At 69.4% G+C, this 53,827-nt stretch carries 58 protein-coding genes and 4 riboswitches (2 of these 62 running past the window's edge); of the genes, 22 read left to right on the top strand and 36 right to left on the bottom strand.

Going from position 1 to position 53,827, the window contains the following annotated elements; all coding sequences use genetic code 11:
- The 5 genes in view from mrdA to AC3B6A_RS03450 are tightly spaced (at most 17 nt apart) and all read right to left on the bottom strand, a layout consistent with a single transcriptional unit that may run on beyond the window.
- Nucleotides 1–1,829, bottom strand: partial view of a penicillin-binding protein 2 gene (gene mrdA, locus AC3B6A_RS03470; RefSeq protein WP_488400917.1) — the 5' portion only. Its footprint begins 61 nt before the window's first position; 1,829 of the gene's 1,890 nt are visible here — the first part of the coding sequence; it begins with the start codon at nt 1,827–1,829; its stop codon lies beyond the left edge, outside the window.
- A gap of 15 nt (nt 1,830–1,844) precedes the next feature.
- Nucleotides 1,845–2,312 (bottom strand): 23S rRNA (pseudouridine(1915)-N(3))-methyltransferase RlmH, encoded by a 468-nt coding sequence (gene rlmH / locus AC3B6A_RS03465; RefSeq protein WP_254471314.1) that lies wholly within the window; start codon nt 2,310–2,312, stop codon nt 1,845–1,847.
- A 7-nt stretch (nt 2,313–2,319) separates the two neighbouring features.
- Nucleotides 2,320–2,673, bottom strand: coding sequence for a ribosome silencing factor (gene rsfS, locus AC3B6A_RS03460; protein ID WP_275610048.1), 354 nt, complete (start codon nt 2,671–2,673; stop codon nt 2,320–2,322).
- A 17-nt stretch (nt 2,674–2,690) separates the two neighbouring features.
- Complete coding sequence (nadD, locus tag AC3B6A_RS03455) at nt 2,691–3,347, bottom strand: nicotinate-nucleotide adenylyltransferase (protein WP_488400916.1); 657 nt, start codon at nt 3,345–3,347, stop codon at nt 2,691–2,693.
- On the bottom strand, nt 3,347–4,612 hold the full coding sequence (locus AC3B6A_RS03450) for a glutamate-5-semialdehyde dehydrogenase (protein ID WP_488400915.1): 1,266 nt from the start codon (nt 4,610–4,612) through the stop codon (nt 3,347–3,349). Before AC3B6A_RS03450 ends, nadD begins: the two co-directional genes overlap by 1 nt.
- A gap of 312 nt (nt 4,613–4,924) precedes the next feature.
- Between AC3B6A_RS03450 and AC3B6A_RS03445 the strand changes: the two genes are divergently transcribed.
- The gene (locus tag AC3B6A_RS03445; RefSeq protein WP_488400914.1) at nt 4,925–6,148 is read left to right on the top strand and encodes an alpha/beta fold hydrolase; all 1,224 of its coding nucleotides are present in this window, start codon (nt 4,925–4,927) and stop codon (nt 6,146–6,148) included.
- Between the two features lie 208 nt (nt 6,149–6,356).
- Here the strand turns inward: AC3B6A_RS03445 and AC3B6A_RS03440 are convergent, their stop codons facing one another.
- The gene (locus AC3B6A_RS03440; protein WP_488400913.1) at nt 6,357–7,211 is read right to left on the bottom strand and encodes a class I SAM-dependent methyltransferase; all 855 of its coding nucleotides are present in this window, start codon (nt 7,209–7,211) and stop codon (nt 6,357–6,359) included.
- Nucleotides 7,212–7,274: 63 nt separating this feature from the next.
- Between AC3B6A_RS03440 and AC3B6A_RS03435 the strand changes: the two genes are divergently transcribed.
- Nucleotides 7,275–7,994 (top strand): DNA-3-methyladenine glycosylase, encoded by a 720-nt coding sequence (locus AC3B6A_RS03435; protein WP_488400912.1) that lies wholly within the window; start codon nt 7,275–7,277, stop codon nt 7,992–7,994.
- Entirely contained in the window at nt 7,994–9,307 is a 1,314-nt protein-coding gene (locus tag AC3B6A_RS03430) for a bifunctional DedA family/phosphatase PAP2 family protein (protein ID WP_488403495.1), read from the top strand. Before AC3B6A_RS03435 ends, AC3B6A_RS03430 begins: the two co-directional genes overlap by 1 nt.
- A gap of 3 nt (nt 9,308–9,310) precedes the next feature.
- On the opposite strand, the gene AC3B6A_RS03425 is transcribed toward AC3B6A_RS03430, so the two are convergent.
- Nucleotides 9,311–10,225, bottom strand: a complete 915-nt coding sequence (locus AC3B6A_RS03425; protein ID WP_488400911.1) for a LysR family transcriptional regulator — start codon at nt 10,223–10,225, stop codon at nt 9,311–9,313.
- A gap of 100 nt (nt 10,226–10,325) precedes the next feature.
- On the opposite strand from AC3B6A_RS03425, the gene AC3B6A_RS03420 reads away from it, so the two are divergent.
- Nucleotides 10,326–10,613 carry a putative quinol monooxygenase gene (locus AC3B6A_RS03420; RefSeq protein ID WP_488400910.1) on the top strand — a complete coding sequence of 96 codons (288 nt, stop codon included), beginning with the start codon at nt 10,326–10,328 and terminating at the stop codon, nt 10,611–10,613.
- A 13-nt stretch (nt 10,614–10,626) separates the two neighbouring features.
- Entirely contained in the window at nt 10,627–11,640 is a 1,014-nt protein-coding gene (locus AC3B6A_RS03415; protein WP_488400909.1) for a zinc-binding alcohol dehydrogenase family protein, read from the top strand.
- A gap of 102 nt (nt 11,641–11,742) precedes the next feature.
- Here AC3B6A_RS03415 and AC3B6A_RS03410 read toward each other — a convergent pair whose 3' ends face one another.
- The 13 genes from AC3B6A_RS03410 to nrdR form a co-directional block, all read right to left on the bottom strand.
- Nucleotides 11,743–12,549: a cobalamin-binding protein gene (locus AC3B6A_RS03410; protein WP_488400908.1), complete on the bottom strand. Its 807-nt coding sequence runs from the start codon at nt 12,547–12,549 to the stop codon at nt 11,743–11,745.
- Complete coding sequence (locus AC3B6A_RS03405; RefSeq protein ID WP_488400907.1) at nt 12,550–12,966, bottom strand: MFS transporter; 417 nt, start codon at nt 12,964–12,966, stop codon at nt 12,550–12,552.
- Nucleotides 12,963–13,592 (bottom strand): GTP cyclohydrolase II, encoded by a 630-nt coding sequence (ribA, locus tag AC3B6A_RS03400; RefSeq protein WP_488400906.1) that lies wholly within the window; start codon nt 13,590–13,592, stop codon nt 12,963–12,965. The genes AC3B6A_RS03405 and ribA overlap by 4 nt, the downstream gene beginning before the upstream one ends.
- A 186-nt stretch (nt 13,593–13,778) precedes the next feature.
- Nucleotides 13,779–14,426 (bottom strand): retropepsin-like aspartic protease family protein, encoded by a 648-nt coding sequence (locus tag AC3B6A_RS03395; protein ID WP_488400905.1) that lies wholly within the window; start codon nt 14,424–14,426, stop codon nt 13,779–13,781.
- Between the two features lie 5 nt (nt 14,427–14,431).
- Nucleotides 14,432–15,178 carry a substrate-binding periplasmic protein gene (locus tag AC3B6A_RS03390; RefSeq protein WP_488400904.1) on the bottom strand — a complete coding sequence of 249 codons (747 nt, stop codon included), beginning with the start codon at nt 15,176–15,178 and terminating at the stop codon, nt 14,432–14,434.
- Between the two features lie 151 nt (nt 15,179–15,329).
- Nucleotides 15,330–15,845, bottom strand: coding sequence for a phosphatidylglycerophosphatase A family protein (locus AC3B6A_RS03385; protein WP_488400903.1), 516 nt, complete (start codon nt 15,843–15,845; stop codon nt 15,330–15,332).
- Between the two features lie 2 nt (nt 15,846–15,847).
- Nucleotides 15,848–16,807, bottom strand: a complete 960-nt coding sequence (gene thiL, locus AC3B6A_RS03380) for a thiamine-phosphate kinase (RefSeq protein ID WP_488400902.1) — start codon at nt 16,805–16,807, stop codon at nt 15,848–15,850.
- A gap of 99 nt (nt 16,808–16,906) precedes the next feature.
- Nucleotides 16,907–17,386: a transcription antitermination factor NusB gene (nusB, locus tag AC3B6A_RS03375; protein WP_488400901.1), complete on the bottom strand. Its 480-nt coding sequence runs from the start codon at nt 17,384–17,386 to the stop codon at nt 16,907–16,909.
- Nucleotides 17,383–17,859 (bottom strand): 6,7-dimethyl-8-ribityllumazine synthase, encoded by a 477-nt coding sequence (gene ribH, locus AC3B6A_RS03370; protein ID WP_488400900.1) that lies wholly within the window; start codon nt 17,857–17,859, stop codon nt 17,383–17,385. Before ribH ends, nusB begins: the two co-directional genes overlap by 4 nt.
- Before the next feature lie 229 nt (nt 17,860–18,088).
- Nucleotides 18,089–19,195 (bottom strand): bifunctional 3,4-dihydroxy-2-butanone-4-phosphate synthase/GTP cyclohydrolase II, encoded by a 1,107-nt coding sequence (gene ribBA / locus AC3B6A_RS03365; protein ID WP_488400899.1) that lies wholly within the window; start codon nt 19,193–19,195, stop codon nt 18,089–18,091.
- A 15-nt stretch (nt 19,196–19,210) separates the two neighbouring features.
- Nucleotides 19,211–19,879, bottom strand: coding sequence for a riboflavin synthase (locus AC3B6A_RS03360; RefSeq protein ID WP_488400898.1), 669 nt, complete (start codon nt 19,877–19,879; stop codon nt 19,211–19,213).
- 162 nt (nt 19,880–20,041) lie between these two features.
- Nucleotides 20,042–20,204: riboswitch (FMN riboswitch) on the bottom strand.
- Nucleotides 20,205–20,318: 114 nt separating this feature from the next.
- On the bottom strand, nt 20,319–21,419 hold the full coding sequence (gene ribD, locus AC3B6A_RS03355; protein WP_488403494.1) for a bifunctional diaminohydroxyphosphoribosylaminopyrimidine deaminase/5-amino-6-(5-phosphoribosylamino)uracil reductase RibD: 1,101 nt from the start codon (nt 21,417–21,419) through the stop codon (nt 20,319–20,321).
- A 14-nt stretch (nt 21,420–21,433) separates the two neighbouring features.
- On the bottom strand, nt 21,434–21,898 hold the full coding sequence (gene nrdR / locus AC3B6A_RS03350) for a transcriptional regulator NrdR (RefSeq protein WP_488400897.1): 465 nt from the start codon (nt 21,896–21,898) through the stop codon (nt 21,434–21,436).
- Between the two features lie 148 nt (nt 21,899–22,046).
- Here nrdR and AC3B6A_RS03345 point away from each other — a divergent pair, with 148 nt between their 5' ends.
- From AC3B6A_RS03345 to trxA, 3 genes are all read left to right on the top strand, one after another.
- The gene (locus AC3B6A_RS03345) at nt 22,047–22,493 is read left to right on the top strand and encodes a YbaY family lipoprotein (protein ID WP_488400896.1); all 447 of its coding nucleotides are present in this window, start codon (nt 22,047–22,049) and stop codon (nt 22,491–22,493) included.
- Nucleotides 22,490–23,146 (top strand): class I SAM-dependent methyltransferase, encoded by a 657-nt coding sequence (locus AC3B6A_RS03340; protein ID WP_488400895.1) that lies wholly within the window; start codon nt 22,490–22,492, stop codon nt 23,144–23,146. The genes AC3B6A_RS03345 and AC3B6A_RS03340 overlap by 4 nt, the downstream gene beginning before the upstream one ends.
- Nucleotides 23,147–23,354: 208 nt before the next feature.
- Complete coding sequence (gene trxA, locus AC3B6A_RS03335) at nt 23,355–24,224, top strand: thioredoxin (RefSeq protein WP_488400894.1); 870 nt, start codon at nt 23,355–23,357, stop codon at nt 24,222–24,224.
- Nucleotides 24,225–24,353: 129 nt separating this feature from the next.
- Here the strand turns inward: trxA and AC3B6A_RS03330 are convergent, their stop codons facing one another.
- A complete protein-coding gene (locus AC3B6A_RS03330) occupies nt 24,354–24,698 on the bottom strand; it encodes a hypothetical protein (RefSeq protein WP_488400893.1) in 345 nt (114 codons plus the stop codon).
- A gap of 127 nt (nt 24,699–24,825) precedes the next feature.
- Between AC3B6A_RS03330 and AC3B6A_RS03325 the strand changes: the two genes are divergently transcribed.
- The 6 genes from AC3B6A_RS03325 to AC3B6A_RS03300 all read left to right on the top strand — a co-directional run bounded on the left by AC3B6A_RS03325 (nt 24,826) and on the right by AC3B6A_RS03300 (nt 29,140).
- Nucleotides 24,826–25,386, top strand: coding sequence for a DUF2796 domain-containing protein (locus AC3B6A_RS03325; RefSeq protein WP_488400892.1), 561 nt, complete (start codon nt 24,826–24,828; stop codon nt 25,384–25,386).
- Nucleotides 25,387–25,395: 9 nt separating this feature from the next.
- The gene (locus AC3B6A_RS03320) at nt 25,396–26,103 is read left to right on the top strand and encodes an ABC transporter ATP-binding protein (protein ID WP_488400891.1); all 708 of its coding nucleotides are present in this window, start codon (nt 25,396–25,398) and stop codon (nt 26,101–26,103) included.
- A gap of 2 nt (nt 26,104–26,105) precedes the next feature.
- The gene (locus AC3B6A_RS03315; RefSeq protein ID WP_488400890.1) at nt 26,106–27,371 is read left to right on the top strand and encodes an ABC transporter permease; all 1,266 of its coding nucleotides are present in this window, start codon (nt 26,106–26,108) and stop codon (nt 27,369–27,371) included.
- A gap of 9 nt (nt 27,372–27,380) precedes the next feature.
- Nucleotides 27,381–27,899: a DUF3299 domain-containing protein gene (locus tag AC3B6A_RS03310; RefSeq protein WP_488400889.1), complete on the top strand. Its 519-nt coding sequence runs from the start codon at nt 27,381–27,383 to the stop codon at nt 27,897–27,899.
- A 137-nt stretch (nt 27,900–28,036) separates the two neighbouring features.
- Entirely contained in the window at nt 28,037–28,726 is a 690-nt protein-coding gene (locus tag AC3B6A_RS03305; RefSeq protein WP_488400888.1) for an OmpW family outer membrane protein, read from the top strand.
- A gap of 57 nt (nt 28,727–28,783) precedes the next feature.
- Nucleotides 28,784–29,140, top strand: a complete 357-nt coding sequence (locus AC3B6A_RS03300; protein ID WP_488400887.1) for a SirB2 family protein — start codon at nt 28,784–28,786, stop codon at nt 29,138–29,140.
- Here the strand turns inward: AC3B6A_RS03300 and AC3B6A_RS03295 are convergent.
- From AC3B6A_RS03295 to nirA, 4 genes are all read right to left on the bottom strand, one after another.
- Nucleotides 29,121–30,068, bottom strand: a complete 948-nt coding sequence (locus tag AC3B6A_RS03295; protein WP_488400886.1) for an NAD-dependent epimerase/dehydratase family protein — start codon at nt 30,066–30,068, stop codon at nt 29,121–29,123. The two genes, AC3B6A_RS03300 and AC3B6A_RS03295, sit on opposite strands and share 20 nt — an antisense overlap.
- Entirely contained in the window at nt 30,061–30,945 is an 885-nt protein-coding gene (locus tag AC3B6A_RS03290) for a sugar nucleotide-binding protein (RefSeq protein ID WP_488400885.1), read from the bottom strand. The genes AC3B6A_RS03295 and AC3B6A_RS03290 overlap by 8 nt, the downstream gene beginning before the upstream one ends.
- Nucleotides 30,946–31,085: 140 nt before the next feature.
- Nucleotides 31,086–31,652, bottom strand: coding sequence for a DUF934 domain-containing protein (locus AC3B6A_RS03285; protein WP_488400884.1), 567 nt, complete (start codon nt 31,650–31,652; stop codon nt 31,086–31,088).
- Complete coding sequence (gene nirA, locus AC3B6A_RS03280; protein ID WP_488400883.1) at nt 31,649–33,313, bottom strand: nitrite reductase NirA; 1,665 nt, start codon at nt 33,311–33,313, stop codon at nt 31,649–31,651. Before nirA ends, AC3B6A_RS03285 begins: the two co-directional genes overlap by 4 nt.
- A 344-nt stretch (nt 33,314–33,657) precedes the next feature.
- On the opposite strand from nirA, the gene ccoG reads away from it, so the two are divergent.
- Both ccoG and mapR read left to right on the top strand, forming a co-directional pair.
- Nucleotides 33,658–35,067 (top strand): cytochrome c oxidase accessory protein CcoG, encoded by a 1,410-nt coding sequence (ccoG, locus tag AC3B6A_RS03275; protein ID WP_488400882.1) that lies wholly within the window; start codon nt 33,658–33,660, stop codon nt 35,065–35,067.
- A 74-nt stretch (nt 35,068–35,141) separates the two neighbouring features.
- Complete coding sequence (mapR, locus tag AC3B6A_RS03270) at nt 35,142–36,551, top strand: GntR family transcriptional regulator MpaR (protein WP_488403493.1); 1,410 nt, start codon at nt 35,142–35,144, stop codon at nt 36,549–36,551.
- Between the two features lie 147 nt (nt 36,552–36,698).
- Here the strand turns inward: mapR and cobM are convergent, their stop codons facing one another.
- The 4 genes from cobM to AC3B6A_RS03250 all read right to left on the bottom strand — a co-directional run bounded on the left by cobM (nt 36,699) and on the right by AC3B6A_RS03250 (nt 38,950).
- A complete protein-coding gene (gene cobM, locus AC3B6A_RS03265; RefSeq protein WP_488400881.1) occupies nt 36,699–37,445 on the bottom strand; it encodes a precorrin-4 C(11)-methyltransferase in 747 nt (248 codons plus the stop codon).
- Complete coding sequence (locus tag AC3B6A_RS03260; protein WP_488400880.1) at nt 37,442–37,858, bottom strand: cobalamin biosynthesis protein; 417 nt, start codon at nt 37,856–37,858, stop codon at nt 37,442–37,444. Before AC3B6A_RS03260 ends, cobM begins: the two co-directional genes overlap by 4 nt.
- An 82-nt stretch (nt 37,859–37,940) precedes the next feature.
- The gene (locus AC3B6A_RS03255; protein WP_488400879.1) at nt 37,941–38,639 is read right to left on the bottom strand and encodes a CbtA family protein; all 699 of its coding nucleotides are present in this window, start codon (nt 38,637–38,639) and stop codon (nt 37,941–37,943) included.
- 125 nt (nt 38,640–38,764) lie between these two features.
- Complete coding sequence (locus AC3B6A_RS03250) at nt 38,765–38,950, bottom strand: CbtB domain-containing protein (protein ID WP_488400878.1); 186 nt, start codon at nt 38,948–38,950, stop codon at nt 38,765–38,767.
- Between the two features lie 105 nt (nt 38,951–39,055).
- Nucleotides 39,056–39,274: riboswitch (cobalamin riboswitch) on the bottom strand.
- A gap of 60 nt (nt 39,275–39,334) precedes the next feature.
- Nucleotides 39,335–39,529, top strand: a riboswitch (cobalamin riboswitch).
- A 234-nt stretch (nt 39,530–39,763) separates the two neighbouring features.
- Here AC3B6A_RS03250 and cobW point away from each other — a divergent pair.
- Nucleotides 39,764–40,816, top strand: coding sequence for a cobalamin biosynthesis protein CobW (gene cobW, locus AC3B6A_RS03245; RefSeq protein ID WP_488400877.1), 1,053 nt, complete (start codon nt 39,764–39,766; stop codon nt 40,814–40,816).
- 180 nt (nt 40,817–40,996) lie between these two features.
- Nucleotides 40,997–44,728 (top strand): cobaltochelatase subunit CobN, encoded by a 3,732-nt coding sequence (cobN, locus tag AC3B6A_RS03240; protein WP_488400876.1) that lies wholly within the window; start codon nt 40,997–40,999, stop codon nt 44,726–44,728.
- A gap of 76 nt (nt 44,729–44,804) precedes the next feature.
- Here cobN and AC3B6A_RS03235 read toward each other — a convergent pair whose 3' ends face one another.
- The 3 genes from AC3B6A_RS03235 to AC3B6A_RS03225 all read right to left on the bottom strand — a co-directional run bounded on the left by AC3B6A_RS03235 (nt 44,805) and on the right by AC3B6A_RS03225 (nt 46,879).
- A complete protein-coding gene (locus tag AC3B6A_RS03235; RefSeq protein ID WP_488400875.1) occupies nt 44,805–45,176 on the bottom strand; it encodes a hypothetical protein in 372 nt (123 codons plus the stop codon).
- Between the two features lie 165 nt (nt 45,177–45,341).
- A complete protein-coding gene (locus AC3B6A_RS03230) occupies nt 45,342–46,439 on the bottom strand; it encodes a 3-deoxy-7-phosphoheptulonate synthase (protein WP_488400874.1) in 1,098 nt (365 codons plus the stop codon).
- A gap of 305 nt (nt 46,440–46,744) precedes the next feature.
- A complete protein-coding gene (locus AC3B6A_RS03225) occupies nt 46,745–46,879 on the bottom strand; it encodes a hypothetical protein (RefSeq protein ID WP_488400873.1) in 135 nt (44 codons plus the stop codon).
- A 132-nt stretch (nt 46,880–47,011) separates the two neighbouring features.
- Between AC3B6A_RS03225 and AC3B6A_RS03220 the strand changes: the two genes are divergently transcribed.
- From AC3B6A_RS03220 to AC3B6A_RS03210, 3 genes are all read left to right on the top strand, one after another.
- Nucleotides 47,012–48,019 (top strand): magnesium chelatase ATPase subunit I, encoded by a 1,008-nt coding sequence (locus AC3B6A_RS03220; protein ID WP_488400872.1) that lies wholly within the window; start codon nt 47,012–47,014, stop codon nt 48,017–48,019.
- Nucleotides 48,001–48,675 carry a vWA domain-containing protein gene (locus tag AC3B6A_RS03215; RefSeq protein ID WP_488403491.1) on the top strand — a complete coding sequence of 225 codons (675 nt, stop codon included), beginning with the start codon at nt 48,001–48,003 and terminating at the stop codon, nt 48,673–48,675. The genes AC3B6A_RS03220 and AC3B6A_RS03215 overlap by 19 nt, the downstream gene beginning before the upstream one ends.
- 178 nt (nt 48,676–48,853) lie before the next feature.
- Entirely contained in the window at nt 48,854–49,579 is a 726-nt protein-coding gene (locus tag AC3B6A_RS03210; protein WP_488400871.1) for an NYN domain-containing protein, read from the top strand.
- Here the strand turns inward: AC3B6A_RS03210 and AC3B6A_RS03205 are convergent, their stop codons facing one another.
- From AC3B6A_RS03205 to cbiE, 4 genes are all read right to left on the bottom strand, one after another.
- Nucleotides 49,580–50,203, bottom strand: coding sequence for a glutathione S-transferase family protein (locus tag AC3B6A_RS03205; RefSeq protein WP_488400870.1), 624 nt, complete (start codon nt 50,201–50,203; stop codon nt 49,580–49,582).
- Between the two features lie 70 nt (nt 50,204–50,273).
- The gene (locus tag AC3B6A_RS03200; RefSeq protein ID WP_488400869.1) at nt 50,274–50,996 is read right to left on the bottom strand and encodes a cobalt-precorrin-6A reductase; all 723 of its coding nucleotides are present in this window, start codon (nt 50,994–50,996) and stop codon (nt 50,274–50,276) included.
- Nucleotides 50,993–52,090: a cobalt-precorrin-5B (C(1))-methyltransferase gene (locus tag AC3B6A_RS03195; RefSeq protein WP_488400868.1), complete on the bottom strand. Its 1,098-nt coding sequence runs from the start codon at nt 52,088–52,090 to the stop codon at nt 50,993–50,995. The genes AC3B6A_RS03200 and AC3B6A_RS03195 overlap by 4 nt, the downstream gene beginning before the upstream one ends.
- 87 nt (nt 52,091–52,177) lie before the next feature.
- The gene (gene cbiE, locus AC3B6A_RS03190) at nt 52,178–53,380 is read right to left on the bottom strand and encodes a precorrin-6y C5,15-methyltransferase (decarboxylating) subunit CbiE (RefSeq protein WP_488400867.1); all 1,203 of its coding nucleotides are present in this window, start codon (nt 53,378–53,380) and stop codon (nt 52,178–52,180) included.
- A gap of 57 nt (nt 53,381–53,437) precedes the next feature.
- Nucleotides 53,438–53,669: riboswitch (cobalamin riboswitch) on the top strand.
- Nucleotides 53,670–53,757: 88 nt separating this feature from the next.
- On the opposite strand from cbiE, the gene cobG reads away from it, so the two are divergent.
- Nucleotides 53,758–53,827 carry the 5' portion of a precorrin-3B synthase gene (cobG, locus tag AC3B6A_RS03185; RefSeq protein ID WP_488400866.1) on the top strand. 1,277 nt of this gene lie beyond the right edge of the window, so 70 of the gene's 1,347 nt are visible here — the first part of the coding sequence; the start codon lies at nt 53,758–53,760; its stop codon lies beyond the right edge, outside the window.

The following is a 53,827-nucleotide window of genomic DNA, read 5'->3' as shown; positions in this document are numbered from 1 at the left end:
TCGTCGAGCAGCCAGGCATCCATGACCTGCTTGAGGACGGGCGCGGCGACGCCGGAGCCGGACTCGCCGTTCTCCACCATCACCGCCACCGCGATCTGCGGGTTGTCCGCCGGGGCGAAGCCGATGAACAGCGCGTGGTCGCGGTGCCGCTCGAGCAGCTTGGAGCGGTCGTACTTCTCGCCCTGCTTGATCGCCACCACCTGCGCGGTACCGGACTTGCCGGCGATGCGGTAGACGGAAGTGGCGCCGACCCGGTGCGCGGTGCCGCGGGCGCCGTGGACCACCTGCTGCATGCCGTTGTCGACCAGGCTCCAGTCGCCCGGGTCCTTGAGGGCGATGTCCGGCATCGGCTCGGGGTCCACCGGCGGCTGGCCGTCGATGGTCTTGGCCAGGTGCGGACGGATCCACTTGCCCTTGTTGGCGATCAGCGAGGTCATCTGCGCCAGCTGCAGCGGCGTGGCCTGCATGTAGCCCTGGCCGATGCCGAGGATCAGCGTCTCGCCGGGGAACCAGGCCTGGCGGCGCAGCGCGCGCTTCCACTCGCGCGAGGGCATCAGGCCTTCGGCCTCGCCGTACATGTCCAGGGCCACGCGCTGGCCGAAGCCGAACCGGCTCATGTAGTCGTGCAGGCGATCGATCCCCAGCTTGTGGGCAAGGTCGTAGAAGTAGGTGTCGTTGGACCGCATGATCGCGGTTTCCAGGTTCACCCAGCCGTCGCCCGAGTGGTTCCAGTTGCGGTATTTGTGGTCGTAGTTCGGCAACTGGTAGTAACCGGGGTCGAACACGCGGGTGGCGGGCGTCACCACGCCGGCATCGAGGCCGGCGATGGCCACCGCCGGCTTCACCGTAGAGCCCGGCGGATACAGGCCGCGCAGCACGCGGTTGTACAGCGGACGGTCCTCGGAATCGCGCAGGGCGGAGTAGTCCTTGAAGCTGATGCCGGTGACGAACAGGTTGGGGTCGTAGCTCGGCTGGCTGACCATCGCCAGCACCTCGCCGGTGGACGGCTGGATCGCCACGATGGCGCCGCGGCGGCCGGCCAGGGCCTCCTCGGCCTTGGCCTGCAGCTTGCTGTCGATGCTCAGCACGATGTCGCGACCGGACACCGGCTCGGTGCGCTTGAGCACGCGCAGCACGCGGCCACGGGCGTTGGTCTCGACTTCCTCGTAGCCCACGGTGCCGTGCAGCTCGTTCTCGTAGAACTTCTCCACACCGGTCTTGCCGATGTGGTGGGTGCCCGAATAGGCCACCGGGTCGAGCTTCTTCAGCTCCGCCTCGTTGATCCGCCCGACGTAGCCGACCGAATGGGCGAAGTGCTCGCCCTGCGGGTAGTGGCGGACGAACTGCGCGGCCACGTCGACGCCGGGCAGGCGGTACTGGTTCACCGCGATGCGGGCGATCTGCTCCTCCGACAGCTCGAACATGATCGGCACCGGCTCGAACGGCCGGCGCCCCTGCTTCATGCGCTTCTCGAAGATGACCCGGTCTTCCTCGGTGAGGCCGAGGATGTCCACCAGGGTCTTGAGCGTCTCCTGCAGGTTCTCGGTGCGCTCGCGGGTGATGGTCAGGCTGAAGCTGGGACGGTTGTCGGCGATGATCACGCCGTTGCGGTCGAAGATCAGCCCGCGGTTGGGCGGAATCGGCTGGACGTGGACGCGGTTGTTCTCCGACAGCGTCGAGTGGTAGTCGTACTGCGTCACCTGCAGGTGATACAGGCGCGCCACCAGCACCAGGGCGAGCAGGAAGATCGCCACCCCGCCGACGATGACGCGGGCGCGGACCAGGCGGGCGTCCTTCTCGTGGTCCTTGAGCTGTATCGGCTGCGGCATCGAAAGCGGCTACGACTACTTGTGGTAGGGGTGCCCGGACAGCACGGTCCAGGCGCGGTAGATCTGTTCGCCAACCAGGATGCGCACCAGCGGGTGCGGCAGGGTCAGCGGCGACAGCGACCAGCGCTGCTCGCTGCGCGCGCAGACCTCCGGCGCCAGGCCTTCCGGCCCGCCGACCATGAGGTTGACGGTGCGCGCGTCCAGGCGCCAGCGGTCGAGTTCCTGCGCCAGCTGGGGGGTGCTCCAGGGCTTGCCTTCGACTTCCAGGGTGACGATGCGTTCGCCGGGCTGCACCTTGGCCAGCATGGCCTCGCCTTCCTGGCGGATCAGCCGCGCCACGTCGGCATTCTTGCCGCGCGTGTTGAGCGGGATTTCCACCAGTTCCAGGGACAGCTCGGCGGGCAGGCGCTTGACGTACTCCTGCCAGCCCTCTTCCACCCAGCGCGGCATGCGCGAGCCGACCGCGATCAGACGCAGACGCACGGCAGGCTTACTCGGCGCTGTGGTGGGCGCGGCTCTGCTCGGCGCCCTGCCACAGGCGCTCCAGGTCGTAGAACTGGCGGGTGGCCGGCTGCATGACGTGGACCACGACGTTGGCGAGGTCGATCAGAACCCATTCGCCGCCTTCCTGGCCTTCGCTGCCGATCGGCTTGACGCCCTGTTCCTTGACCTTCTCCAGCACGTTGTCGGCCAGCGACTTGACCTGGCGGCCGGAGCTGCCGGTGGCGATGACCATGACGTCGGTGATGCTGGTTTTCTCGCGCACGTCGATGACGGTGATGTCCTGCGCCTTGAGGTCTTCCAGAGCGGCGATGGCCAGCTCGACCAGTTGTTCGGTTTGCATGTATGACTCTCGGTTGATCAGTGGGGCGCCTGGTACAGGCCGTGCGCCTCGATGTAGTTGAATACCGCGTCCGGCACCAGGAAGCGCGCGGAGCGCCCCTGCGACAGGAGTTGGCGAATCTGGGTGGCGGAAACCGCCAGCGGCGTCTGCCAGACGAAGGTGATCTGCCCGGCGGGGCCGGTCATCGCCTTCGGGTCGGCAACACTGCGCGCCGCCAGCAGGTCGCGCAGGTCTTCCGGCGGCTCGCTGTCGGCATCCGGGCGCTGCAGCACGACGATATGACAGTGCTCCAGCAACTCTTCCCAGCGATGCCAGGTCGGCAGGCCGCAGAAAGCGTCCCAGCCGACCAGCAGGAACAACTGGTCCTGCTTGTCCAGCTCCTCACGCAGCGACTCCAGGGTGTCGATGGTGTAGGAAGGTTTGTCGCGCTTGAACTCGCGGTCGTCGACCACCAGCGGGGCCACGCCGGCCACCGCCAGCTCGACCATCGCCAGCCGCTGCTCCGGCTTCACCTGCGGGGTTTCGCGGTGCGGCGGGCGGGCGTTGGGCAGCAGGCGCAGCTCGTCGAACCCGAACTGTTCGACCATCTCCACCGCGCTGCGCAGGTGGCCGATGTGCACCGGATCGAAGGTGCCGCCGAACAGGCCGATCCGCCGGGGACGCGCCTTCTTCATCAGGTGCGCACGTGTCCGTCGCCGAACACCACGTACTTCTCGCTGGTCAGGCCTTCCAGGCCGACCGGGCCGCGGGCGTGCAGCTTGTCGGTGGAAATGCCGATCTCCGCGCCCAGGCCGTACTCGAAGCCGTCGGCGAAGCGGGTCGAGGCGTTCACCATGACCGAGGCCGAATCCACTTCGGTGAGGAAGCGGCGGGCGTCGGTGAAGTTCTCGGTGATGATCGCGTCGGTGTGCTGCGAGCCGTAGGTGTTGATGTGCTCGATGGCGGCGTCGAGGCTGTCGACGATGCGGATCGACAGGATCGGCGCGTTGTACTCGGTGCGCCAGTCTTCCTCGGTGGCTTCCAGCACGTCGGCGCCCAGCAGCGCGCGGGTGGCGGCGTCGCCGCGCAGTTCCACGCCCTTCTCGCGGTAGATGGCGGCCAGCGGCGGCAGCACGCGGTCGGCGATGCCGGCGTGGACCAGCAGCGTCTCCATGGTGTTGCACGGCGCGTAGCGCTGGGTCTTGGCGTTGTCGGCGACGCGGATCGCCTTGTCCAGGTCGGCGGCGACGTCGATGTAGACGTGGCAGATGCCGTCCAGGTGCTTGATCACCGGCACCCGGGCATCGCGGCTGATGCGCTCGATCAGGCTCTTGCCGCCGCGCGGGACGATCACGTCGACGTACTCGGGCATGCTGATCAGCGCGCCGACGGCGGCGCGGTCGGTGGTTTCCACCACCTGCACGGCGCTGGCCGGCAGGCCGGCGGCGGCCAGGCCCTGCTGGATGCAGGCGGCGATCGCCTGGTTGGAGTGGATCGCCTCGGAACCGCCGCGCAGGATGGTCGCGTTGCCCGACTTCAGGCACAGGCTGGCGGCGTCGATGGTCACGTTCGGCCGGGACTCGTAGATGATCCCCACCACGCCCAGCGGCACGCGCATCTTGCCGATCTGGATGCCGGACGGCACGTAGCGCATGTCGCGGATCTCGCCGATCGGGTCCGGCAGCGATGCGACCTGGCGCAGGCCCTCGATCATGTCGTCGATGCGCGCCGGGGTCAGGGCCAGGCGGTCCAGCATGGCTGGCTCCAGGCCATTGGCGCGGCCGTTGGCCAGGTCCTGTTCGTTGGCTTCGGTCAGTTGGGCGCGGGCGGCGTCCAGGGCATCGGCGGCGGCCAGCAGGGCGCGGTTCTTCTGCGCGGTCGTGGCGCGCGCGACGACGCGCGACGCTTCACGGGCGGCGCGGCCCAGGCGGCTCATATAGTCGAGGACGGACTCGGTCATGGTCTAACGCGTCTGCGTGAGGGAAATGCGCGATTATAGCGGGAGCGCAACCTCAGCGGCCAGCCACAGCAGCCGGCCGGTAAACAGGCCGTTCCGCGCCGATCCGGGTAACGTCGCCCCTGCGCGCGCCCGGGCCCTGCGCGGCGAAACAGTGACACCCGGCCAGCCCTCCCCCCGCTCCGCCGCCCGAAGGTTGGGTAAACAAAATCGTATCCACTGTTTACTTTTCGAGCATGGCGAAATGCCCCCGTGCCTCCATCACACGGCGCCAGGGAAGAACAACAAGAGGCGGCCCACCGCCGGAGAACTGCCATGCGCTATCGCACCGATTACAGCGCCCAGGCCCTGAGCGCCGCCCCGGCGGTGCTCGACCTGGACGGTTGGCAACTGCACTACCAGGCCTTTTCCTCCCGCGAGGACGACCCGCGCCCGCCGGTGCTGCTGCTGGGCGGCGCGTTCCAGAGCTTCCGCTCGTTCGCCAGCGAGGTCTCCGAGCTGCTCGCCGGCCATCCGGTGATCCTCCTCGACCTGCCCAGCCAGGGCGGCAACCTGCAGCTGGCGCCGCAGCTGAGCCTGGAAGACCTGGCCGACCTGATCGCCGCCTTCGCCGAAACCCTGCACCTGCCGCCGCTGATGCCCATCGGCCTGTCCTACGGTTCGGCGCTGGCGGCGCTGTTCGCCGCCCGTCATCCGGCGCGCTGCGGCCGCCTGCTGCTGGCCGGCATCACCGCCTTCGGCCGTCCCGGCGCCCGCGCCTTGCTGGAGGAAGCCCTGGCGCGCCTGGAACTGGGCGAACAGGAACCCTTCGCCCACGGCGTGCTGACCGGCCTGATCAACCCGCTGCGGCTGGCCGATACCGGCGTCTCCCCGGTGTTCCGCAAGGCCCTGCTGCGCCAGTTGCAGCGCCTGACCCCGCCTGAAATCGAGCGCTACCGGCAGAACAGCCAGCGCCTGCTGGCCTTCGACGGCTTCGAGCGCCACCCGCGCTGCCCGACCCTGGTGCTGGCCGGCGAATACGACCACTTCACCCAGCCGTGGGAACACGCCGAGTTCGCCTACGCCTGTGCCGACGCGCAATTCGCCCTGATCCACGATGCCGACCACCTGGCCCAGTTCGAGCGCCGCGACGCCTGCGCCCGGCTGTACAACCCCTTCCTGCTCGGCGAGGCGCTGCCGCGCAGCGCCGCCGGCAGCACGCGCTTCCAGCGCCAGCAGCTGCCGCACCTGGAGCGCCGCTTCGAGCCGCGCCTGGCGCCGGCCGACCCGCGCGGCGTGCTGCGCAACGGCGGCGGCGAGTGGCGCTGCGAGGTGGCGGAACTGGGCTATTTCGGCGGACTGCTGCGCGTCGACCTGCCCGCCGAGCGTCCGCAGCGGGGCTGGCGGCTGTCCAGCGCCGGGCTGCCGGAGCTGGATATCCTGCCGTTGCGGCGCACCGCGGACGGCCTGGCCTTCATCTTCGCCCACGGCGATCCGCAGGCCAGCGCGGCATTGGCGGCGATGATCGTGCCGATGCAGCAGGGGGCGTGTGCGGCTTGATCATTTCGGCATGCTGATTTCGGGATACTTCGTATGCTCGGGTCTCACCCCAGCCCTCTCGCCGGGAGAGGGCTGGAGTGAGAGGAAGGCACCGGCGTCGCGCACTGAGGTGATGTGCATCTGTTCGCGAGCAAGCTCGCTCCTACGAAGAGCGGCTCCGGCGCGGCCTGTAGGCGCGAGCCTGCTCGCGAATCCTCCGGCCCAGGACCTACACCCGCGCCTCGATCACCCGCACCAGGCTCGGCATCCGCCCCTGCGGCACGCCCAGTCCCTGCCCCTCCACCTGCGGATCGAGCACCGCCACCCGGGTGAATCCGCAGCCGCGGAACGCCGCGTCGATCTCCCCGGCGTTGCGGTAATGCAGCGGATAACCACCGCGCGTCAGCCGCCCGATCAGCCCCACGCCCCAGCGGATCTGCCGGTAGCGCGGATGCTCGCGCAGGTCGGGATAGAGCTCGGTCAGGTAGGTCGCCTCGGGAAACACCCGCAGCGCCTCCACCAGCCGCCGCCAGAAGTCCTCGATCACCGGGCGCTGGAAGTAGTTCACCAGGCCCTCGGTGATCACCACCACCGGCCGCCCCGGGTCGAGCTCGGCCAGCAGGGCGGCGAGGCTCTGTTCGCCCTGCTCGGCGAGGATATCCACAGGCCGTACGCGGTGCTTGCCGTCCAGCCAGCCCTGCTCCTGCAGCAGCGCCGACTTGCGCGCGGCCATGGGCGGCAGGTCGGCCTCGAGGTAGGTGAGCTGTGGATGACGCAGGCGGAAGCGTCGGCCGCGCGGCGACAGCCCGCAGGCGATCTCCACCACCTGGGCGACCCCGCGCTGCTCGATGGCCCGGGTCAGCCGGGCATCGATCAGCAGGTGCCGCTGCAGCAGGAAATCCTCGATATCCAGCCCGAAGCCGATGCGCGCGCCCCAGTTGATCGGCGCCACGCAACCGTGCACCCATCGGCCGAACGCGGTGGCGAAGGCCGGCTCGGCCAGGCGGTGGCGATACCAGACGTAACCGGTGTAGTGCGCGCTGGGGGTGATGTGGGCGCTGTCGGCCCGGACGCGTTCAGACATGGCTAAGATGCTTGTTGTTATGATTCGCCAGCCTAAGACCGGCCCGAGAACCTCGACAATCCGATGCCCGCCGAACCCAACCTAAGTTTGCCCTGGCCCGGCGCCAATCCCCTGCCGGACACCTTCTTCAACCGCGATGCGCTCACCGTCGCCCGCGAACTGCTGGGCAAGGTGATCCGCCACCGGGTCGGCGACCTCTGGCTGTCGACGCGGATCATCGAGACCGAAGCCTATTACCTGGCCGAGAAAGGCAGCCACGCCTCCCTCGGCTACACCGAGAAGCGCAAGGCGCTGTTCCTCGACGGCGGGCACATCTACATGTACTACGCGCGCGGCGGCGACTCGCTGAACTTCAGCGCCGGCGGCGCCGGCAACGCGGTGCTGATCAAGTCCGGGCACCCCTGGCTGGACCGCATCTCCGGCGATGCCGCGCTGGCCCGCATGCGCCAGTTCAACCCGGCCGCCGACGGCAGCGAGCGCCCGATCGGCAAGCTCTGCGCCGGGCAGACCCTGCTCTGCCGCGCCATGGGCCTGAAGGTGCCGGACTGGGACGCGCGCCGCTTCGACCCGCAGCGGCTGTTCGTCGACGACCTCGGCGAGCGCCCCGCGCAGGTCATCCAGGCTGCGCGCCTGGGCATTCCCCACGGGCGCGACGAACACCTGCAATACCGCTTCGTCGACGCCGCCTTCGCGCCCTTCTGCACACGCAACCCGCTGCGCCGCGGGCAGGTCGAAGGACGCGACTACCACCTGCTGGAAACCCAGGACGCCCCCCTGCGATGATCGACCTCGCCGCCTTCAACACCTGGATGACCACTCACCCGCAGTGGCTCGCCGGGGTCCTGTTCCTGACCGCCTTCCTCGAATGCGCCGCCATCGTCGGCATCCTCCTGCCCGGCGTGGTGATGCTCTTCGCCATCGCCGTGCTGGCCGGCAGCGGCATCCTTGGCCTGGGCGAGACCCTGGCGCTGGCGTTCTTCGGCGGCCTGCTCGGCGATCTGTCGTCCTACTGGATCGGCCGCCACTTCCACCAGGACATCCGCCGCCTGCCGGTGCTGCGCCACCGGCCGGAATGGCTGGCCGGCGCCGAAGGCTTCTTCGCCCGCTACGGCGTCGCCAGCCTGCTGGTCGGGCGCTACATCGGCGCGCTGCGACCGTTCCTGCCGATGATCGCCGGGATGCTCGACATGCCCTTCGGGCGCTTCCTCGCCGTCTCGATCCTCGCCGCCGCCGGCTGGTCGATCGCCTACCTGGTGCCCGGCTGGGCGACCGGCGCGGCCATGCGCCTGCCCCTGCCGGAAGGCTTCTGGCCCGAGGCCGGGGTGGTCGCCGCGTGCCTGGCGGCCGTGTTCGCGCTGATCATCCATGCCGAGCTGCGCAGGGCACGCAACGCGCCGCTGATCGGCGCCCTCGGCTGCTTCGTCCTGCTGGGCGCCCTGCTGATCGGCTGGCCGCACCTGGACGCCCTCGACCACGGCCTGATGGCGCTGGTGCAGGAACACCGCCAGGGCTGGCTGAACGAGGCGATGGTGGCCGTCACCCGGGTCGGCGACTTCCGCACCCAGTTCATCGCCGGCGCCCTCCTCGCCCTGCTCCTCGCCGCGCTGCGCCTGTGGCGCCACGCCGCCTTCGCCGCCGGCACCATGCTCGGCACGGCGCTGCTGAACGGCACGCTGAAGCACTTCTTCGGCCGCGCCCGGCCGGAGGTGATCGCCGACCCGCTGTCCGCCTTCAGCATGCCCAGCGGCCATGCCTCGGCGTCCTTCGCCTTCTTCCTGGTGCTCGGCGTGCTGGCCAGCCGCGAGAAATTCCCGCGCGTGCGCCTGATCTGGATGCTGCTGGCGGTCATCCCGGCGGCCGGCATCGCCGTCTCGCGGGTCTACCTGGGCGCGCACTGGCCCAGCGACATCATCGCCGGCGCCCTGCTTGGCGCCTCGGTGTGCGCCGCCGTGCTGTGGCTGAGCGAGCGCCGGGCGGCGCTGGGCGCCCTGACGCCGCGCATCTGGTGGCGGCTGCTGCCGGCCGTCCTGGCGCTGCTGGCCGTCGCCAGCATCTGGGGCCTGGGCGGCGCCATCCAGCGCTACCAGCCCCTGTAGGGCTCAGGCCCAGGGGCGGTCGCGCATCAGCTCGGCGCAGCGCAGCTGGACGAACTCGCGCAGCTGGGTCACGGCCCGGCTGAGCTGGGCGCGGTGGGTGCAGAACAGGTTCATCGGCGTGGCCTCGCCCAGGTAGTCCGCCAGCGCCACTTCCAGCCGGCCGGCGCGCACGTCGGCCACCACGTCCAGCCAGGACTTGTAGACCAGCCCCTGCCCCGCCACGGCCCAGCGCCGCACCACGTCGGCATCGTCGCAGAGGCGGTCGCCGCGCACCGTCACCTCGTGCTGCTTGCGGCTGTCGCTGAAGCGCCAGCGCTCGTGGGCGCGGCCGCCGAGCATGTAGAGCAGGCAGTTGTGCCGGTGCAGCTCGTCCGGATGCGTCGGCCGGCCGTGGCGGGCGAAGTATTCCGGCGCGCCGCAGAGCACCCGGCGGTTGTCCGGGGCCAGCGGCAGCGCCACCAGGTTCGAATCGCCCGGCTGGCCAAGGCGGAAGGCGACGTCCACCGGCTGGCGGTAGAGGTCGGCCAGGCGGTCGCTGATCAGCAGGCGCAGGTTCATCCGCGGGTGCAGCGCCTGGAACTCGTCGAGCCAGGGCAGCAGCACGTTGCGGCCGAAATCCGAGGGCGCCGAGACCTGGAAGTTGCCGGCGATCTCGCTCTTGCCGCCGGCCAGCAGCTGGCGGCCGTCGTCCAGGCTCTGCAGCGCGGCGCGGGCGTGGGCCAGGTACAGCTCGCCCTCGGCGGTCAGGCGCAGGCTGCGGGTGGAGCGGGCGAACAGGCGCACGTCGAGCTCGCTTTCCAGGCGCTTAAGCGCCGCGCTGGCCACCGCCGGCGACAGCTCCAGCTCGCGTGCCGCGGCGGAAAGGCTGCCGCGCTCGGCGGTACGGACGAAGATCTGCAGGTCGTCGAAACGCAGCATTTTCAAAATTCCGTTGAAAGAGACTCTCTACTTACGCGGTTTTTCTCCCCGGAGAAAGAGAGCAGCATCCCTTCACCTTTCCCCACCGCGAGTTTTCCCGATGAGCCTGACCCTGATCGCCATCATCCGCGCCAAGCCCGGCCGCGCCGACAGCCTGCAGCAGCGCCTGCACGACCTGAGCGCGCCGTCCCGCGCCGAGGCCGGCTGCCTGCAGTACGACCTGCACCGCGACCTCAAGGACGCCGACCTGATCTACATGATCGAGCAGTGGCGCGACGAGGAAGCCCTCGCCGAACACGAGGCCAGCCCGCACTTCCAGGCGTTCGTGAAGGCCGCCGAAGCCGACCTGGCGGAACTCGACATCCGCCTGATGAACCGCATCGACTAAGAAGGATTCCGCCATGAAAGCGATCGGCTACACCCAGAGCCTGCCCAGCAGCGACGCCAACGCCCTGCTCGACATCCAGCTGCCGGAGCCGACGCCCGGCCCGCGCGACCTGCTGGTGGAGGTGCGCGCCGTCTCGGTCAACCCGGTGGACACCAAGGTGCGCCAGCGCGCCCAGCCCGACGCGGGCCAGTACAAGGTGCTCGGCTGGGACGCCAGCGGCGTGGTCCGCGCGGTGGGCAGCGAAGTCAGCCTGTTCAGGCCGGGCGACAAGGTCTGGTACGCCGGCGACCTGACCCGCCCCGGCAGCAACGCCGAGCTGCAGCTGGTGGACGAGCGCATCGTCGGGCACATGCCGCAGAGTCTCGACTTCGCCAATGCCGCCGCGCTGCCGCTGACCACCATCACCGCCTGGGAACTGCTGTTCGACCGCCTGCAGGTGGCCGAGGGCAGCGCCAGCGTCGGGCAGAGCCTGCTGATCGTCGGCGCCGCCGGCGGCGTCGGTTCGATCCTCACCCAGCTGGCGCGCCAGCTCACCGGCATGACGGTGATCGGCACCGCCTCGCGCCCGGAAACCCAGGAGTGGGTGCGCAACCTCGGCGCACACCACGTGATCGACCACCGCAAGCCGCTGAGCGAGGAGCTCAGGCGCATCGGCGTCGGCGAGGTCAGCCATGTCGCCAGCCTGAACCAGACCGACGCGCACCTGGCCGAGATCGTCGCCTGCCTGCGCCCGCAGGGCCGCCTGGCGCTGATCGACGACCCGGAAAGCCTCGACGTGCGCCTGCTCAAGCAGAAGAGCCTGTCGCTGCACTGGGAGTTCATGTACACCCGCTCGATGTTCCAGACCGCCGACATGATCGAGCAGCACCGGCTACTGCAGCGCGTCGCCGGGCTGATCGACCGGGGCGTGCTGAAGACCACCCTGGGCGAGCACTTCGGCCGCATCGACGCGGCCAACCTACGCCGCGCCCATGCCCTGCTGGAGAGCAACACGGCCAAGGGCAAGATCGTGCTGGAGGGGTTCTGACCCGGGCTCCCCGGTCAGCCCTGTTCGCGAGCAAGCTCGCTCCTACAAGGGTGTGCCCAGTGGCCGCTCTTCGTAGGAGCTTGCTCGCGAACCCCGTCCGGCTCAGTCCCCGGCCTTGGCCCCCGCCAGCAACCGGCAGAGTTTCTCGGTGGCATCGAGCATCGCGTAACTCGGCCGCTCCAGGTTCTTGTCGGGGATCGGCCAGAGCTGGCCCAGGCGCGTGGCGGTCAGCTGCGGCATCTGCGTCCAGGGCTGCAACTGGGCATGGCTGCCGCCCAGGATCACCTCCGGATCACGGGCCAGCACGGCCTCCTGGCTGACCTGCGGCGCCGGCAGGCCGAGGTCGGCGAACAGGTTGCGGCCGCCGCAGACGTCCAGCGCGTCACTGATGATCTGCCGGCCGCCCAGCGTGTAGAGCGGCCGGTCCCAGACCTGGTAGAACACCTTCAGCGGCCGTTCGCGGTGGTACTGGCTGCGCAGCGCCCGCAGGCGCTCATCGAAGGTCCGCGCCAGGGCCTGGCCCTGCTCCCGGCGGTCCAGCCGCTCACCCAGCTCGCGCAGTTGCCGCGCGACATCCTCCAGGTGGTGGGGATCGGCGAGGTAGATGGGAATGCCGAAGGATTTCAGCCGGGCCAGTTGCGCTTCCGGCACCGCGCCGGGCCAGACCAGCAGCAGGTCGGGGCGCAGGTTGAGCACCTGCTCCAGGTTCACCTGTCCGTAGCGCCCCACCGAGGCCAGGGCAGCCAGTTCCGGCGGACGCGGCCCGCCGTCGAGCACGCCGACCAGCCGGTCGGCCGCGCCGAGTTCGAGCACCATGTCGGTAAGGGAAGGCGCCAGGCTGACCACCCGCTCCGCCGCCGCCAGCGGCAACGCCAGCAGCAGGGCGAACAGGCAGAGGAGCCGACGCATTCAGACGAGCTGGCGGGGAATGCGGTAGAGCCAGAGGATGACCAGGCTGGCCAGCCCCAGCAGCAGGACGGCCACGCCGCTCAGGTCGACCAGCACCGCCAGGGCGCCGATCCAGGCCGGCAGGCTGCCGACCAGCATGCCACGCCGCTGCGCGGCGCCGAGCGCCTGCCAGGCGGCGGGTTCGCCGTCGCTGTCGCGGGCAGCTTCGGTGGCGATCAGCGCGCGCTTGTAGCCGCGGAACAGCGGCAGGGTGAGGAACATCGACAGCAGGCCGGCAATGAAGGCCGGCATCGCCAGCTGTCCGGACCAGCCCGTCCCGGCCACCAGCGCCATCAGCAATTGCTGCGGCGCCAGCGCGAGCGCCAGCAGCAGCCAGCCGCTCAGGTTCATCCGGCGCCGGGTGGCGGCGCGGTTCACGACGCGCCGACCTCGGCCTCGGCCTCGCCCTGGTGCATGTTGCCCAGCATGTGGCCGAGCTTGCCGGCCTTGGTCGCCAGGTAGCGCTTGTTGTGCGGGTTCAGGCCCTTCTGCAGCGGCACCCGCTCGGTGACGGCCAGGCCGTAGCCCTCCAGTGCCTTCACCTTGCGCGGGTTGTTGGTCATCAGCTTGAGCGAGCAGATGCCCAGGTGCTGCAGCATCGGCAGGCACATGGCGTAGTCGCGCTGGTCGGCGCCAAAACCCAGGGCCAGGTTGGCTTCCACGGTGTCGGCACCCTCGTCCTGCAGGGCGTAGGCGCGGATCTTGTTGAGCAGGCCGATGCCACGGCCTTCCTGGCGCAGATAGAGCAGCACGCCGCGCCCTTCCTCGGCGATCGCAGCGAGTGCGCCTTCGAGCTGGAAGCCGCAGTCGCAGCGCAGGCTGAACAGCGCATCGCCGGTCAGGCACTCGGAATGCAGACGCCCCAGCACCGGCTGGCCGTCGTCGAGCTGGCCCATGGTCAGGGCGACGTGTTCCTTGCCGGTTTCCTCGTCGAGGAAGCCATGCATGGTGAATTCGCCGAAGGGAGTGGGCAACTTGGAGGCGGCGACGAAAACGACGGACACCGGAAACTCCTGAAAGATTTGTCTAGGGAAGGAGGACCGGCATTGTAGCAGCAGCGCCGGCCGCACCGTCATTGCGAATTCTGCAGGATAAGCATCGACGCCATCGATGGAAGGGCAGCGCCACCCGGCCTCAGAGCCTGTCCAATGTCTGCCTGCACTTGCTCATGCGGCGTCAGAAACAGGCGCTCAGTGCTTGGCCTGGATGTACATCATGCCCTGGTCCTCGCGCCAGCCCACGCGGTTGAGGTAGCTCATGCCGAGCAGGATGTCGGTGGGGAATTCGCCTTCCAGCACCACCGCCTCCACGCCCAGCACCTCGACGCCGCCCAGCTTCACGCTGTTGAGCGACACCCGCCAGCCCTTGGCCGTGCCGCTGGCGGTGGACGCCATCATCGGCGTGCCGACGGCGCGGTAGTCGATGCCCAGGCGGCGCGCCTGGCCCTCGTTCATCGCCACCGAGGTGGCGCCGGTGTCCACCAGGAACTGCGCGCTCTGGTTATTGATGCTCCCGGAGACCCAGTAGTGGCCGCCGTTGCCGCGGGCGATGCTCATCTCGGTGCGCGCCGCCGGGGCCGAATAGCCGCCGTCGTGGTATTCGCGCTCCAGCGCGTAGGTCTGCTCCACGCCGTCGACGCGCAGCACCGCCTTGTGGGCGTCGGCGCTGACCAGCTGGATTCCCTCCGGGCCGCTCTGGCCGACCTTGAGCAGCTTGCGCTGGCCGTCGATGTTGAGCACCGCCGCCCCGGGGAACAGCCCCACCACGCGCACCTGGGGCGCCGCCAGCGCCAGCGCGGAGCAGAAGGTCAGGCAGAACAGCAGGAACAGACGCGGCATCAGGGTCACTCCTTGGGGGGCAGCAGCGGCTTCAGCGGGGCATAGGGCCAATGCCAGCGGGCGAACAGGCGCTCCAGCTCGCCATTGTGGTGGAGCGCCTGCATGCGCGCATCGAACAGTTTCGCCAGCGCGCGGCCCCGCTCGTTGTTGGCGAAGCCAAGATACAGCGGAATCGAGGCGACATCGGTGATCCGGTAGACGCTGGCATCGACGCCCTCGCCCTGGAGCATTTCCTCGAGTTCGGGGCGGGCGTCGATGAAATAGTCGATGCGGCGGCCGTCGAGCATCGGCAAGGCCGAGCTGCGGCGCTGCAGTTCGTTGCGCTGGCGCAGGTGGTCCAGGTAGCGGTCGAAGGCGTAGCCGCGCATCCAGGCCAGGCGGTAGCGGCCCAGCTCGGCCAGCGTCGGCGCCGGGGAATCCCTGCGCCCCAGCGCGGCGATGGGATCGACGTCGTAGGGCCAGCGCGGGTAGATCATGTTGTCGATCTCGCCGCGATAGGAGCCGATCCAGGCATCCGCCTCGCCGCGCCGCACCAGGCCGACCGAGCGGACATAGGGCTCGCTGCGCGGAACCAGGCGCACGCCCTCCGGCTCGTACAGGGCGCGCAGCAGGTCCCAGGCCAGGCCGCGGCCGTCGGCCTGGCTGTAGTTGACCCAGACCTCGCTGACGACGCGTATCTCGCTCGGCGGGGCGTCATCAGCCCACGCCGGCAACCACCACAGTACACAGAGCAGGCCCAGCAATCGGCGCATCGATCTTCCTCGAAGCCTGTTCAGGGTTTCGCCGAGCGCAACGCAGGCAAGGCGGGAACAGGTGACGGCAAGCGTAGCGCAGTCACCGCCGAAAGCCGGCCCGCCAGGCGGGCGCGGTGCGGGCAGGCGCGGGAGGGCATCGAGCCGGCCCTCAGATCAGCCAGCGCGCCCAGCCCCAGGTCAGCCCCTGCATCACCACCCAGGCGAACACCCCGGCCAGCACGTCATCGAGCATGATGCCGACGCCGCCGTGGACATTGCGGTCGATCCAGCTGATCGGCCAGGGCTTGAAGATATCGACGATGCGGAACACCACGAAGCCGACCAGCAGCCACCACCAGCCCTCCGGCACCAGCCAGAGGGTGATCCACATGCCGACCATCTCGTCCCAGACGATCCCCTCGTGATCGTGCACGCGCAGATCGTCGGCGACCTTGCCGCACAGCCAGAAGCCGAACAGCATGGTCACGCCCAGCATCAGCCAGTAGCCCCAGTCCGGCAGCAGCTGCCACAGCGGGATGAACGGCAGCGCAACCAGCGAGCCCCAGGTGCCGGGCGCCTTGGGCAAGGTGCCGGAGCCGAAGCCGAAGGCCAGGAAATGCCAGGGGTTGTGCCACACCGAATGGGGCACGGGTTGCGCGGGAGCCTGGTCGGGGTGTTCTGTCACGGTCACTCCATGAAATGCAGGTAGCCGCCCTGGCGCGGCGTGATGTCGTTGCCCTGAGCGTCCAGCACGCGGACGCCGGAGCCGGCTTCCACCCGGCCGACCACGCACAGCTGCGGCCAGTCCGCGGCAAGCGCGGGCAGGTGCTCGGGCGGCAGGGTGAAGGCCAGCACGTAGTCATCGCCCGCGCCGAGTTTCAGTTGCAGTGCGCGCTCGGCGCCCAGCAGCGCCTCCAGCGGCGCGCTCGGCGGCAGGCGCCCGGCCTCGATGACCAGCGCCACGCCGGAGGCGCGGGCGATGTGGCCGCAGTCGGCGAGCAGCCCGTCGGATACATCCAGCGCCGCGCTGGCCTTGCCGCGCAGCGCCTGGCCGAAGGCCAGCTGCGGCTGCGGCGACCAGTAGCGCGCCAGCAGCGGCTCGGCGATGGCCGGCTCGGCATACAGCTCGCCCAGCACCAGCGGCAACGCACCGCCCGCCTCGCCCAGCGGGCCGCCGACGCAGAGCAGCTCGCCCGGCCGCGCGCCGGCGCGGGTCAGCGCCTGCCCGGCGGGCACGCCGCCGAACACGGTGACGGTCATCGCCAGCGGGCCACGGGTGGTATCGCCGCCGATCAGCGCCAGGGCGCATTCCCGGGCCTTCAGGTCCAGGCCGCGGGCGAAGCCCTCCAGCCAGGCCGGATCGGCCTCGGGCAGGGTCAGGGCAAGGGTGAAGCCGATGGCGGATGCGCCCATCGCGGCCAGGTCGCTGGCGGCGACCGCCAGGGCGCGCTGGCCGAGCAGGCAGGGATCGCAGACGGCGGGGAAATGCACGCCGGCGACCAGGGTATCGGTGGAGACCGCCAGCTGTTCGCCGGCGCGGGGCGCGAGCAGCGCGCAGTCGTCGCCGATCCCCAGGGCCACGGCCTCGCCGCCGGCCGCGCAGGCGGCCGAGGCGAAGTAACGGCGGATCAGTTCGAACTCACCCATGCTCAGAACCTGTCCAGAGCCCGTAGCGAGAAGCCGTCAGCGGAACGAGCGGCGCATGGGTTCCGATCACGGTCTCGCAGCAGGATCACGGACAGGGTCTCAGCGCTTGCCGCCACGCAGCTCGGCCGCGCGCAGGCGCGGGGCCAGCTTGTCCAGCACGCCGTTGACGAACTTGTGGCCGTCGGTGGCGCCGAAGGTCTTGGCCAGCTCGATGCCTTCGTTGATCACCACCTTGTACGGCACGTCCAGGCGGTTGCGCAGCTCGTAGGTGGACAGGCGCAGGATCGCCAGCTCGACTGGGTCGATCTCTTCCAGCGCGCGGTCCAGGCAAGGGGTGAATTCCTTGTCCAGCTCGCCCTTCAGGCGCGGCACGCCGTGGAGGATCTCGTGGAAGTAGGCGCCGTCGACATCGCTGAAGTCGTTGTCGGTGCGGAAGCTCGCCTCGATCTCGTTGAGCGGCTGGCCGGCCATCTGCCAGGAATACAGGGCCTGCACCGCGAGGCTGCGGGCCTTGCGGCGCATGGCGATCTTGTTGGGCTTGGCCGGCTTCGCCGGAGTACCGCTGTCCTGGGTGCTCACTTGGCCTCCAGCTGCGACAGCAGGCTCACCATTTCCAGGGCGGACAGGGCAGCTTCGGCGCCCTTGTTGCCGGCCTTGGTGCCGGAGCGCTCGATGGCTTGTTCGATGGAGTCGACGGTCAGCACGCCGAAGGCGACCGGCACGCCGAACTGCAGGGAAACCTGCGCCAGGCCCTTGGTGCACTCGCCGGCTACGTATTCGAAGTGCGGGGTGCCGCCGCGGATCACCGCGCCGAGGGCGATGATGGCGTCGTACTCGCCACGCTGGGCGACTTTCTGCGCCACCAGCGGGATCTCGAAGGCGCCCGGGGCGCGGATCACGGTGATTTCGCTCTGGGCGACGCCGTGGCGCACCAGCGCGTCGATGGCGCCTTCCACCAGGCTTTCCACCACGAAGCTGTTGAAGCGGCCAACCACCAGGGCGAAGCGGCCTTTGGGGGCGATGAAGGTACCTTCGATGGTCTTCAGGGTCATGGGCAGGTCTCGTCTGTTAAAGAGCCGGAGCGTCCGGCGACGCTCCGCAAATAGGGTAGAAGAACGGCGCCGCCGTGCCAGGGCGCGGCGGCGGGTTCATTCGGGTAGTCCGGAGCGCGTCGCGAGCGCAGGTCAGGCAAGGCGGGAATCGCCGAAAAAGCGCAGTCTACTGAAGTAAACGAGCATTTCGAGGCGATTTCCAACGCGGCATGACCCAGCGCAGCAGCGATCAGGGCTGCCCGTCAGCGGGCAGGTATTCTACAACTTCCAGGTCGAAGCCGGATATCGCGTTGAAGCGCATCGGCGCCGACATCAGGCGCATCTTGCGCACGCCCAGGTCGCGCAGGATCTGCGAACCGGCACCCACGGTGCTGTAGGTGGTGGTCGGCTTGGGCGCCGGCGTCCCGCTGTGGCCGATCTCGCGGACATGCGCCAGCAGGTCCTCGCCACCGACCTGGTGGCCGAGCAGCAGCACCACGCCGCTGCCTGCCTCGGCGACCTTGGCCATCGCCGCGCGCAGGCTCCAGCGGCCCGGCTGGGCGACCATCAGCAGGTCGCGCAGCGGGTCGGGGTTGTGCACGCGCACCAGGGTCGGCTCTTCCGCGCAGACCTTGCCCAGGGTCAGGGCCAGGTGCACGTCGCCTTCCACGGAGTCGCGGTAGGTGATCAGGTTGAAGTGGCCCAGTTCGCTGTCCAGCGGCTGCTCGGCGATGCGCTCGACGGTGCGTTCGTGGATCAGGCGGTAGTGGATCAGGTCGGCGATGGTGCCGATCTTGATGCCGTGCTGCTTGGCGAACTCCTCCAGCTCCGGCCGGCGGGCCATGGTGCCGTCGTCGTTCATGATCTCGCAGATCACGCCGGAGGGCTCGAAGCCGGCCATGCGCGCCAGGTCGCAGGCCGCCTCGGTGTGGCCGGCGCGGGCCAGCACGCCGCCGGCCTGGGCCATCAGCGGGAAGATGTGGCCGGGGCTGACGATGTCGGCGGCGACGGCGTTCTTCGCCGCGGCGGCCTGCACGGTGCGGGCGCGGTCGGCGGCGGAGATGCCGGTGGTGACGCCCTCGGCGGCCTCGATGGAGACGGTGAACTTGGTGCCGAAGCCGGAACCGTTGCGCTGCACCATCAGCGGCAGGCCGAGGCGCTCGCAGCGCTCGCGGGTCATCGGCATGCAGATCAGGCCGCGGGCGAAGCGCGCCATGAAGTTGATGTCTTCGGTGCGGACGCACTCGGAGGCGATGATCAGGTCGCCTTCGTTCTCGCGGTCCTCGTCATCCATGAGGATGACCATCTTGCCCTGACGCATGTCGTCGAGCAGTTCTTCAATGCTGTTGAGTGCCATACGGGGTCAAGCCTTTCAGTGTTTGAGGAAGCCGTTTTCGGCCAGGAATGCTTCGGTGATGCCGGACGCGCCGGCAGCCGGTTCGGCGGCCTTGTCGCCCAGCAGCAGGCGCTCAAGGTAGCGCGCCAGCAGGTCGACCTCCAGGTTGACCTGCCGCCCCGGGCGGTAGTCGGCCATGATGGTTTCCTGCACGGTGTGCGGGACGATGGTCAACTCGAACTCGGCGCCGTTGACCGCGTTCACCGTCAGGCTGGTGCCGTCCACGGTGATCGAGCCCTTGAGCGCGATGTACCTGGCCAGCTCGCGCGGCGCGCGCACGGTGAACTGGATGGCGCGGGCGTTTTCCTCGCGCTTGACGATCTCGCCGACGCCGTCGACGTGGCCGCTGACCAGGTGGCCGCCCAGGCGGGTGGTCGGGGTCAGGGCCTTTTCCAGGTTCACCCGGCTGCCGACCTTGAGCTGGGCGAAGGCGGTGCGCGCCAGGGTCTCGCGGCTGACGTCGGCCCAGAAGCCGTCGCCGGGCAGGTCCACCGCGGTCAGGCAGATGCCGTTGACCGCGATGCTGTCGCCGAGCTTGACGTCGGCCAGGTCGAGCTTGCCGGTCTTCACGTACAGGCGCACGTCACCGCCTTTCGGGGTGATGGCGGCGATGCTGCCGATGGATTCGATTATGCCGGTGAACATGTGACCTCCCACGCGGCAGGGGCGGCGTGATCGCGGGCACTGGACCGCGCAGCCGACCGGGAACGATGTTGCATAGAGGTGAACTCCTGTTTCGGTTAGAAAACAGGGCGTATCGGATCGAAGGGACTACACGGGCGCGCGCAGACGCGCCCCGCTGGCTCATCCCGTTCTCTCTTCATCCGGACTGTTACCGTCGGCCCCGGAATCGCACCGGGTCTGCTGACCTTGCCCATCCGGCGAACCGGTCCGGGCAAGCGCTCGCGGGCTAGACGCATTGCGCGCCATTACCGCCGGTGGGGACTTGCACCCCGCCCTGAGAACGTCAATCGCGGCCGTTCACAACGCCGACCGCGTGTGGCGTTTTACCACAGGCCGGCACAAGTCGGAAGGTTCTGTTTATCCAGCCTCTGCTTTCGCGCAGGGGCGAAGGACGCGGCCGTCAACGCGGCCGGGCCGTGACCAGCCAGTCGTCGCCCACCGCGCGGATGTCGGTGATCTTCAGCTCGCGGGACTCGGCCATGCGCTCCAGCGGCAGCTCCAGCAGCGGACGCGCGGAGGAGCCGAGCAGCTTGGGCGCCATGAAGATGCAGTATTCGTCGACCAGCCCCAGGCGCGCGAAGGCCCCGGCCAGGCGCGGACCGGCTTCCACCAGCACCTCGTTGACGCCACGGCGCCCCAGCTCGGCGAGCAGCGCCGGCAGGTCGACCTGGCCGTCGCCCCCGGCCAGGGCCAGCAGTTCATGGCCGAGCACGGCGTAGTTCGGGTCGTCCCGCGTGCCGACCACCAGCGCCGGCCCCGCCTGGAAGAAGGCGGCGGTCAGCGGCACCCGCAGGCGCCCGTCGATCAGCACCCGCAGCGGCGGGCGGCGGGTCGCCAGTTCGGTTTGCTCGGCATCCAGCCCGAGTTCGTCGGGACGGACGGTCAGCCGCGCATCGTCGATCAGCACGGTGTCGGCGCCCGAGAGCACGACGCTCGACTGCGCGCGCAGCCGCTGCACGGCCCGGCGCGCGGCGGGGCCGGTGATCCACTGGCTCTCGCCGCTGGCCATCGCGGTGCGGCCGTCCAGGCTCATCGCCAGCTTCACCCGCACATAGGGCAGGCCGGTTTCCATGCGCTTGAGGAAGCCGGGATTCAGCGCGCGGGCTTCGTTCTCCAGCACGCCGGCGCGCACCGCGATGCCCGCCTCGGCGATGCGCCGCAGGCCGTTGCCGGCGACCTGCGGATTGGGGTCCTGCATGGCCGCCACCACCCGCGCCACGCCGGCCTTCACCAGCGCGTCCGCGCACGGCGGCGTGCGGCCGAAGTGGCTGCAGGGTTCCAGGGTCACGTAGGCAGTCGCGCCCTGAGCCTTGTCGCCGGCCTGGCGCAGGGCGTGGACCTCGGCGTGCGGCTCGCCGGCGCGCACGTGCCAGCCCTCGCCGACCACCTCGCCGTCGCGCACGATGACGCAGCCGACCCGCGGATTGGGATGGGTGGAGTACCAGCCCTTGCGCGCCAGTTCGATGGCGCGGGCCATCCAGGCTTCGTCGCAGGTGTCCATCGGGGCCGGGGCGCTCATTCTTTCGACGGCTCGCGGGCCAGGCGCTCGATCTCCTCGCGGAACTCGTTGAGGTCCTGGAAGCGGCGGTAGACCGAGGCGAAACGGATGTAGGCGACTTCGTCGAGCTTCTGCAGCTCGGCCATCACCAGTTCCCCCAGCACCCGCGACTTCACCTCGCGCTCGCCGGTGGCGCGCAGCTTGTGCTTGATGTGCGCCAGCGCCGCCTCCAGCCGCTCGATGCTCACCGGACGCTTCTCCAGCGCGCGCTGCATGCCGGCGCGCAGTTTGTCCTCGTCGAACGGCTGGCGGCTGCCGTCCTGCTTGATCAGGCGCGGCATGACCAGTTCGGCGGTCTCGAAGGTGGTGAAGCGCTCGCCGCAGTTCAGACACTCGCGGCGACGGCGGACCTGATCGCCCTCGGCGACCAGGCGCGAATCGATGACTTTGGTGTCGTGGGCGCCGCAGAAGGGACAATGCATGGCGGGTCTGCTGCCGTCTTGTAATGGGGGAAGGAAAGGCCTCATGGTAGCGCATCGCTCCGCCGATGAAACCCTGGCCCCGAGACAAGCCGGGCGCTTTAGGCTATACAGGCGCCCGCCTGGAAATGCGCCGCGATGGAGTCCGCCCATGTCCACCCGTCTTCTCTGCCTGTCCCTCATCGCCCTGCTCGCTGCCTGCTCCAGCGACAAGCCGGCGCCCACCCCGCAGGCCGCGCCCGCCGGCGCCACGGTGGTCGAACCGGTGCTGCCGGCCAACATGCGCGAGCTGACCGGCCTGCTCAGCAGCAGCCAGGGCTACCTGCCCGCCGGCGGCGAGGTGGAGCTGGCGCTGCTGGTGGTCGACGAACGCGACCGCCCGCAGCAACTGCTCTCCAGTGAAAAGCTGATCGCCACCGGCCAGGCCCTGCCGTTCCGCCTGGTGTTCAACCCGCAATCCTTCCCGGCCAACGCCCGCGTCGAGCTGCACGGCCGCGTCTCGCAGTCCGGCCAACTGGTCTGGCACCTGCCGCCGGTGCGCATCGCCCTGCCGGAGAGCCGCGCCCTCGGTGAGCTGCGCCTGGAGCGCGCGCCATGACGCCGCCGCTGCCGCTGCAGCAGGCCCTGGGCGAACTGCTGGGCGACGCGCGCCTGGTGGCCGAGCGCCTGCCCGGCACCGACATCGATCTCTGGCTGATCGACGCGCAGAACATGGATCGCGAATTCAGCCCGGACGAGACCCGGCGCATCCTCGATGAACCGCCCTACTGGTGCTTCTGCTGGGCCAGCGGCCTAGTGCTGGCGCACTGGCTGGCGCAACGGCCGGAATGGGTGCGCGGCAAGCGCGTGCTGGACTTCGGCGCCGGCTCCGGCATCGCCGCCATCGCCGCGGCCAAGGCCGGCGCCGCCGAGGTGGTGGCCTGCGACCTCGACCCGCTGGCGCTGCTGGCCTGTCGCGCCAACGCCGAGCTGAACGGCGTGCAGTTGAGTTACTCGGACGACTTCTTCAAGGAGGCCGACCGCTTCGACCTGATCATCGTCGCCGACGTGCTCTACGACCGCGCCAACCTGCCGCTGCTGGACGAGTTCCTCGGCCGCGGCCGCGAAGCCCTGGTGGCCGATTCGCGGGTCCGCGACTTCAGCCACCCGCTGTACCGGCGCCTGGCGATCCTCGACGGCTGCACCTGGCCGGACCTGGCGGAACCCGCCGAGTTCAGGCACGTCAGCCTGTATCACGCGCGGCGCGGGTGACCACCGCCGGCCTTGCGGCCGGATCGCGGACAAAGTCCGCTCCTACGGGAGCACACGCCGATCCTTCCGCGTAGGAACGGACCTTGTCCGCGAAAGGCGGGCAACGCCCGCCCATGCCCCCTGCCAACCGGGTGCTTGTTTCCGTTCAGCCGCGCCCCCACTTATAGTGGCAACCACCCTTCATCGCCCCACTCGCCCGAGATTTCCCATGAGCGATACGCCCTACATCTTCGACGCCAACATCGCCAACTTCGATCAGGTCGTCATCGAGAACTCCTTCGTCAAACCCGTCCTGGTGGACTTCTGGGCCGACTGGTGCGCCCCGTGCAAGGCGCTGATGCCGCTGCTGGCGCAGATCACCGAGTCCTACCAGGGCGAGCTGCTGCTGGCCAAGGTCAACTGCGACATCGAGCAGGACATCGTGATGCGCTTCGGCATCCGCAGCCTGCCCACCGTGGTGCTGTTCAAGGACGGCCAGCCGGTCGACGGCTTCGCCGGCGCGCAGCCGGAATCGGCGATCCGCCAGATGCTCGAACAGCACGTGCAGCCGCCCGCCCCGGCGGAAGGCAATCCGCTGGAACTGGCGCAGACCGCCTTCAACGAAGGCCGCTTCGCCGAGGCCGAGGCGCAATTGAAAGCGCTGCTGGGCGAGGACAACAGCAACGCCGCCGCGCTGATCCTCTACGCCCGCTGCCTCGCCGAGCGCGGCGAGCTGGGTGAGGCCGAGACCGTGCTCAACGCGGTGAAGAGCGACGAGCACAAACAGGCGCTGGCCGCCGCCAGGGCCCAGCTGACCTTCCTGCGCCAGGCCGCCGACCTGCCGGATGCCGCCGCGCTGAAGACCCGCCTGGCCGCCGACGCCAACGACGACGAAGCCACCTATCAGCTCGCCATCCAGCAACTGGCCCGCCAGCAGTACGAAGCGGCGATGGACGCTCTGCTCAGGCTGTTCGTGCGCAACCGCGGCTATGGCGAGGACCTGCCGCGCAAGACGCTGGTCCAGGTGTTCGATCTGCTGGGCAACGATCACCCGCTGGTGATCGCCTACCGCCGCAAGCTGGCGAACGTGCTGTATTGATCGATCAGGGCGCCGCAAGGCGCCCTTTTCACAGGCGCGGGCAGAGCGCCGACTGTAGGAGCGAGCTGGCTCGCGAACCTACCCCGCCGCGGAGTTGTTCGCGAGCCAGCTCGCTCCTGCGAAAAGCCGCTACGCCTCCACCCAGTTGAACACCTGCACGCCCTCGCGCACCTCGATCTTCACCTTCGGGCTGTGCCGCAGGCGCACCAGCAACCCCTTCGCCGCCCCCGCGCTGCCGGCCAGCGCTTCCAGCTCGCCGAGCAATTGCGGCCCCTCGCTGCTGCCGCTGCGGCGCAACAGGTCCTGCGCGGCCAGCCACGCCTGATCCGCCGGGCCGCTCGCGGCGGGAGCCGGAGCCTTCGGCGCCACCGCGGCCGCCGGCAGGTTCTGCGCCAGGCGCGCCCAGTCGGCGGCGTCCATCTCGACGGTCAGGTCCACCGGCCAGTCGCCGATGGTGCCCTTGATTCTCAGCATCGCCCTTCTCCTCGCGGCATTTCGCGCATGCTCCCACGGCATCGCCGCCACGCCAAACGCACGCTAAGCTGGCGTTAATCTTTCACCCGTTATAACGTAACAAATCAATCAATGACCGGAGTTCCCCATGCGCCCCCTGCTCCTCGCTGCCACCCTGCTGCCCCTCGCTGCATACGCCCACGACGAACATGAACACGGCAGCCTCGGCAAGCATGAGCATGGCGTCGCCCAGCTCAACGCCGCCCTCGACGGCAAGGCCCTGGAGCTGGAACTGGACAGCCCGGCGATGAACTTCGTCGGCTTCGAGCACGCCGCCACCAGCGACGCCGACAAGGCCACCGCCGCCACCGTGCAGGCCCAGCTCAAGCAGCCGCTGCAGTTGATCGACCTCCCGGCCGCGGCCAAATGCAGCCTGCAATCGGTGGAACTCTCCAGCCCGCTGTTCGGCGACGCACCAGAGGCCGACGAGCATGATGGCGACCACGACGAACACGAGGGCCATCAGCACGCCGATATCCACGCCCACTACCAGCTGACCTGCGCCCAGCCGCAGGAGCTCGCCGGCCTGGACTTCGCGCCGCTGTTCAAGCGCTTCCCGGCGACCCAGAGGATTCAGGTACAACTGATCGGCCCGAGCGGCCAGCAAGGTGCAGAATTGACCGCCGGCAACCCGACCCTGACCTTCTGAATCCCTGAAATGACCGCACTGCTCGAACTCGACAACCTCGGCTTCGCCTGGCCCGGCCAGGCGGAGCTGCTGGACATTCCCGCCTTCGCGCTGGAGCGTGGCGAAACCCTGTTCCTCAAGGGCCCCTCCGGCAGCGGCAAGACCACCCTGCTCGGCCTGCTCGGCGGCGTGCAGCGCCCGCAGCGCGGCAGCGTGAAACTGCTCGGCGAGGACATCGCGCAGATGAAGGCGGCGCGCCGCGATCATTTCCGCGTCGACCACACCGGCTACATCTTCCAGCAGTTCAACCTGCTGCCGTTCCTCTCGGTACGCGAGAACGTCGAGCTGCCCTGCCACTTCTCGCGCAGCCGCGCGGAACGCGCCAGGGCCCGCCACGGCAGTGCGGCCCAGGCCGCCGAAGCGCTGCTCGGGCATCTCGGCCTTGGCGACAAGGCACTGATCGAGCGCCGCGCCGACAGCCTGTCCATCGGCCAGCAGCAGCGCGTCGCCGCGGCCCGCGCGCTGATCGGCCAGCCGGAACTGGTGATCGCCGACGAGCCGACCTCGGCGCTGGACGCCGACGCCCGCGAGGCGTTCCTCCAACTGCTGTTCGCCGAATGCCGCGAGGCCGGCGCCAGCCTGCTGTTCGTCAGCCATGACCAGAGCCTGGCCGCCCTGTTCGACCGCAGCCTGTCGCTGGCCGACCTCAACCGCGCCGCCCGCGCCCCGGGAATCTGAGCATGTACCTGTTGCGCCTGGCGCTCGCCAGCCTGTCCAACCGCCGCTTCACCGCGCTGCTGACCATCTTCGCCATCGCCCTCTCCGCCTGCCTGCTGCTGGCGGTGGAGCGCGTGCGCACCGAGGCCAAGGCCAGCTTCGCCAGCACCATTTCCGGCACCGACCTGATCGTCGGCGCGCGCTCCGGCTCGGTGAACCTGCTGCTGTATTCGGTGTTCCGCATCGGCAACGCCACCAACAACATCCGCTGGGACAGCTTCGAGACGGTGGCCCACAGCCCGCTGGTGAAGTGGGCGATCCCGATCTCCCTGGGCGACTCGCACCGCGGCTACCGCGTCATGGGCACCGACACCGGCTACTTCGAGCACTACCGCTTCGGCCGCGGGCAGACGCTGGAACTGGCCGAGGGCCGGCCGTTCGGCCAGGACCTGTTCGACGTGGTGCTCGGCGCGGAAGTCGCCGAAGCACTGCACTACAAGCTCGGCGACAGGATCGTCCTCGCCCACGGCGTCAGCACCATCAGCCTGGTGCAGCACGACGACAAGCCGTTCACCGTGGTCGGCATCCTCAAGCGCACCGGCACCCCGGTGGACCGCACCCTGCACATCTCGCTGCAAGGCATGGAAGCGCTGCACGTCGACTGGAAGAACGGCGTCCCGGCGCGCGGCGCCGCGCGCATCAGCGAGGACCAGGCACGCGGCATGGACCTGCAGCCCAAGGCGATCACCGCCTTCCTGCTCGGCCTGAAGAACAAGGTGGCGACCTTCACCCTGCAGCGGCAGATCAACGAATACGACGGCGAGCCGCTGATGGCGATCCTGCCGGGCGTGGCGCTGCAGGAGCTGTGGGGGCTGATGGGCACGGCGGAGAAGGCGCTGTTCGTGGTCTCGCTGTTCGTCGTGCTGACCGGCCTGATCGGCATGCTCACGGCGATCCTCACCAGCCTCAACGAACGCCGCCGGGAGATGGCCATCCTGCGCTCGGTGGGCGCGCGGCCCTGGCACATCTTCAGCCTGCTGGTGGCCGAGGCCTTCGCCCTGGCGCTGGCCGGCGTGGTGCTGGGCGTCGGGCTGCTCTACGCCGGCATCGCCGGCAGCCAGGCCTACGTGCAGGCCAGCTACGGCATCTTCCTGCCGCTGGCGCTGCCCAGCGCCTATGAATGGTCACTGCTCGGCGGCATACTCCTGGCCGCGCTGCTGATCGGCTGTGTGCCGGCGTGGCGCGCCTATCGGCAGTCGCTGGCCGATGGCCTGTCGATCCGCCTCTGAGGAAGTCCCATGCGCCGCCTGCTGTTCCTCCTGCTGCTCGCCACCAGCGCCACCGTCTGGGCGGCGCCGCGCGAGCTGACCTGGCCCGAGCTGATCCCCGAGGGCGCGCCGCCGCCCCCGCCGCCGGTGCCGCTGCACGACCTGTCGAAGCTCTCCGACGTGCTCAATTCGGAAAGCGGCCCGGCGGTGAAGCAGCAGGCGCCCGACGCCCCGGTGGTGCAGGCGCTGGACGGGCAGGAAGTGAAGATGCCGGGCTACATCGTGCCGCTGGAGGTGGAAGAGGACGGCCAGAGCGTCCGCGACTTCCTGCTGGTGCCCTACTACGGCGCGTGCATCCACGTGCCGCCGCCGCCGTCGAACCAGATCGTCTACGTGCGCGGCGGCAAGGGTGTGAAGGTGGACGAGCTGTACCAGCCGTTCTGGGTCACCGGCAGGCTCAGCGTCAAGGCGGTGGAAAGCGATCTGGCCGAAGCCGGCTACCAGATGCAGGCGAGTAGCATAGAAATCTACGAATACACCGGCCAGTAATGACGTGCGGCACCGTGCCACACCCGAATTACCCATACAGCCTGTGGGCTTTATTGAGCCAAATCAAAGGACGCGTTTTAGCGCTGTCTACTATTTTGAGCACCAACACTTATACCAAAGAGATATTGGAGCTCATCATGCGTAAGTCCTGGCTCACCACCTCGCTTCTTGCACTCGCCGTCGCAACGCCCGTCGTGGCCCAGGCCGCCGACATCCGCGGGCACCAGGCTGGCGATTTCCTCGTCCGCGGCGGTATCGCCACCGTTGCTCCCAACGATGACAGCAGCAGCCTCAAGCTCAACGGCGGCAAACTGGGTGGCAAAGCTACCGTTGACAGCGATACCCAACTGGGCCTGACCTTCGCCTACCTGCTCACCGACCAGATCGGTGTCGAGCTGGTTGCCGCCACCCCCTTCAAGCACCAGGTCGACGTGAAAGGCCTGGGCGCTCTCGATGGCAAACTGGCCGACGTCAAGCAACTGCCGCCGACCGTGCTGCTGCAGTACTACCCCATGGGTGGTACCAACTCCGCCTTCCAGCCCTATGGCGGCCTGGGTATCAACTACACCACCTTCTTCGAGGAAGACCTGACCAGCAGCCGCAAGGACCAGGGCTTCAGCAACCTGAAGCTGGATGATTCCTGGGGCATGGCCGCCGAGCTGGGCATGGACTACATGCTCAACGAACACGCCTTCGTCAACGCCGCGGTCTGGTACATGGATATCGACACCACCGCTACTACCGATCTGGCCGGTGCCGGCAAGGTCAAAGTCGATGTTGATGTCGACCCCTGGGTTTACATGGTCGGTTTCGGTTACCGTTTCTAACGGACCAACCGCGAAAAAGGCGCCCGAGGGCGCCTTTTTCATTTCCAGGGAAACGCCATGTACCTCGAACTCAAGGCACTGCACGTCAGCCTCGCCATCATCAGCACCCTTCTCTTCTTCCTGCGCCTGGGCTTCAGCTGGTGGGGCAAGCGCCCCTCGGGCTGGCAGCGCGGCCTGCCCCATCTGATCGACACCCTGCTGCTGCTCAGTGCCCTGGGCCTGGTGCACCTGGCGATGCCCTGGCCGTTGCCGGTCTGGCTGCAGGCCAAGATCGGCCTGCTGGTGCTCTACATCGTGCTGGCGGCCTTCGCCCTGCGCAGCGCGTCGAAGCCACGCAAGGCCGTGTTCAGCGTATTGGCGCTGGGTTCGCTGGCCGGCATCTTCCTGCTGGCGATCAACAAACCCTGGTGGTGATCAACCGGGCGAGCCCTTGCGCCAGCGGCGTGGGCGCGTCCAGGCGGTAGCGCTCCAGCAGGCGCCGGTTATCGGCGCGGGAGTGGCGGATGTCGCCGGGCCGCGGCGCCGCGTAGGTGATCGCCGGCAGCCCGCCGGTGAGCTTGCCGATCTCGGCCAGCAGCTGGTTGAGGCTGGTGGACTGGTCCAGGCCGACGTTGGTCGCCGACTCGGCCACCGTGTCGGCCAGCAGCGCCTGCACCAGCAGCTTGACCAGGTCGCCGACGTAGATGAAGTCGCGGGTCTGCTCGCCATCGCCGAACACGGTGATCGGCAGGCCCTGCTCGGCGCGCTGGGCGAAGATGCTGATCACCCCCGAATAGGGCGACGACGGGTCCTGGCGCGGCCCGTAGACGTTGAAGAAACGGAAGATCGCCGGCTCCAGGCCATGCTCGCGGCGATAGAAGTCCAGGTAGTGCTCGCTGGCCAGCTTGTCCGCGGCGTAGGGCGTCAGCGGCGCCTTGACGGTGTCCTCGTCGATGGCCGCGCCTTCGCCGTTCTGCCCGTAGACCGCGGCGCTGGAGGCGAACAGCACGCGCCGGATGCCCTCCAGGCGCATGGCCTCGCAGAGATTCAGGGTGCCGATGAAATTGCTCCGGTGGGTTGCCACCGGGTTTTCCACCGAGGCCTGCACCGAGGCCACCGCGGCCAGATGCACCACGCCCTGGCAGCCGCTCACCGCCCGGCGCAGCAGCGCCGCGTCGGCGACATCGCCGACCACCAGTTCAACGCGCCCGTCGAGGTTTTCGCGCTTGCCGGTGGAAAGGTCGTCCAGCACGCGCACGGCAAAGCCCCGCGCCAGCAGGGCGTCCGCCAGATGGGAGCCGATGAACCCGGCGCCGCCGGTGATGAGGATCGGCTGCGCGGAGGGGGAAAGACGTTCAGACATGGCGGTAGTACCGGTCCAGCAATGCCGGCAGGCCGGCGCGCCAGGCGCGCGGCTTGATGCCGAAGGTATGGAGGATCTTCTTGCAGGCCAGCACCGCGTGCTGCGGCTCGTCGCTGGCGTCCGCGCGCGCGGCGTGGGCCTGCGGGCTCGGTTCCTGCACGGCCAGGCCACGGAAGGCGCGCGCCTCGCCGAGCACGACCTGGCCCAGGGACAGGGTGGTGGTGGCCTCCAGGCCGCCGTAGTGGTAGGTGCCCCACAGCGGCGCCTGGCAGTCGAGCTGCTTGAGCACCGAGAGGATCACCCGCGCGGCGTCGTCCACCGGCGTCGGGTTGCCACGGCGGTCGTCGGCGAGGAACAGCACCTGCTCGTTCTCGGCGCGTTCGAGGAAGCGCCCGAGCACGCCGTCGAGGCTGTCGTCGAGCAGCCAGCCGAAGCGCAGCAGCACATGCCGCGGGCAGGTCGCGCGGACCCACTGTTCCATGCGCCACAGCGCCTGGCCGCGCGGGCCCAGCGGCAGCGGCTCGTCCTTCTCGCTGTAGGCGGTGGCGCGGGCGCCGTCGAACACGCGGTAGCTGGAGGGCTGGATCAGCAGGATCTCGTGGTGCTGGCAGAGTTCGGCCAGGCGCTCCACGGCGCGTTCCTGGCTGGCCAGGCGGACGTCGCTGACGGTCTCGGCCTGGAACCAGTCGAAGTAGTAGGCAAGGTTGATCACCGCGTCGGGACGGGTTTCGTCCAGCAGGACGGTGAGGCTGGAGGCGTCCCAGCCGCCTTCGGGCGGCCGGGGGGCGAGGAAGCCGATGTCTTCCTCGGCGCCCAGGCGGATCAGCGCCTGTCCAAGGGCATTACCGCCGCCCAACAGCATCAGGCGCATGCGCATAGTCTGGGGTCACTCGAATCCGTGGGTTACCGCCGGTGCGCTCGGGCGCCGGGGATGATGCCCGCATTTTTCCTGCCCCCCGGCACAGCGTCAAGCGTGGCCGACCCGCCGCGGCCCCGGCCGCCGGCGGCCAAGGGGCCTCAGGAGCGGCGGCGGAACAGCGGGCGCGGCTCGATCACCGAGCGGCCGTAGAGCACGCTCAGGCCGGCCAGGCCCTTGAGCGCGTCGTCCACCGACTTGTCCTCGCGCACGGCGAAGGCGTCGAAACCGCACTGGCGCATGTGCGCCAGCTGGTCGCGCAGCACGTCGCCCACCGCGCGCAGCTCGCCGCGCCAGCCCAGGCGGCTGCGCAGCAGGTAGGCCAGGCTGTAGCCGCGGCCGTCGCGGAAGCTGGGGAAGTCGATGGCGATCAGCGCCGGCTCCTTCAGGCGCCAGACGAGGTCCCCGGGATCGTCCTCCGGGGACAGCCAGACGCCATGCTTTTGTTGTAGGAGCGAGCTTGCTCGCGAATCGCCCAGCGCCGGTGTTTGAGGTGAATCCTGTTCGCGAGCAAGCTCGCTCCTACAGGGCGTGGCGCTCAACCACGTTTCCAGCGGCAGGATCAGATTGCCTTCGGGCAATTCCTCCGGCACTTCGCGCAGTAGCATCCAGGGATCGTTCGGCGCCAGCTCGGCAACGCCGTCCCGCAAGCGGATCAGGTTCTTCATGCCGACACCTCCGCCTGGCGGTAGACCCGCGCCTTGAACGGCTCCAGGCCGATGCGTTCGACCGTCTCGACGAAGCGCTCGCCGGCGCCGCGCTGTTCCACGTAGGTGCGCACCAGCGCTTCGATCACGTCCGGCACTTCGGCGGCGCTGAACGACGGGCCGATCACCTTGCCCAGCGTGCTGCGCGTGCCCTGGGCGCCGCCGAGGGTGACCTGGTACCACTCGCTACCGTTCTTGTCGACGCCGAGGATGCCGATGTTGCCGATGTGGTGGTGGCCGCAGGCGTTCATGCAGCCGGAGATGTTCAGGCTCAGGTCGCCGAGGTCGTGCAGGTAGTCGAGGTCCTCGAAACGCTGCTGGATACCCTGGGCGATGGGGATCGACTTGGCGTTGGCCAGCGCGCAGAAGTCGCCGCCGGGGCAGGCGATGATGTCGGTCAGCAGGCCCTGGTTCGGCGTGCCCAGCCCGGCGTCGCACGCCTCGCGCCAGAGCGCGTGGAGGTCGGACTTGCGCACGTCCGGCAGCACCAGGTTCTGCTCGTGGGCAACGCGGATTTCGCCGAAGCCGAAGCGCTCGGCCCAGTCGGCGACGCGCTCCATCTGCGCGGCGGTGACGTCCCCCGGCGGCGCCTCGGCGCCCGGCTTGGTGGACAGCACGACGCTGGCGTAACCCGGCACGCGGTGCGGGCGCACGTTGCGCGAGACCCAGCGGGCAAAGCCGGCATCGGCGGCCAGCGCGCTGCCGTAGGCCAGCTCATCGGCCGGCGCATAGACCGGCGGCTCGAAGGCGGCGGCCACGCGTTCGTATTCGTCGAGCGTCAGCTGCGCCTCGCCGTCGCGCAGGTGCTGCCACTCCTCCTCCACCTCGCGGGCGAACGCCTCGATGCCCAGCGCCTTCACCAGGATCTTGATCCGCGCCTTGTACTTGTTGTCGCGCCGGCCGTGGCGGTTGTACACGCGCAGGATGGCCTCGACGTAGGACAGCAGGTGCTGCCAGGGCAGCTCGTCGCGGATCACCTGGCCGAGCATCGGCGTGCGCCCCAGGCCGCCGCCCACCAGCACCTTCAGGCGCAGCTCGCCGTCTTCGGCACTGCGCAGGTAGAGGCCGATGTCGTGCATCATCACCGCCGCGCGGTCTTCCTCGGCGGCGCAGAGGGCGATCTTGAACTTGCGCGGCAGGAAGAGGAATTCGGGGTTCACCGTCGACCACTGGCGGAGGATTTCCGCCAGCGGGCGCGGGTCGAGGAATTCGTCGGCGGCGACCCCGGCGAAGGCCTCGGTGGTGATGTTGCGCACGCAGTTGCCGGAAGTCTGGATGGCGTGCATCTCGACCTCGGCGAGGCGCTCGAGGATGTCCGGCACCCGCGCCAGCTCCACCCAGTTGAACTGGATGTTCTGCCGCGTGGTGAAGTGGCCGTAGCCGCGGTCGTGCTCGCGGGCGATCCAGGCCAGGGTGCGCATCTGTTCGCTGGAGAGGGTGCCGTAGGGGATCGCCACGCGCAGCATGTAGGCGTGCTTCTGCAGGTACAGGCCGTTCTGCAGGCGCAGCGGCAGGAACTCTTCCTCGCTCAGCTCGTCGCTCAGGCGCCGCCGCACCTGGTCGCGGAACTGCGCCACCCGTTCGCGCACCAGCGCGCGGTCGTAATCATCGTATCGGTACATCGCCAGGCCACCTTCGGAGCGTTGCGTGGCGGCCTGCTTCTGTCGTCGGGCACGCCACTTCAGGGATGGCCGCACTATGGCCGGCGCCTGCTGTGCAAAACAGCGGCAGATCGCGCGGGAAAAACCGGATCAGATGCGCCCCGCCCCTGCCCCGCCGGCCTGCGACCGGTTGCCGCAACATGCCCGATCAGCCGCCCCGCCGCGCAGCGCGCCAGCCCTGTGGCAGCGCGGGGCGGCGCATTCCGCGCCATCTGATATGGTTTTTTCCGGCAGACCTGAATCTGTTTCGGGTGCAGGACGGTTCGTACAGTCGCGGCGCCTCTTTTGCCTGATGGGCCACGACAATGAGCGAAAGAATCCCCGCGAAGATCGTCGAGATCGACGCCCCGCAACGCTTCACCCCGCCCCCGAAACCGCTGTCGGCGGTCACCCCGACGGTCTACACCAAGCGCTTCGCCGGGCGTTTCCGCGACCTGCGCAGGCTCGGCGGCGCGCTGCTGTTCCTGCTGTTCTTCGGCACCCTCTGGCTGCAGTGGAACGGCCGCCAGGCGGTGCTCTGGGACCTGCCCGAGCGCAAGTTCTACATCTTCGGCGCGACCTTCTGGCCGCAGGATTTCATCCTGCTCTCGGCGATCCTGATCATCGCCGCCTTCGGCCTGTTCTTCATCACCGTGTTCGCCGGCCGCGTCTGGTGCGGCTACACCTGCCCGCAGAGCGTGTGGACCTGGATCTTCATGTGGGCCGAGCAGGTCACCGAGGGCGACCGCAACCAGCGCATGAAGCTGGACAAGGCCCCGGCCAGCGCCGAGAAGTTCCTGCGCAAGGGCGCCAAGCACGGGCTCTGGCTGCTGATCAGCCTGGTCACGGCGGTCACCTTCATCGGCTACTTCACCCCGGTGCGGCCGCTGGTGGCGGACCTGCTGAGCTTGCGCCTGGACCTGGAAAGCACCTTCTGGGTCGCCTTCTTCGCCGCCGCCACCTACGCCAACGCCGGCTGGCTGCGCGAGCAGGTGTGCATCCACATGTGCCCCTACTCGCGCTTCCAGAGCGTGATGTTCGACAAGGACACCCTGATCATTTCCTACGACGCGGCGCGCGGCGAATCCCGTGGCGCGCGCCGCAAGGACGCCGATCCCAAGGCCCTCGGCCTGGGCGACTGCATCGACTGCTTCCAGTGCGTGCAGGTCTGCCCCACCGGCATCGACATCCGCGACGGCCTGCAGATCGCCTGCATCGGCTGCGCCGCCTGCATCGACGCCTGCGACTCGGTGATGGACAAGATGGGCTACGACCAGGGCCTGGTGCGCTACACCTCCGAGCGCGCGCTGGAAGGCGGCAAGACCCGGCTGCTGCGCCCGCGCCTGATCGGCTACGCGGCGGTGCTGCTGGCGATGATCGGCGCCTTCGTCTGGGCGCTGCAGGCGCGGCCGCTGATCAACCTCGACGTGGCCCGCGACCGCGGCCTGTTCCGCGAGAACGCCGCCGGCGAGATCGAGAACATCTACAACCTCAAGCTGATCAACAAGACCCAGCAGCCGCAGCACTACCAACTGAGCCTCGCCGACGGCGCCGGCTACCGCCTGCAGGGCGTGCCGGAGCTGCTGCTGCAACCGGGCGAGATCCGCGACTTCGCCGTCTCGGTGGCGAGCCTGGCGCAGAGCGGCGCCGCCGGATCGGTGCCGCTGCACTTCAGGGTCAGCGACGGCAATGAGGCGATCGACGCCGCCAGCACCTTCGTCTCGCCGGGGCGCTGAGCATGGCGCGCGAGCTTGGCGTGGCGGCGCCGCAGCGCCTAGAGTGGGCGGACGCTCCCACTCCCCAGGACAAGATGAAGCGCTATGAGAAGTTCGCCGACGAGATCGCCGGCCTGATCCGCAGCGGCGTGCTCGCCCCCGGGCAGAAAGTCCCCTCGGTGCGGCACGCCAGCCGCACCTACGGGGTCAGCGCTTCCACGGTGTTCCAGGCCTATTACCTGCTGGAGGACCGCGGGCTGATCGTCGCCCGTGCGCGCTCCGGCTACTTCGTCCGCGAGCACGTGCAGCGCGCCCTGGCCGAGCCGGAGATAGCCCGCCACGACGCGCAGACCACCGAGGTGGATGTCAGCGAACTGGTGTTCTCGGTGCTCAGCTCGATCAAGGACCCGGACACCGTGCCCTTCGGCTCGGCCTTCCCGGCCCCGGAGCTGTTCCCCCTGCCGCGCCTGGCGCGCTCCATGGCCCACGCCGTGCGCGACATGGACCCACGCTCGGTGGTGGCCGACCTCGCCCCCGGCAGCCACGCGCTGCGTCGGCAGATCGCCCTGCGCTACATGGTCGGCGGCATGCCGCTGCCGGTGGAGGAACTGGTGGTCACCAACGGCGCGCTGGAAGCGCTGAACCTGTGCCTGCAGGTGGTGACCCGTCCGGGCGACCTGGTGGCCATCGAGGCGCCGGCCTTCTACGCCAGCCTGCAGGTGCTGGAGCGGCTGAAACTGAAGGCGGTGGAAATCCCCGTGCACCCGCGCGAGGGCATCGACCTCGACGTGCTCGCCGACAGCCTGGCGCGCCTGCCGATCAAGGCCTGCTGGTTCATGAGCAACTTCCAGAACCCGCTGGGCGCGAGCATGGCCGAGGACAAGAAGCGCGCCCTCGCCGCCCTGCTGGCCCGGCACCAGGTGCCGCTGATCGAGGACGACGTCTACGCCGAGCTGTACTTCGCCGCCCAGGCGCCGAAGCCGGTGAAGGCCTTCGACAGCGAGGGGCTGGTGATGCACTGCAGCTCCTTCTCCAAGAACCTGGCGCCGGGCTACCGGGTCGGCTGGGTGGCCGGCGGGCGCTACGCCGAGCAGATCGAGCGGCTCAAGCTGATGACCAGCCTGTCGGCCTCGGTGCCGGCCCAGGCGGCCATCGCCGACTACCTGCAGCACGGCGGCTACGACCGCCACCTGCGCAAGCTGCGCCACGCCCTGGAAAGCCAGCAGCACGCCATGCTCGCCGCCGTGGCCCGGCACTTCCCCGCCGCCACCCGCGTCACCCGGCCCAGCGGCGGCTACTTCCTGTGGCTGGAGCTGCCCGAGCACATCGACGCGCTCAAGCTGTTCCAGCTCGCCCTGGCCCAGGGCATCAGCCTGGCGCCGGGGCCGATCTTCTCCGCCACGCGGCGCTTCGGCCATTGCCTGCGGCTGAACTACGGCCACCCGTGGACGGCGCGCAGCGAACAGGCCATGGAAACCCTCGGGCGAATCATCCACTCGCTGTAGCCCCGAGCGCCGTGGCGGCCCTTCGTAGGAGCGGATCTCATCCGCGATCCGGCCGAAAGGCCGGCGCCCAGGGTTTGCACCGCTATCGCGGTGATCGCGGATAAGATCCGCTCCTACAAAAGCGGGCCTCGCGCCATCCCCGGCGCCTCACGGGCGATACAGGTGCGCATGCCCCGCGCTGTACAGCGACGAATCGGCGAAACCCTCCGCGCCCAGCACCTTGCCCACCAGGATCAGCGCCGTGCGGCGGAAGCCCTTGGCGGCGGCCTTGGGCAGGATGTCGCCGAGGGTGCCGGTGACCTGGTCCTGGTCCGGCCAGCTGGCGCGGTGGATCACCGCGACCGGGCAGTCGGCGCCGTAATGCGGCAGCAGCTCGGCGACGATCGACGCCAGCTGGCCGACGCCCAGGTGGATCGCCAGGGTGGCGCGGTGCTGCGCCAGCTCGGCGAGGGACTCGCCCTCGGGCATCCGCGTCCGGCTTGCGTAGCGGGTCAGGATCAGCGTCTGGGAAATATCCGGCAGGGTCAGTTCGCAACCGAGGATCGCCGCGCAGGCCGAGGTGGCGGTGACGCCGGGCACGATCTCGTAGGGAATGCCGCGTTCGCGCAGGTGGCGGATCTGCTCGCCGATGGCGCCGTACAGCGACGGGTCGCCGGAGTGCACCCGCGCCACGTCCCGGCCCTCGGCGTGGGCCTGCGCCAGCAGCGCGACGATCTCGTCCAGATGCAGCTCGGCGGTGTTCACCACGCGTTCGGCGCTGTGCCCTTCCAGCACCGCCGGCGGCACCAGCGAGCCGGCGTAGAGGATCACCGGACAGGCACGGATAAGCCGCTGGCCCTTGACCGTGATGAGCTCCGGATCGCCGGGGCCGGCGCCGATGAAGTAGACCGTCATGGCTGTTCCTGTTCGGGTGCATCGGGGATGAAGGCCAGCGCGCAGGTAGCCTGGTCGCTGCGGCGCTTGCCCACCAGCAGCCGCGCTGGCGCGCCGCCCTGGGCTTCGGCCTGCAGCAGCGCCGCGGCTTCGGCGACGCTGGCGCTGCCGGTGGCCGTGCGCACCGCCTCCGATGGCTCGCCGAGGCGCTTCTCGCAGGCCGCCAGCTGTTGCGGGGTGAACAGCGCCAGCGGCAGGTCCAGCGCGGCGGCCAGGGCGCTCAGCCCTTCTTCGTCGGCCTTCAGCGTGGCGCTGGCCAGCGCGGTGAGATTCGACTCGTCGAGCCCGGCTTCCGCCAGGGTGTCCCGTAGCAGCGCGCGCAATTCATCGAGCGGGCAGCCCCGGCGGCAACCGAGGCCGGCAACCAGCGTCATGATCAGTCTCCTGAAATGGCCTCTGAAAATGAAAACCCCGCAGGCGGCAGGGCCGGCTGCGGGGTGGAGCATAGCGCCGGAATCAGGCCGACGGTGCGAAGCGGCGGAACAACCAGACGGACACGACGCCCAGGGCCGCCCAGAACACCGCGTTGGTGAGCAGCGAGGCGACGACGAACTCCCGGGCGAGGCTTTCCGGCGCGAGGCTGGCATGCACCTCCGGCTGCGGCGCGCCGACCAGGTGCGGCACCACCAGCAGCGCCAGGCCCACGCCGCGCAGCAGCCAGGCGCGGCTGAACACCAGCAGCGCGAGGCCGGCGGCGGTGGCGGCGGCGGTGCCGATCCACCAGCCCTGCCGCAGGCCCAGGTCGGCGGCGGCGGTGCCGGGCACTTCCGGCGGCAGGCCGAGGGATGGCGCCAGGGTGAACACGGCGAAACCGGCGAGGCCCCAGAGCAGGCCCTCGGAGGTCCTGCCCGGCTCGCGCAGGGTGAACAGGCCGGCCAGCATCAGGGCGAAGCCCACCGCGACCACCAGGTTGCCGCCGGTGGTGGAGAGGATGCGCTGCCAGCCGTCTTCCGGCTCCCAGGCCTGCGTGTCGTGGTGGTGGCCGGCGGCGGCGCCTTCGGCGTGCTCGTGGCTGTGCTCGGCCACGGGTTCGGCCTGCTCGTAGGTCTCCGCCTTGAGGATCAGCGGGGACACCCACAGCAACTGGACCACGGTCAGCACCAGCGCCGCGATCAGGCCGGCGAACCCGGCGGTCCGGGCGATACGTTTGATCATTTTTCTTCTCCGCACTCTCGGGCCGCACGGGGCAGGCGAAGCGACGCCGCGACCGCCTCGAACGGGCAGTCAGGGACGCTTCAATTCAGCCGGCCGACGCGCAGCCGATTGGATTCAGGGCCGCATCAGTGGCAGGGGAAGCCGGCGCTATGGCGAGTGTCATGCGCGGCGTTGTGCACCGCCTCCAGGTGCGAGAAGCCGGCGAAGTACACCAGCAACGCACCGAGCAGGCTGGCGCCGACGGCCAGGGCGATGCGCTTGGAAAGGGGGATGGAAGTGCTCGACGCGTGCGTCAGGGTGCTGCTGGACATGAACGTTCCCTCTGAAAGCTGAGTAGAGAACGCAGAGGTTGAACGCATTCGAACGCGCCGGAACCGGTCGCGCCACGGCCTGCGCCCGCCCACCGCGGGTTTGCCAAAAACGAAGGATTCCAGGCCGGTCTCCGGGCTTGCGACGCCAACCGGAAACTCCGGCCGGGCGGGTCAGCCTTCCCATGCCTTGGCACAGTGGCTACTGACGACCCTCGATGCGCTTACCGTTGCGGGGGCAGCGCCGGACTGGTCCTTGCGGACGCACCGGCTTCCCGTTTCACCTCGCGCACGTCGGCGCGAGACACCTGAAACCGCGCTAGCTGACCACGGCGGCCGGCAGGCGTCAACCGATCCCCGGCGATTGACCGCCTGGCCTGCGCTGCGTAGCCTTCTGGGCTTCGAGGTTCTCCGGCGCTGGCCGGAGCTAAGAGGGAACGTGGAAATCTTCGGATGCGCCACGGCTGCCCCCGCAACTGTGAACAGCCTGTCTCTTCATGTGCCACTGCCGATTCGGGCGGGAAGGCGAAGGGATAACAAGCGGCTGTGAGCCAGGAGACCTGCCTCGTGACTGGTTTTCGATCTGCTGCGCGTCGGCATAACGGCGTTAAAAATCGGCTCGAGATGCTCATTTGCTAAAGCAAACTCCGCTCTCTCGCCGCTTTTTGCCTTGTTCTGCTCTAGCTCGCGAGATCCGGAACCGGTTTGTTCTCTACACGACAACCGGGCGGGGTGATCCGGTGGCGACCTTCGTTGCGCGGCGAACCCGCGCGCGCGCCCTTCATCCGCCTTCCAACTTCCGCTTGCGAGGCGCGCATGAAAACCCTGGCCAAACTCCCCGTCACCATCGTCACCGGCTTCCTCGGCGCCGGTAAGACCACCCTGCTCCGCCACATGCTCGACAATGCGCAAGGCCGCCGCATCGCGGTGATCGTCAACGAATTCGGCGAGCTGGGCATCGACGGCGACATCCTCAAGCAGTGCGCCATCGGTTGCAGCGAGGAAGAAGCCGCCGGCCGCGTCTTCGAGCTGGCCAACGGCTGCCTGTGCTGCACCGTGCAGGAAGAGTTCTTCCCGGTGATGCGCGAGCTGGTGGCGCGCCGCGGCGACCTCGACCAGATCCTCGTCGAGACCTCCGGCCTGGCCCTGCCCAAGCCGCTGGTGCAGGCCTTCCAGTGGCCGGAAATCCGCAACGCCTGCACCGTCGATGCGGTGATCACCGTGGTCGACAGCCCGGCCGTGGCCGCCGGCACCTTCGCCGCCCATCCCGAGCAGGTCGACCAGCAGCGCCAGCAGGACCCGAACCTCGACCACGAATCGCCGCTGCACGAACTCTTCGAAGACCAGTTGGCCAGCGCCGACCTGGTGGTGCTGAACAAGGCCGACCTGCTCGACGCCGAGGCGCTGGCCCGGGTGCGCGCCGAGGTCGCCGAGGAGCTGCCGCCGGCGGTGAAGATCGTCGAGGCCAGCGCCGGCCAGCTGCCGCTTTCCGTGCTGCTGGGGCTGAACGCCGAGGCCGAGCTGCACATCGACAGCCGCCCGACCCACCACGACCATGAAGGGCACGAAGACCACGATCACGACGAGTTCGACTCCTTCCACGTCGACCTGCCGGAAGTGGAAGAACGCGCCCTGCTCGACACGCTGAACGCGCTGGTCGAGCGCCACGCCATCCTGCGCATCAAGGGCTTCGTGGCCATCCCCGGCAAGCCCATGCGCCTGCTGGTGCAGGGCGTCGGCAAGCGCTTCGACAAGCATTTCGACCGCGCCTGGCGCGGCGACGAAACCCGCGCCACGCGCCTGGTGGTGATCGGCCAGGAGCTGGACCAGGCCGCCATCGCCAACGCGCTGCGCACCGCCCTGGCGTGATTGCGTAGGGTGGCGTGGAGCGCAGCGATAGCCACCACCGATGATGGGCATCGCAGGCTCCACCCATCCTACGACCATGCCAATCCCCTGCAGGAGCGAGCTTGCTCGCGAACGGCCCCGCAGCGGGGTTTGGTTCGCGAGCAAGCTCGCTCCTACGAAGAGCCACTACCGAGCAAACCCATGCACCTGCTGCGCACCCAACCCGGCGGCTTCGTCCCCGACGACGGCATCGCCCACCTGGCCCAGACGCCCGCCGAGCTGGTGATCCTCTGCAGCGGCGACTCGCACCTCGCGCTGCTCGCCGAGGCCGCCCGCGGGCTGCCGGCGGACTACCCGAGCCTGCGCCTGGCCAATCCCATGCAGTTGCAGAACCACGCCTCGGTGGACCTCTACGTCGACGAGGTGCTGCGGCACGCCAGGGTCATCCTGATCTCGGTGCACGGCGGCGTCGGCTACTGGCGCTACGGCATGGAGCAACTGGCGGCGCTGGCCGAGCGCGGCGCCACGCTGATCGCGGTGCCCGGTGACGACAAGCCCGACCCCGAACTCACCGCCCTGAGCAACGTCCCGCCAGCGGACGCCGAACGGCTCTGGCAGTACCTGCGCCAGGGCGGCATGGGCAACGCCCGGCAGTTCTTCGCCTGCCTCGCCAACCGCCACCTGCAACGCGACTATGCCTGGAGCGAACCGCAGACGCTGCCGCGCGTGGCGCTCCATCACCCACAAGCCGGCAGCTGCGACCTCGCCCGCTGGCAGGCCGACTGGAACGCGGACTGGCCCGTCGCCGCGCTGCTGCTCTACCGCACGCACCTGCAGGCGGCGAACACCGGCTTCATCGACACCTTCTGCGAACGCCTCCGGCTCCAGGGCATCAACCCGCTGCCCATCGCCGTGGCTAGCCTCAAGGAAGCCGCCTGCCTGGACGCGGTGGAAAACCTGCTGGAGGCCGCCGACGCCGAGCTGATCATTAACACCACCGGCTTCGCCCAGTCCAACCCGGAAGCGCCGCAGGAGCGGCCGTTCAGACGCGACGTGCCGGTGCTGCAAGCCATCTGCTCGCTGGACAACTTCGACCTCTGGCGCGCCAACCCGCAGGGCCTGGGCCCGCGCGACCTGGCCATGCACATCGCGCTGCCGGAACTGGACGGCCGCATCATCACCCGGCCGATCAGCTTCAAGGGCCTGGCCTGGCGCAGCGAGCGCAGCCAGAGCGACGTGGTCTGCTACCTGCCGCACCTGCCGGGCATGGACTTCATCGCCGAACTGGCGCGGCGCTGGATGCTGCTGGCACGCAAGGCCAACGCCGACAAGCGCGTGGCGCTGATCCTGGCGAACTACCCGACCCGCGACGGGCGCATCGGCAACGGTGTCGGCCTGGATACGCCGGCCGCCGCGCTGAACATCCTCCGCGCGCTGGAGGCCCAGGGTTACCCGGTCGCCGGCCTGCCCGACTCCGGCACGGCGCTGATCCAGCAGTTGCTCGGCGGCGTCAGCAACGACCTGGACAGCCTCGACCTGCGCCCCTGCGCGCAGAGCCTGGCACTGGACGACTACCTCGCCTGCTTCGCGCGCCTGCCCGAAGCCAACCAGCAGGCCGTGCGCGAACGCTGGGGCGAACCGCAGCAGGACCCGATGTTCCGCAGCGGCCGCATGATGGTCGCCGGCCTGCGCTTCGGCCTCGGCTTCGTCGGCATCCAGCCGGCGCGCGGCTACCAGCTCGACGCCGCGGCGATCTACCACGATCCCTCGCTGGTGCCGCCCCACGGCTACCTCGCCTTCTACTTCTGGCTGCGCGAGGTGTTCGGCGCCGACGCGGTGGTCCACGTCGGCAAGCACGGCAACCTGGAATGGCTGCCGGGCAAGGGCGTCGGGCTCTCCGAGGAGTGCTGGCCGGACGCGATCCTCGGCCCGCTGCCGAACCTCTACCCGTTCATCGTCAACGACCCCGGCGAAGGCGCCCAGGCCAAGCGCCGCGCCCAGGCGGTGATCATCGACCATCTGATGCCGCCGCTGACCCGCGCGGAAAACTACGGCCCGCTGCGCGACCTCGAACGCCTGGCCGACGAGTACTACGACGCCTCCCTGCTCGACCCGCGCCGCGCCAATGAACTGCGCGGCGACATCCTCGTGCTGGTGCGCGAAACCGCGCTGGACCGCGAGCTGGGCTTGCAGCTGAGCGACGATCCGGAAAGCTGGCTGCCGCAGCTGGACGCCTACCTCTGCGACCTCAAGGAATCGCAGATCCGCGATGGCCTGCACGTGTTCGGCGAGTCGCCCGTGGGCGAGCTGCGCCGCGACACGCTGCTGTCGCTGGTGCGCATCCCGCGCGGCGACGGGCGCGGCGGCAACGCCAGCCTGCTGCGCGCGCTGAGCGAAGATCTGCAGCTGGGCCGCGATCCGCTGGACGAAGCCTTCGCGCAAGCCTGGGAAGGTCCGCGCCCCGATGTGCTGCTCGCCGTGAGCGACGAACCCTGGCGCAGCAACGGCGACACCCGCGAGCGTCTGGAGCTGCTCGCCCTGCGCCTGATCGACGGTTCAGCCAGTGCCCCCGGAAGCGCCAGCGCGGCGGTGCTCGCCCAGTTGCACGGGCAGATCGCGCCGACGCTCGACGCCTGCGGCGCCAGCGAAATCGGCCACCTGCTCGCCGGCCTCGATGGTCGTTTCGTCCCGCCCGGCCCCAGTGGCGCGCCCAGTCGCGGGCGGGTCGACGTGCTGCCCACCGGGCGCAACTTCTTCACCGTCGACGTGCGCAACCTGCCCACGCCCACCGCGTTCCGCCTCGGCTTCCAGTCCGCCAGCCGCCTGCTCGAACGCCACCTGCAGGACCACGGCGACCACCTGCGCCAGCTCGGCCTGTCGGTGTGGGGCACCGCGACCATGCGCACCGGCGGCGACGACATCGCCCAGGCCCTCGCGCTGCTCGGCGTGCGCCCGGTGTGGCAGGCCGGCAGCCAGCGCGTGGAGGATTTCGAGGTACTGCCGATCAGCCTGCTCGACCGTCCGCGGGTGGACGTGACGCTGCGGGTTTCCGGCTTTTTCCGCGACGCCTTCGCCAACCTGATCCGCCTGTTCGATGCCGCCGTGCAGGCCGTCGCCGCGCTGGACGAGCCGGACGACCTGAACCCGCTGGCCGCCCGCGTGCGCGCCGATCAGGCACGCCTTATGAATGAAGGACTGGAGATCGACGAAGCCCGCCGCCAGGCCGGCTGGCGCATCTTCGGCGCCCAGCCCGGCGCCTACGGAGCGGGCGTGCAAGGCGTGATCGAATCGCGCCAGTGGGACAGCCGCGCCGACCTCGCCGAGGCCTACCTGAACTGGGGCGGCTACGCCTACGGCGCCGGCGACGACGGCACCCCGGCGCGCGAGCGCTTCGCCCAGCGCCTGTCCGGCCTGCAGGCGGTGCTGCACAACCAGGACAACCGCGAGCACGACATCCTCGATTCCAACGACTACTACCAGTTCCAGGGCGGCATGCTCGCCGCCGCCGAGGTCATCCAGGGCCAGCAGCTTTCCAGCTACCACGGCGACCACAGCCAGCCGGACAACCCGCGCATCCGCACCCTGAAGGAAGAACTCGGCCGCGTGGTGCGCGCCCGCGCGGTGAACCCGAAATGGATCGCCGGCATGAAGCGCCACGGCTACAAGGGCGCCTTCGAACTGGCCGCGACGGTGGACTACCTGTTCGCCTTCGACGCCACCAGCGAACTGGTGGACGACCACCAGTACCGCCTGCTGGCCGACGCCTACCTGCTGGACGACGACACCCGCGAATTCATCCGCCAGCACAACCCCGAAGCCCTGCGCGACATCGCCGAACGCCTGGTGGAAGCGCAGCAACGCGGGTTGTGGGAGGACCCGGGGGAATACCGCGAGACGCTGGAGAACCTGCTGGTGGACAGCGAAGAGCAGTGAAGGATTTCGCGCTTTCGTAGGAGCGGATTCATCCGCGATCGATGCCGTTACACGGTATCGCGGACGGAGTCCGCTCCTACAGGGACATGCCCCAGCGTGAAGCCAGGTGCCACATCCAGTTTTCTCTGAGCAGGAACATGAAGGCGCCCAGCGTCGAAGGCACTGCGTACGCAAAACCAGCCACGCTCCAGAGACCGCCAGCGACCAGAACGCTGAGCAATAACAGCCCCCGGCACAATGGTTTGGACAGAACGTCTGGAACCGCGTCAGCCCGGCGCGTCAGACAACGCAGCGCCACCATCAGCAACGGACCGCCAAGCCCCAGCACGGAGACGCTGGCCAGCGGGCGCCCAAACAACAGTAACGCGACCAACATCAGCGGCAGCGCCAGGCTCAGCGCCGCGTAACCAACGAAAACCGTTCGCACCGCCGGCCGATACTCATCCATCACACTCAACCTCCTTGTGAGTTGCAGGAGCGGATCTTATCCGCGAACGGGTGTTTCCATTGCAATCAGACGGAACACCTGTAGGAGCGAGCTTGCTCGCGAACCAGGCTCCGCTGCGGGGCAATGTTCGCGAGCAAGCTCGCTCCTACAAAAGAGCCGTCACCTTCAGCCTCGGCGCAGGCGCTCGGCGGCGTTCAGCAGCAGCGCCTCGGTCCCGCTCCAGCCCAGGCAGCCGTCGGTGATCGACACGCCGTAACGCAGCTCGCCCGAAAGCGCCTGGCAGCCGTCGAACAGGTGGCTCTCCAGCATCACGCCGCGCAGCGAAGCGTCGCCGGCCAGGCGCTGGTCGAGCACGCTGTCCAGCACCGCCGGCTGGCGCAGCGGGTCCTTGCCGCTGTTGGCGTGGCTGCAGTCGACCATGATGCTCGGCGCGATGCCGAGCTTCTCCAGCCCCTGGCGAATCTGCTGCACGCTCCCCGCATCGAAGTTCGGGCCGCTGTGACCGCCGCGCAGCACCAGATGGGTGTCCGGGTTGCCCTGGGTCTGTACCAGCGACGGACGGCCCAGCGCGTCGATGCCGAAGTGCTGGTGCGGGTGCGCGGCCGAGCGCATGGCGTCGGTGGCGATGCCGATGCTGCCGTCGGTGCCGTTCTTGAAGCCCACCGGCAGGTCGAGGCCGCTGACCAGCTCGCGGTGCACCTGGGATTCACTGGTGCGCGCGCCGATCGCGGCCCAGCCCAGCAGGTCGTCGAAGTAGCCGGCCACCAGCGGTTGCAGCAGTTCGGTGGCGATCGGCAGGCCGCGTTCGAGCATGCCCAGCATCAGCCGGCGCGACAGTTCGAGACCGCCGGCCATGTCGCCGCTGCCGTCCAGCCGCGGGTCGTAGACCAGGCCTTTCCAGCCGATCGTGGTGCGTGGTTTCTCGACGTAGGCGCGCATCACCAGCAGAAGCTGGTCGCTCACCTGCGGCGCCAGCTCGGCGAGGCGGTCGGCGTATTCGAGGGCGGAAACGGGGTCGTGCAGCGAGCAGGGGCCGATCACCACCAGCAGGCGCGGGTCGCGGCCATCGAGTACGGCGCGGATCGCATCGCGGCCTTCGCGGACGCGGTGGGCCATGGCGGCGGACAGCGGCAGGCGCTGGCGCAGTTCGGCGGGGCTCGGCAGCGGGTGTTCGCGGCGGCGGGCGGAGGGCAGCGGCAGGTCGAGGACTTCGGCGGTGGCTGCGTGTTCGGGGCGGATCAGGGTGGAGGTGGAAGCGTTCATCTGACTGGCATCCTTGGCCGGCGCGGTGGTCGTTCCGCGCTCGGCGCTCTATCTAAGTGTTCGTGGCAAGGCTCGTTGGGTGGCACGCAGCGCGCTGCTAAATCGCCAGTCGGAGTTGCGGTAATAGCGGTAATACGTGGTGTTCATGTCGTGATCCTCTGTCTGAGCGTTTTGGCCCAGTTCAATTCGTTGGCGATGCGGTGGCCTTGTGGGCCGGAAAAACAAAAACCCCGGTCGGGTTGCCGACCGGGGTTTCGTGAATCTGTCTGGTTGGCGACCCTGCTTGCTAGGGCGCCTGTGGGGTATCAGGCGCGCCTTTGGCTAAACCAATACCCATAGAAGAAATAGCCGGCAGCCGCGGCCAGCACCTGCGCGCGAGCGACCGCGGAGCCGATGGCAGCGGGGCGGGCGAGGGACTGGATGGACAGGCTGGACGGCATGATGTTCTCCGTGGAATGGGGCTCAACTTACTGCATCGCGGCGCGCCGATCAATCACCATGCTCTATGGAGGCGATACACGTCCCATGCCCGGTTCGCTACCATGCACGGACGCAATCCGCAGGAAATCCCCATGAGCGCCCTTCCCCATTTCCCACTGGCCGCCGTCGTCGCCGCCGATGAGCTGAAGCTGGCCCTGTGCCTGGCGGCCATCGACGCAAGCATCGGCGGCGTGCTGATCGAAGGGCCGCGCGGCATGGCCAAGTCCACCCTGGCGCGCGGCGTGGCCGACCTGCTGGACGGCGGACGCTTCGTCACCCTGCCGCTGGGCGCCAGCGAGGAGCGCATCGTCGGCACCCTCGATCTGGACGCCGCGCTGGGCGAAGGCCGCGCGCAGTTCTCCCCCGGCGTGCTGGCCCACGCCCATGGCGGCGTGCTTTACGTCGACGAAGTGAACCTGCTGCCCGACCACCTCGTCGACCTGCTGCTCGACGTGGCCGCCAGCGGGGTCAACCTGATCGAGCGCGACGGCCTGTCCCACAGCCACCCGGCGCGCTTCGTGCTGATCGGCACCATGAACCCCGAGGAAGGCGAACTGCGCCCGCAGCTGCTCGATCGCTTCGGCCTCAAGGTGCAATTGCAAGGCATCCCGGCGCCGGCCGAGCGCGCCGAGATCGTCCGCCGCCGGCTGGCCTTCGACGCCGATCCGCAGGCGTTTCTCGCGCAGTGGCAGGACGCCCAGCAGGCCCTGCAACGACGCTGCGGCGATGCGCGCCAGCGGCTGGCCGTGATCCCCCTGGACGATGCCGCGCTGGACACCATCGCCGAGCGCTGCCACGCCGCCGGCGTCGACGGCCTGCGCGCCGACCTGGTCTGGCTGCGCGCCGCCCGCGCCCATGCGGCCTGGCGCGGCGCCGGCGCCATCGAGGCGCGGGACATCGATGCGGTGGAGCACTTCGCCCTCGCCCATCGCCGCCGCCATCCGCCGCAGCAGTCGAACGCACAACCGCCGCAGGCGCAGCGCCAGTCGCAGCAACAGCCCGGCAGCGACGGCGGCGAAGGCCAGTGGGGCGAGCTGCCCGCCCAGCCCGTCGCCATGGGCGAGCGCCGGCAACTGGCGGGCTGGCCAAAAAAGCCCTGAGCATCCGCCCGCGCCCGGCCCCAGGCGCGGATGCCACCCCCCGACCCGGCCAGCTCGCCGGCGGCCGCAGCGGCGCCCGCCAGCCGGGCGCGCACGGCCGCATCGACTGGCCCGCGACCCTGCGCAACGGCCGCCCGCGGCGCCGTGCCGACCTCGTCCTGCGCGCCCGCAGCCACAAGCCCGCCGAACTCTGGCTGGTGATCGTCGACGCCTCCGCCAGCACCCGCCGCCACGGCGCCCTCGCCCAGGCCAAGGGACTGCTCGCCGACACCTTCGAACAGGCCTACCGCCAGCGCGCCCACCTCGCCGTACTGCACGCCACCGGCGCGCAACCGCGCTGGCTGTGGCAGGGACACAAAGCCTCGGCGCAGTTGCAGACCTGGCTGGAACAGCTCGGCGCCGGCGGCGGCACCCCGCTGATCGAGGCGCTGCAGCAGGCCCGTGACTGGCTGGAAAAGCGCCAGCGGCTGAAGCCCGGCGAGCGCCAGCGCCTGCTGGTGCTGACCGATGGGCGACTACGCGATTGGCCGACACTGCCACCGATGGCCTGCCCGACGCTGCTGGTGGATATCGAGGGTGGCGCGGTGCGGTTGGGACGGGCGCGAAAGCTGGCCCAGGAGCTGGATGCGGAGTATCGGCAGATCAATGATCTTTAGGAAAAAATCGATAAGGCCGCATACCCGGTCATTTTTCATCGCCCGGTAGAGGAATACTCTGACTTGACCGCAAGGAGGCGGCTATCTAATCTCCGCGCATCCCGCCCAAGGCAGTAAGCCGTCCGACTCATCCAGGACGTGCCGATCCCTTGGGCGTTTTGCATTCAGGAGACCGGGAATGTCGACTGCGATCCTTGTGGATGGAGCCTATTTCATCAAACGCTTCCGCCAGATCGAACCTGACAATGCCTACAACGCCGGGCGCGCGGCGGATCTTATCCATCGTTGGGCGACTGCCCACCTGATTCCCACCGCACGGCCTCAGCAGAACGGCCAACCCCGCAGCGATGCCCGCCCTCGGCGTGAGCTCTACCGCATCTTCTTCTACGACTGCCCGCCCCTGCAGCTCAAGCATCACAATCCGATCAGCAAACAGGCCGTCGACTTTTCCAAATCGCGGGAAGCAGTCTTTCGATTGGAACTGCACAATCGCTTGCGCAGCAAACGGAAACTCGCACTGCGCCTGGGGCATCTTTCCAAGGATGTCCGCTGGACGATCAAACCCGACAGGATCGCTCTGTTGCTGCGCGGGCAGCTTCAAGTCTCCGACCTCACGCCTGACGACGTGCGCATCGATACCAAGCAGAAGGGCGTGGACATGCGCATCGACGTGGATGTCGCGTCGCTGTCCTTCAAGAAGCAGGTCGATCAGATCGTTCTTATCGCCGGCGATGCCGACTTCGTGCCGGCCGCCAAGATGGCGCGCCGGGAAGGCATCGACTTCATCCTCGATCCGATGTGGCAATCCATTCCCGACGGGCTCATGGAGCACATCGACGGCTTGCGCTCCACCTGCCCCAGGCCGCCGTCTCGCCAAACCGCACTGCCCGGCTCAACAGCCTGATCAAGGCTCCCCATTGCGCCCATGCAACAGGAACCCCGGCCGCTCGCTGAGCCGCTCGTAATACGCGGCCACGGCGGGCAGTTCCGGGCGCTGCATGGGCGTCAGGTACCAGCGGTTCACCGACAGCCCGAGGACGATATCGGCAAGCGTGAAGCGCTCGCCGGCCACGAAGGCGCCGGTGCTCTGCAGCTGCTGATCGAGGATCGACATGCAGTGGTTCCACTGCGCCTTGCTCAGGGCGATGGCGGATTCGTCGGCATGGCTGGGGCTGTTGCGCACCCGCGCCATGAACACGTAGCGCCAGGCGTTGTTCAGCTCGGTGGCCTGCCAGCCCATCCACTGCTCCACCCGCGCCCGCTCGCGCGGTGAGGCCGGCAGCAGTTCGTTGCATGGATACTGGCTGGCGAGATAGCTGCAGATGGCGTTGGACTCCCAGAGCACGAAGTCGCCGTCGACGATCACCGGCACCATGGCATTGGGATTGAGCGCGAGGAATTCCGCCATGGCGGTGGAGCGAAAGCCCGTGCCCCAGTCTTCCCGCGCGAAGGGCAGGTCCAGTTCGGCGCAGGTCCAGAGCACCTTGCGCACGTTGATCGAAGAGGCGCGTCCGAGGATTCGCAGCATCTATGTCACTCCCTGTGAAAACCGGGGACAGCATACATAGAGCGGTGCGCGGCGTGGACGGAACCCGCGGCTAGGCCAGCGGCTCCAGCGCCGCCCACAGGTCCTCGACGCAGTCGAACTGCCGCGCCACCTCCGGCAGTGGCGGCCGCGCCAGGATCAGCACCGGCACCCCACGCTCGCGGGCGACCTGCAGCTTCGGCTCGGTCGCCTGGCTGCCGCTGTTCTTGCTGACCAGCACGTCGCTGCCCAGACGGGCGAACAGCTCGCGCTCGCCGTCGAGGGTGAAGGGGCCGCGCGCGCCCAGCACCTCGGCGCGCGCGTTGCCCGGCAGGCTTTGCAGGCAACGCACGGTCCAGTGCTGGTGCGCGGGAATCTCGCCGAGGTGCTCCAGCGGCTCGCGGCCCATCGTGAACAGCGGGCGGCGGAAGCTCTCCAGCGCGGCGATCAGTTCCGGCCAGCCGGCCACCTCGCGCCAGTCATCCCCGGCGCCGGCCTGCCAGCCGGGGCGGCGCAGCGCCCAGCAGGGCACGCCGGCCAGTTGCGCGGCGCGGGCGGCGTTGGCGCTGATCTGCGCGGCGTAGGGATGGGTGGCGTCGAGCAGCAGGTCGAAGCCCTGCTCGCGGATGAACGCGGCAAGGCCTTCGGCGCCGCCGTAACCGCCGACGCGCACTGCGCAGACGAGGTCGTCCGGCACCTTGCCCAGGCCGGCGAGGCTGTAGAGGTGCCGCGGACCGAGCCGCCGCGCGATGGCCAGCGCCTCGCCGATGCCGCCGAGCAGCAGGACGCGGGTCATCGTTCCTCCAGGGCCTCGCCCACCAGGTTGCCCTGGCGGTCGATGGCGAAGACTTCCAGCCGCACCCCGGCCGGCACGATGCGCCGGGCGAAGGCCAGGGCGCGGGCGCAGACCGCGTCGCCCAGGGCGATGCCCTCGGCGCGGCACAGCGCCAGCGCCTGCTGGCTGGTATTCGCCTCACGGATACGCTGTTGCAGGTCCGCCGAGGCGCCTATCCCGGCGGCCCATTCGGCCAGCAGCAGCAGGTCGATGCTGGAGTGGCGGCTGTGCAGGTCCATGTGGCCGGCGGCGAGCTTGCTGATCTTGCCGAAGCCGCCGCAGACGCTGAAGCGCTCCACCGGTGCCTTGCGCAGGTGCTTGAGCGCGGCGCCGGCGAAGTCGCCCATCTCGATCAGCGCGCTGTCGTCGAAGCCGTAGCGGCGGCGCATGGCGTCCTCGCTGGCGTTGCCGGTGCAGGCGGCGAGGTGGCGCAGGCCGTTGGCGCGGGCGACGTCGATGCCCTGCTGGATCGAGGCGATGTAGGCGGCGCAGGAGAAGGGCCGGACGATGCCGGTGGTGCCGAGGATCGACAGCCCGCCGAGGATGCCCAGGCGCGGGTTCATGGTCTTCAGCGCCAGCCCGGCGCCGCCCTCGACGCCGATGGTCACCTCGAAGCCGCCGCCGTAGCCGCATTCGGCAGCCAGCGCGGCGAGGTTGTCGCGCATCATCTGGCGCGGCACCGGGTTGATCGCCGGCTCGCCCACCGCGAGCACCAGGCCCGGCTTGGTGACCGTGCCGACGCCTTCGCCGGCGTGGAAGCGCACCCCCGGTTCGGCGCTCAGCGCGACGCGGGCGAAGACCAGCGCGCCGTGGGTCACGTCCGGATCGTCGCCGGCGTCCTTCAGCGTGCCGGCTTCGGCGCCGTCGGCGGTGCGCCGGCAGAACTCCAGGCGCAGGGTCGCGCTGCGCTCCTTCGGCAGGACGATCTGCGCGGCATCCAGGCACTCGCCGGTGAGCAGCAGGCGCGCCGCCGCCAGGCTGGTGGCGGTGGCGCAGCTGCCGGTGGTGTAGCCGCTGCGCAGCGGGCGGGGTTGTTCGGGGGTTTCGTCACGCATCGCGGCAACCACCACAGGATGAGTAGCCCATGCTGCCCGGGATCGATGGGTATCGCTGCGCTCCACCCATCCTACGCAGGAGCGGCATCATGCCTTCCACGCCTCCAGCAGGGTAATCGGCAGCGCCGCGCGCCAGGTGTCGAAGCCGCCCAGCGGCTGGGCCTGGGCGATGGCGATGCGGGTCAGTTCGCCGCCGATGCGTTCGCGCCAGCTCACCAGCAGCGCCTCGCTCTGCAGGGTGACGGCGTTGGCCACCAGCCGGCCGCCGGGCTTGAGCCGGTCCCAGCAGTGCTCGAAGACGCCGGGGACGGTGACGCCGCCGCCGATGAAGATCGCGTCGGGGCGCTCCAGTCCCTGCAGGGCCTCCGGCGCCGCGCCGCAGACCAGTTGCAGCGCCGGCACGCCGAGGGCGTCGCGGTTGCAGCGGATATGCTCCTGGCGGCCTTCGTTGGCCTCGATGGCGAGGCTGCGGCAGCTCGGGTGCGCGCGCATCCATTCGATGCCGATGGAGCCGCAGCCGGCGCCGACGTCCCAGAGCAGCTCGCCGGGTTTCGGCGCCAGCCGCGCCAGGGTCACGGCGCGCACGTCGCGCTTGGTCAACTGGCCGTCGTGGCGGAAGGCATCGTCCGGCAGGCCGGTGGTCAAGGGCAGGCGAAGGGCATCGGCGCCCGCCACGCACTCCAGCGCAATCAGGTTCAGCGCGGCGCTCTCGCTCAGCGACCAGTCGCTGGCCAGCCCGTCGATGCGCCGCTCGGACTCGCCGCCCAGGTGCTCCAGCACGCTGATCCGGCTCGCACCGAAGCCACGCTCGCACAGCAGCGCCGCGACCGCCGCCGGGCTGCCGCCGTCATTGCTGAGGATCAGCAGCCGGGCGCCGTGATGCAGTTGCCCATGGAGCGCCGCCAGCGGGCGCGCCACCAGCGACAGCAGGGTGCAATCCTGCAACGCCCAGCCCAGCCGCGCGGCGGCCAGCGAGGCGGAGGACGGCGCGGGCAGCACGAGGATTTCCTCGGACGGAATCTGCCGGGCGAGGCTCGCGCCGACGCCGAACAGCATCGGGTCGCCGCTGGCCAGCACGCAGGTCGGCTCACCGCGCCGGCGCAGCACCGGCTCCAGGCTGAACGGGCTGGGCCAGGCCTGGCGATGGGCGCGCAGGCCGTGCGGCAGCAGCTCCAGCTGGCGCGGCGCGCCGATCACTTCGCGGGCGGCGAGCAGGGCGCGGCGCGCGGCCTTGCCGAGGCCGGCATAACCGTCCTCGCCGATGCCGACGATGGTCAGCCAGGGCGTCATGAAAACTCCTCGGGTCGATCCGACGGGCAGGCTTTTCCCGCCCTCGGGCAAAGCAGGCATAATACCCGCATCGTCGGTGCTCGTAGGACGCTTCGCTGTTTGATCGCGATGCATCCGGGAGCCGAAGAGGGAACACGGCTGAACCGTGGCTGCCCCCGCAACTGTAAGCAGCGAGTCCGCGCAATCCGATCGCATGGCAGACATGTCGATCTGGCCACTGGGCAACCGGGAAGGCCGCGCAGGATGACGACCTGCCAGCCAGGAGACCTGCCGACGAGACCAGTCGCGCGTGCGCACATCGAGCGGGGTGTATCGGTGTCGTGAAATCCCCTCCGGGGGATTCGCAGGTCACCGCGACCCCAGCCCTGGTGACCTCCGTGCACGACTCCTCAGCTCTGCCCGTCCGACCGCATGCCTGCCCCGGCCTGCTGCGCATCGTGGCTTCCC

This window comes from Pseudomonas sp. B12(2026), from assembly GCF_057767015.1.
Note: the sequence above shows the minus strand (reverse complement) of the source record. Positions and strands in the feature narration are given on the sequence as shown.

Bases quoted from the DNA above. Each gene is read 5' to 3' on its own strand.
- rsfS (WP_275610048.1), bottom strand. From the start codon at position 2,673: ATGCAAACCGAACAACTGGTCGAGCTGGCCATCGCCGCTCTGGAAGAC.
- nadD (WP_488400916.1), bottom strand. From the start codon at position 3,347: ATGAAGAAGGCGCGTCCCCGGCGGATCGGCCTGTTCGGCGGCACCTTC.
- AC3B6A_RS03450 (WP_488400915.1), bottom strand. From the start codon at position 4,612: ATGACCGAGTCCGTCCTCGACTATATGAGCCGCCTGGGCCGCGCCGCC.
- AC3B6A_RS03445 (WP_488400914.1), top strand. From the start codon at position 4,925: ATGCGCTATCGCACCGATTACAGCGCCCAGGCCCTGAGCGCCGCCCCG.
- AC3B6A_RS03440 (WP_488400913.1), bottom strand. From the start codon at position 7,211: ATGTCTGAACGCGTCCGGGCCGACAGCGCCCACATCACCCCCAGCGCG.
- AC3B6A_RS03435 (WP_488400912.1), top strand. From the start codon at position 7,275: ATGCCCGCCGAACCCAACCTAAGTTTGCCCTGGCCCGGCGCCAATCCC.
- AC3B6A_RS03425 (WP_488400911.1), bottom strand. From the start codon at position 10,225: ATGCTGCGTTTCGACGACCTGCAGATCTTCGTCCGTACCGCCGAGCGC.
- AC3B6A_RS03420 (WP_488400910.1), top strand. From the start codon at position 10,326: ATGAGCCTGACCCTGATCGCCATCATCCGCGCCAAGCCCGGCCGCGCC.
- AC3B6A_RS03415 (WP_488400909.1), top strand. From the start codon at position 10,627: ATGAAAGCGATCGGCTACACCCAGAGCCTGCCCAGCAGCGACGCCAAC.
- AC3B6A_RS03410 (WP_488400908.1), bottom strand. From the start codon at position 12,549: ATGCGTCGGCTCCTCTGCCTGTTCGCCCTGCTGCTGGCGTTGCCGCTG.
- AC3B6A_RS03395 (WP_488400905.1), bottom strand. From the start codon at position 14,426: ATGCCGCGTCTGTTCCTGCTGTTCTGCCTGACCTTCTGCTCCGCGCTG.
- AC3B6A_RS03390 (WP_488400904.1), bottom strand. From the start codon at position 15,178: ATGCGCCGATTGCTGGGCCTGCTCTGTGTACTGTGGTGGTTGCCGGCG.
- thiL (WP_488400902.1), bottom strand. From the start codon at position 16,807: ATGGGTGAGTTCGAACTGATCCGCCGTTACTTCGCCTCGGCCGCCTGC.
- ribH (WP_488400900.1), bottom strand. From the start codon at position 17,859: ATGACCCTGAAGACCATCGAAGGTACCTTCATCGCCCCCAAAGGCCGC.
- ribBA (WP_488400899.1), bottom strand. From the start codon at position 19,195: ATGGCACTCAACAGCATTGAAGAACTGCTCGACGACATGCGTCAGGGC.
- AC3B6A_RS03360 (WP_488400898.1), bottom strand. From the start codon at position 19,879: ATGTTCACCGGCATAATCGAATCCATCGGCAGCATCGCCGCCATCACC.
- ribD (WP_488403494.1), bottom strand. From the start codon at position 21,419: ATGGACACCTGCGACGAAGCCTGGATGGCCCGCGCCATCGAACTGGCG.
- nrdR (WP_488400897.1), bottom strand. From the start codon at position 21,898: ATGCATTGTCCCTTCTGCGGCGCCCACGACACCAAAGTCATCGATTCG.
- AC3B6A_RS03345 (WP_488400896.1), top strand. From the start codon at position 22,047: ATGTCCACCCGTCTTCTCTGCCTGTCCCTCATCGCCCTGCTCGCTGCC.
- AC3B6A_RS03340 (WP_488400895.1), top strand. From the start codon at position 22,490: ATGACGCCGCCGCTGCCGCTGCAGCAGGCCCTGGGCGAACTGCTGGGC.
- trxA (WP_488400894.1), top strand. From the start codon at position 23,355: ATGAGCGATACGCCCTACATCTTCGACGCCAACATCGCCAACTTCGAT.
- AC3B6A_RS03330 (WP_488400893.1), bottom strand. From the start codon at position 24,698: ATGCTGAGAATCAAGGGCACCATCGGCGACTGGCCGGTGGACCTGACC.
- AC3B6A_RS03325 (WP_488400892.1), top strand. From the start codon at position 24,826: ATGCGCCCCCTGCTCCTCGCTGCCACCCTGCTGCCCCTCGCTGCATAC.
- AC3B6A_RS03320 (WP_488400891.1), top strand. From the start codon at position 25,396: ATGACCGCACTGCTCGAACTCGACAACCTCGGCTTCGCCTGGCCCGGC.
- AC3B6A_RS03315 (WP_488400890.1), top strand. From the start codon at position 26,106: ATGTACCTGTTGCGCCTGGCGCTCGCCAGCCTGTCCAACCGCCGCTTC.
- AC3B6A_RS03310 (WP_488400889.1), top strand. From the start codon at position 27,381: ATGCGCCGCCTGCTGTTCCTCCTGCTGCTCGCCACCAGCGCCACCGTC.
- AC3B6A_RS03305 (WP_488400888.1), top strand. From the start codon at position 28,037: ATGCGTAAGTCCTGGCTCACCACCTCGCTTCTTGCACTCGCCGTCGCA.
- AC3B6A_RS03300 (WP_488400887.1), top strand. From the start codon at position 28,784: ATGTACCTCGAACTCAAGGCACTGCACGTCAGCCTCGCCATCATCAGC.
- AC3B6A_RS03295 (WP_488400886.1), bottom strand. From the start codon at position 30,068: ATGTCTGAACGTCTTTCCCCCTCCGCGCAGCCGATCCTCATCACCGGC.
- AC3B6A_RS03290 (WP_488400885.1), bottom strand. From the start codon at position 30,945: ATGCGCATGCGCCTGATGCTGTTGGGCGGCGGTAATGCCCTTGGACAG.
- AC3B6A_RS03285 (WP_488400884.1), bottom strand. From the start codon at position 31,652: ATGAAGAACCTGATCCGCTTGCGGGACGGCGTTGCCGAGCTGGCGCCG.
- nirA (WP_488400883.1), bottom strand. From the start codon at position 33,313: ATGTACCGATACGATGATTACGACCGCGCGCTGGTGCGCGAACGGGTG.
- ccoG (WP_488400882.1), top strand. From the start codon at position 33,658: ATGAGCGAAAGAATCCCCGCGAAGATCGTCGAGATCGACGCCCCGCAA.
- mapR (WP_488403493.1), top strand. From the start codon at position 35,142: ATGAAGCGCTATGAGAAGTTCGCCGACGAGATCGCCGGCCTGATCCGC.
- cobM (WP_488400881.1), bottom strand. From the start codon at position 37,445: ATGACGGTCTACTTCATCGGCGCCGGCCCCGGCGATCCGGAGCTCATC.
- AC3B6A_RS03260 (WP_488400880.1), bottom strand. From the start codon at position 37,858: ATGACGCTGGTTGCCGGCCTCGGTTGCCGCCGGGGCTGCCCGCTCGAT.
- AC3B6A_RS03255 (WP_488400879.1), bottom strand. From the start codon at position 38,639: ATGATCAAACGTATCGCCCGGACCGCCGGGTTCGCCGGCCTGATCGCG.
- AC3B6A_RS03250 (WP_488400878.1), bottom strand. From the start codon at position 38,950: ATGTCCAGCAGCACCCTGACGCACGCGTCGAGCACTTCCATCCCCCTT.
- cobW (WP_488400877.1), top strand. From the start codon at position 39,764: ATGAAAACCCTGGCCAAACTCCCCGTCACCATCGTCACCGGCTTCCTC.
- cobN (WP_488400876.1), top strand. From the start codon at position 40,997: ATGCACCTGCTGCGCACCCAACCCGGCGGCTTCGTCCCCGACGACGGC.
- AC3B6A_RS03235 (WP_488400875.1), bottom strand. From the start codon at position 45,176: ATGGATGAGTATCGGCCGGCGGTGCGAACGGTTTTCGTTGGTTACGCG.
- AC3B6A_RS03230 (WP_488400874.1), bottom strand. From the start codon at position 46,439: ATGAACGCTTCCACCTCCACCCTGATCCGCCCCGAACACGCAGCCACC.
- AC3B6A_RS03225 (WP_488400873.1), bottom strand. From the start codon at position 46,879: ATGCCGTCCAGCCTGTCCATCCAGTCCCTCGCCCGCCCCGCTGCCATC.
- AC3B6A_RS03220 (WP_488400872.1), top strand. From the start codon at position 47,012: ATGAGCGCCCTTCCCCATTTCCCACTGGCCGCCGTCGTCGCCGCCGAT.
- AC3B6A_RS03210 (WP_488400871.1), top strand. From the start codon at position 48,854: ATGTCGACTGCGATCCTTGTGGATGGAGCCTATTTCATCAAACGCTTC.
- AC3B6A_RS03205 (WP_488400870.1), bottom strand. From the start codon at position 50,203: ATGCTGCGAATCCTCGGACGCGCCTCTTCGATCAACGTGCGCAAGGTG.
- AC3B6A_RS03200 (WP_488400869.1), bottom strand. From the start codon at position 50,996: ATGACCCGCGTCCTGCTGCTCGGCGGCATCGGCGAGGCGCTGGCCATC.
- AC3B6A_RS03195 (WP_488400868.1), bottom strand. From the start codon at position 52,090: ATGCGTGACGAAACCCCCGAACAACCCCGCCCGCTGCGCAGCGGCTAC.
- cbiE (WP_488400867.1), bottom strand. From the start codon at position 53,380: ATGACGCCCTGGCTGACCATCGTCGGCATCGGCGAGGACGGTTATGCC.